The 57,671-nt window shown below is 38.4% G+C and carries 56 protein-coding genes (1 of these 56 running past the window's edge); 37 read left to right on the top strand and 19 right to left on the bottom strand.

Features of this window, described 5'->3' with window-relative positions; translation table 11 throughout:
* The 3 genes in view from HDT10_RS01535 to HDT10_RS01525 are tightly spaced (each overlapping or abutting the next) and all read left to right on the top strand, a layout consistent with a single transcriptional unit that may run on beyond the window.
* Nucleotides 1-455, top strand: the 3' portion of a protein-coding gene (locus HDT10_RS01535) for a response regulator transcription factor (RefSeq protein WP_290879250.1). It extends 214 nt beyond the left edge of the window; the window shows 455 of its 669 coding nt (coding positions 215-669); its start codon lies beyond the left edge, outside the window; the stop codon is at nucleotides 453-455.
* Nucleotides 433-1,785: a histidine kinase dimerization/phospho-acceptor domain-containing protein gene (locus HDT10_RS01530; RefSeq protein ID WP_290879248.1), complete on the top strand. Its 1,353-nt coding sequence runs from the start codon at nucleotides 433-435 to the stop codon at nucleotides 1,783-1,785. Before HDT10_RS01535 ends, HDT10_RS01530 begins: the two co-directional genes overlap by 23 nt.
* On the top strand, nucleotides 1,773-2,714 hold the full coding sequence (locus HDT10_RS01525) for a phosphatase (protein ID WP_290879246.1): 942 nt from the start codon (nucleotides 1,773-1,775) through the stop codon (nucleotides 2,712-2,714). Before HDT10_RS01530 ends, HDT10_RS01525 begins: the two co-directional genes overlap by 13 nt.
* Before the next feature lie 267 nt (nucleotides 2,715-2,981).
* Here the strand turns inward: HDT10_RS01525 and HDT10_RS01520 are convergent, their stop codons facing one another.
* Genes HDT10_RS01520 through HDT10_RS01510 form a run of 3 tightly spaced genes read right to left on the bottom strand, consistent with a single transcriptional unit; the run spans nucleotide 2,982 to nucleotide 5,366 of the window.
* The gene (locus tag HDT10_RS01520; RefSeq protein WP_290879244.1) at nucleotides 2,982-3,620 is read right to left on the bottom strand and encodes a protein-L-isoaspartate(D-aspartate) O-methyltransferase; all 639 of its coding nucleotides are present in this window, start codon (nucleotides 3,618-3,620) and stop codon (nucleotides 2,982-2,984) included.
* Nucleotides 3,608-4,351: a carbon-nitrogen hydrolase family protein gene (locus tag HDT10_RS01515; RefSeq protein WP_290879242.1), complete on the bottom strand. Its 744-nt coding sequence runs from the start codon at nucleotides 4,349-4,351 to the stop codon at nucleotides 3,608-3,610. Before HDT10_RS01515 ends, HDT10_RS01520 begins: the two co-directional genes overlap by 13 nt.
* Entirely contained in the window at nucleotides 4,341-5,366 is a 1,026-nt protein-coding gene (locus tag HDT10_RS01510) for a ribonucleotide-diphosphate reductase subunit beta (RefSeq protein WP_290879239.1), read from the bottom strand. Before HDT10_RS01510 ends, HDT10_RS01515 begins: the two co-directional genes overlap by 11 nt.
* Nucleotides 5,367-5,466: 100 nt before the next feature.
* On the opposite strand from HDT10_RS01510, the gene HDT10_RS01505 reads away from it, so the two are divergent.
* The 3 genes from HDT10_RS01505 to HDT10_RS01495 are packed head-to-tail and all read left to right on the top strand — an operon-like array spanning nucleotide 5,467 to nucleotide 9,085.
* Nucleotides 5,467-7,614: a cation-translocating P-type ATPase gene (locus tag HDT10_RS01505; RefSeq protein WP_290879237.1), complete on the top strand. Its 2,148-nt coding sequence runs from the start codon at nucleotides 5,467-5,469 to the stop codon at nucleotides 7,612-7,614.
* The gene (gene flgA, locus HDT10_RS01500; protein ID WP_290879234.1) at nucleotides 7,605-8,513 is read left to right on the top strand and encodes a flagellar basal body P-ring formation chaperone FlgA; all 909 of its coding nucleotides are present in this window, start codon (nucleotides 7,605-7,607) and stop codon (nucleotides 8,511-8,513) included. The genes HDT10_RS01505 and flgA overlap by 10 nt, the downstream gene beginning before the upstream one ends.
* Nucleotides 8,510-9,085 carry a UbiX family flavin prenyltransferase gene (locus tag HDT10_RS01495; RefSeq protein ID WP_290879231.1) on the top strand — a complete coding sequence of 192 codons (576 nt, stop codon included), beginning with the start codon at nucleotides 8,510-8,512 and terminating at the stop codon, nucleotides 9,083-9,085. Before flgA ends, HDT10_RS01495 begins: the two co-directional genes overlap by 4 nt.
* A 5-nt stretch (nucleotides 9,086-9,090) precedes the next feature.
* Here the strand turns inward: HDT10_RS01495 and HDT10_RS01490 are convergent, their stop codons facing one another.
* From HDT10_RS01490 to HDT10_RS01465, 6 genes are all read right to left on the bottom strand, one after another.
* Entirely contained in the window at nucleotides 9,091-10,335 is a 1,245-nt protein-coding gene (locus HDT10_RS01490; protein ID WP_290879229.1) for a restriction endonuclease, read from the bottom strand.
* A complete protein-coding gene (locus HDT10_RS01485) occupies nucleotides 10,313-12,787 on the bottom strand; it encodes a DNA cytosine methyltransferase (protein ID WP_290879228.1) in 2,475 nt (824 codons plus the stop codon). The genes HDT10_RS01490 and HDT10_RS01485 overlap by 23 nt, the downstream gene beginning before the upstream one ends.
* Before the next feature lie 84 nt (nucleotides 12,788-12,871).
* On the bottom strand, nucleotides 12,872-13,261 hold the full coding sequence (locus HDT10_RS01480) for a prepilin-type N-terminal cleavage/methylation domain-containing protein (protein ID WP_290879226.1): 390 nt from the start codon (nucleotides 13,259-13,261) through the stop codon (nucleotides 12,872-12,874).
* On the bottom strand, nucleotides 13,261-13,731 hold the full coding sequence (locus tag HDT10_RS01475) for a type II secretion system protein (RefSeq protein ID WP_290879223.1): 471 nt from the start codon (nucleotides 13,729-13,731) through the stop codon (nucleotides 13,261-13,263). The genes HDT10_RS01480 and HDT10_RS01475 overlap by 1 nt, the downstream gene beginning before the upstream one ends.
* Before the next feature lie 105 nt (nucleotides 13,732-13,836).
* Nucleotides 13,837-14,499 carry a 16S rRNA (uracil(1498)-N(3))-methyltransferase gene (locus HDT10_RS01470; protein WP_290879221.1) on the bottom strand — a complete coding sequence of 221 codons (663 nt, stop codon included), beginning with the start codon at nucleotides 14,497-14,499 and terminating at the stop codon, nucleotides 13,837-13,839.
* Nucleotides 14,499-14,906 (bottom strand): hypothetical protein, encoded by a 408-nt coding sequence (locus HDT10_RS01465; RefSeq protein ID WP_290879218.1) that lies wholly within the window; start codon nucleotides 14,904-14,906, stop codon nucleotides 14,499-14,501. The genes HDT10_RS01470 and HDT10_RS01465 overlap by 1 nt, the downstream gene beginning before the upstream one ends.
* 153 nt (nucleotides 14,907-15,059) lie before the next feature.
* Between HDT10_RS01465 and HDT10_RS01460 the strand changes: the two genes are divergently transcribed.
* The 7 genes from HDT10_RS01460 (at nucleotide 15,060) to HDT10_RS01430 (ending at nucleotide 20,934) form a co-directional block, all read left to right on the top strand.
* Nucleotides 15,060-15,887, top strand: coding sequence for a YaaA family protein (locus HDT10_RS01460; protein ID WP_290879216.1), 828 nt, complete (start codon nucleotides 15,060-15,062; stop codon nucleotides 15,885-15,887).
* Between the two features lie 41 nt (nucleotides 15,888-15,928).
* Entirely contained in the window at nucleotides 15,929-16,672 is a 744-nt protein-coding gene (gene fabG, locus HDT10_RS01455) for a 3-oxoacyl-ACP reductase FabG (RefSeq protein ID WP_290879214.1), read from the top strand.
* Between the two features lie 70 nt (nucleotides 16,673-16,742).
* Nucleotides 16,743-16,976: an acyl carrier protein gene (acpP, locus tag HDT10_RS01450; RefSeq protein WP_290879212.1), complete on the top strand. Its 234-nt coding sequence runs from the start codon at nucleotides 16,743-16,745 to the stop codon at nucleotides 16,974-16,976.
* A gap of 77 nt (nucleotides 16,977-17,053) precedes the next feature.
* The gene (locus tag HDT10_RS01445; protein ID WP_290879209.1) at nucleotides 17,054-18,289 is read left to right on the top strand and encodes a beta-ketoacyl-ACP synthase II; all 1,236 of its coding nucleotides are present in this window, start codon (nucleotides 17,054-17,056) and stop codon (nucleotides 18,287-18,289) included.
* A gap of 3 nt (nucleotides 18,290-18,292) precedes the next feature.
* Nucleotides 18,293-19,219, top strand: coding sequence for an acetyl-CoA carboxylase carboxyl transferase subunit alpha (gene accA, locus HDT10_RS01440; RefSeq protein ID WP_290879206.1), 927 nt, complete (start codon nucleotides 18,293-18,295; stop codon nucleotides 19,217-19,219).
* Nucleotides 19,220-19,234: 15 nt separating this feature from the next.
* A complete protein-coding gene (locus HDT10_RS01435; RefSeq protein ID WP_290879204.1) occupies nucleotides 19,235-20,458 on the top strand; it encodes an aminoacetone oxidase family FAD-binding enzyme in 1,224 nt (407 codons plus the stop codon).
* A 233-nt stretch (nucleotides 20,459-20,691) separates the two neighbouring features.
* A complete protein-coding gene (locus tag HDT10_RS01430) occupies nucleotides 20,692-20,934 on the top strand; it encodes a hypothetical protein (RefSeq protein ID WP_290879201.1) in 243 nt (80 codons plus the stop codon).
* 151 nt (nucleotides 20,935-21,085) lie between these two features.
* Here the strand turns inward: HDT10_RS01430 and HDT10_RS01425 are convergent, their stop codons facing one another.
* The gene (locus tag HDT10_RS01425; protein ID WP_290879200.1) at nucleotides 21,086-23,116 is read right to left on the bottom strand and encodes an ATP-dependent helicase; all 2,031 of its coding nucleotides are present in this window, start codon (nucleotides 23,114-23,116) and stop codon (nucleotides 21,086-21,088) included.
* A gap of 3 nt (nucleotides 23,117-23,119) precedes the next feature.
* Nucleotides 23,120-23,521, bottom strand: a complete 402-nt coding sequence (gene fliW / locus HDT10_RS01420; protein WP_290879199.1) for a flagellar assembly protein FliW — start codon at nucleotides 23,519-23,521, stop codon at nucleotides 23,120-23,122.
* A 181-nt stretch (nucleotides 23,522-23,702) separates the two neighbouring features.
* Between fliW and HDT10_RS01415 the strand changes: the two genes are divergently transcribed.
* Nucleotides 23,703-26,372, top strand: coding sequence for a valine--tRNA ligase (locus HDT10_RS01415; protein WP_290879198.1), 2,670 nt, complete (start codon nucleotides 23,703-23,705; stop codon nucleotides 26,370-26,372).
* 106 nt (nucleotides 26,373-26,478) lie between these two features.
* On the opposite strand, the gene HDT10_RS01410 is transcribed toward HDT10_RS01415, so the two are convergent.
* Entirely contained in the window at nucleotides 26,479-27,255 is a 777-nt protein-coding gene (locus HDT10_RS01410; protein WP_290879196.1) for a sulfite exporter TauE/SafE family protein, read from the bottom strand.
* A gap of 171 nt (nucleotides 27,256-27,426) precedes the next feature.
* On the opposite strand from HDT10_RS01410, the gene selD reads away from it, so the two are divergent.
* The gene (gene selD, locus HDT10_RS01405) at nucleotides 27,427-28,431 is read left to right on the top strand and encodes a selenide, water dikinase SelD (protein ID WP_367159056.1); all 1,005 of its coding nucleotides are present in this window, start codon (nucleotides 27,427-27,429) and stop codon (nucleotides 28,429-28,431) included.
* 29 nt (nucleotides 28,432-28,460) lie between these two features.
* On the opposite strand, the gene HDT10_RS01400 is transcribed toward selD, so the two are convergent.
* From HDT10_RS01400 to HDT10_RS01385, 4 genes are read right to left on the bottom strand one after another with little or no spacing between them, the layout of a single operon-like run.
* Nucleotides 28,461-30,038, bottom strand: a complete 1,578-nt coding sequence (locus HDT10_RS01400) for a dipeptide ABC transporter ATP-binding protein (protein WP_290879194.1) — start codon at nucleotides 30,036-30,038, stop codon at nucleotides 28,461-28,463.
* Nucleotides 30,035-31,075, bottom strand: a complete 1,041-nt coding sequence (locus HDT10_RS01395) for an ABC transporter permease (protein ID WP_367159055.1) — start codon at nucleotides 31,073-31,075, stop codon at nucleotides 30,035-30,037. Before HDT10_RS01395 ends, HDT10_RS01400 begins: the two co-directional genes overlap by 4 nt.
* 3 nt (nucleotides 31,076-31,078) lie before the next feature.
* The gene (yejB, locus tag HDT10_RS01390) at nucleotides 31,079-32,116 is read right to left on the bottom strand and encodes a microcin C ABC transporter permease YejB (protein ID WP_290879191.1); all 1,038 of its coding nucleotides are present in this window, start codon (nucleotides 32,114-32,116) and stop codon (nucleotides 31,079-31,081) included.
* A gap of 9 nt (nucleotides 32,117-32,125) precedes the next feature.
* Complete coding sequence (locus HDT10_RS01385) at nucleotides 32,126-33,979, bottom strand: extracellular solute-binding protein (protein ID WP_290879189.1); 1,854 nt, start codon at nucleotides 33,977-33,979, stop codon at nucleotides 32,126-32,128.
* A 129-nt stretch (nucleotides 33,980-34,108) separates the two neighbouring features.
* On the opposite strand from HDT10_RS01385, the gene HDT10_RS01380 reads away from it, so the two are divergent.
* The gene (locus tag HDT10_RS01380; protein ID WP_290879187.1) at nucleotides 34,109-34,660 is read left to right on the top strand and encodes a hypothetical protein; all 552 of its coding nucleotides are present in this window, start codon (nucleotides 34,109-34,111) and stop codon (nucleotides 34,658-34,660) included.
* A gap of 266 nt (nucleotides 34,661-34,926) precedes the next feature.
* Here the strand turns inward: HDT10_RS01380 and HDT10_RS01375 are convergent, their stop codons facing one another.
* The gene (locus HDT10_RS01375; protein WP_290879185.1) at nucleotides 34,927-35,163 is read right to left on the bottom strand and encodes a helix-turn-helix domain-containing protein; all 237 of its coding nucleotides are present in this window, start codon (nucleotides 35,161-35,163) and stop codon (nucleotides 34,927-34,929) included.
* Nucleotides 35,164-35,289: 126 nt separating this feature from the next.
* Between HDT10_RS01375 and HDT10_RS01370 the strand changes: the two genes are divergently transcribed.
* From HDT10_RS01370 to HDT10_RS01360, 3 genes are all read left to right on the top strand, one after another.
* Nucleotides 35,290-35,457, top strand: a complete 168-nt coding sequence (locus HDT10_RS01370) for a hypothetical protein (RefSeq protein WP_290879184.1) — start codon at nucleotides 35,290-35,292, stop codon at nucleotides 35,455-35,457.
* Between the two features lie 110 nt (nucleotides 35,458-35,567).
* Nucleotides 35,568-35,828: a hypothetical protein gene (locus HDT10_RS01365; protein ID WP_290879183.1), complete on the top strand. Its 261-nt coding sequence runs from the start codon at nucleotides 35,568-35,570 to the stop codon at nucleotides 35,826-35,828.
* Nucleotides 35,829-35,985: 157 nt separating this feature from the next.
* Entirely contained in the window at nucleotides 35,986-36,810 is an 825-nt protein-coding gene (locus HDT10_RS01360; protein WP_290879181.1) for a BspA family leucine-rich repeat surface protein, read from the top strand.
* 2 nt (nucleotides 36,811-36,812) lie between these two features.
* Here HDT10_RS01360 and HDT10_RS01355 read toward each other — a convergent pair whose 3' ends face one another.
* On the bottom strand, nucleotides 36,813-37,145 hold the full coding sequence (locus tag HDT10_RS01355) for a rhodanese-like domain-containing protein (RefSeq protein ID WP_290879179.1): 333 nt from the start codon (nucleotides 37,143-37,145) through the stop codon (nucleotides 36,813-36,815).
* 45 nt (nucleotides 37,146-37,190) lie between these two features.
* Here HDT10_RS01355 and HDT10_RS01350 point away from each other — a divergent pair, with 45 nt between their 5' ends.
* From HDT10_RS01350 to HDT10_RS01265, 18 genes are all read left to right on the top strand, one after another.
* Entirely contained in the window at nucleotides 37,191-37,913 is a 723-nt protein-coding gene (locus HDT10_RS01350) for a uroporphyrinogen-III synthase (protein WP_290879176.1), read from the top strand.
* Nucleotides 37,914-38,036, top strand: coding sequence for a hypothetical protein (locus HDT10_RS01345; protein ID WP_290879173.1), 123 nt, complete (start codon nucleotides 37,914-37,916; stop codon nucleotides 38,034-38,036).
* A 172-nt stretch (nucleotides 38,037-38,208) separates the two neighbouring features.
* A complete protein-coding gene (locus HDT10_RS01340; RefSeq protein WP_290879172.1) occupies nucleotides 38,209-38,349 on the top strand; it encodes a hypothetical protein in 141 nt (46 codons plus the stop codon).
* Between the two features lie 39 nt (nucleotides 38,350-38,388).
* Nucleotides 38,389-39,741 (top strand): MATE family efflux transporter, encoded by a 1,353-nt coding sequence (locus HDT10_RS01335; protein ID WP_290879170.1) that lies wholly within the window; start codon nucleotides 38,389-38,391, stop codon nucleotides 39,739-39,741.
* 125 nt (nucleotides 39,742-39,866) lie between these two features.
* Nucleotides 39,867-41,273: an aspartate ammonia-lyase gene (locus tag HDT10_RS01330; RefSeq protein ID WP_290879167.1), complete on the top strand. Its 1,407-nt coding sequence runs from the start codon at nucleotides 39,867-39,869 to the stop codon at nucleotides 41,271-41,273.
* 9 nt (nucleotides 41,274-41,282) lie between these two features.
* Nucleotides 41,283-42,629, top strand: a complete 1,347-nt coding sequence (locus HDT10_RS01325) for an anaerobic C4-dicarboxylate transporter (protein WP_290879166.1) — start codon at nucleotides 41,283-41,285, stop codon at nucleotides 42,627-42,629.
* A gap of 371 nt (nucleotides 42,630-43,000) precedes the next feature.
* Nucleotides 43,001-43,468 carry a cytochrome c nitrite reductase small subunit gene (gene nrfH / locus HDT10_RS01320; RefSeq protein WP_290879280.1) on the top strand — a complete coding sequence of 156 codons (468 nt, stop codon included), beginning with the start codon at nucleotides 43,001-43,003 and terminating at the stop codon, nucleotides 43,466-43,468.
* Between the two features lie 17 nt (nucleotides 43,469-43,485).
* Nucleotides 43,486-45,339, top strand: coding sequence for an ammonia-forming cytochrome c nitrite reductase subunit c552 (locus HDT10_RS01315; RefSeq protein ID WP_290879164.1), 1,854 nt, complete (start codon nucleotides 43,486-43,488; stop codon nucleotides 45,337-45,339).
* Between the two features lie 164 nt (nucleotides 45,340-45,503).
* Nucleotides 45,504-46,319 (top strand): peptidyl-prolyl cis-trans isomerase, encoded by an 816-nt coding sequence (locus HDT10_RS01310; protein WP_290879162.1) that lies wholly within the window; start codon nucleotides 45,504-45,506, stop codon nucleotides 46,317-46,319.
* Nucleotides 46,320-46,329: 10 nt separating this feature from the next.
* Complete coding sequence (locus tag HDT10_RS01305) at nucleotides 46,330-47,253, top strand: class II fructose-bisphosphate aldolase (RefSeq protein ID WP_290879161.1); 924 nt, start codon at nucleotides 46,330-46,332, stop codon at nucleotides 47,251-47,253.
* A gap of 13 nt (nucleotides 47,254-47,266) precedes the next feature.
* Nucleotides 47,267-47,830 (top strand): elongation factor P, encoded by a 564-nt coding sequence (efp, locus tag HDT10_RS01300; RefSeq protein ID WP_290879160.1) that lies wholly within the window; start codon nucleotides 47,267-47,269, stop codon nucleotides 47,828-47,830.
* A 9-nt stretch (nucleotides 47,831-47,839) separates the two neighbouring features.
* On the top strand, nucleotides 47,840-48,421 hold the full coding sequence (locus HDT10_RS01295) for a DJ-1 family glyoxalase III (RefSeq protein WP_290879158.1): 582 nt from the start codon (nucleotides 47,840-47,842) through the stop codon (nucleotides 48,419-48,421).
* Nucleotides 48,422-49,666, top strand: coding sequence for a murein transglycosylase domain-containing protein (locus HDT10_RS01290; RefSeq protein ID WP_290879157.1), 1,245 nt, complete (start codon nucleotides 48,422-48,424; stop codon nucleotides 49,664-49,666). It abuts the gene before it with no gap.
* A gap of 3 nt (nucleotides 49,667-49,669) precedes the next feature.
* On the top strand, nucleotides 49,670-50,383 hold the full coding sequence (locus HDT10_RS01285) for an arginyltransferase (protein ID WP_290879154.1): 714 nt from the start codon (nucleotides 49,670-49,672) through the stop codon (nucleotides 50,381-50,383).
* Nucleotides 50,384-50,385: 2 nt separating this feature from the next.
* Complete coding sequence (locus HDT10_RS01280; RefSeq protein ID WP_290879152.1) at nucleotides 50,386-51,213, top strand: phosphatidylserine decarboxylase; 828 nt, start codon at nucleotides 50,386-50,388, stop codon at nucleotides 51,211-51,213.
* Complete coding sequence (gene nadA / locus HDT10_RS01275; protein ID WP_290879151.1) at nucleotides 51,197-52,189, top strand: quinolinate synthase NadA; 993 nt, start codon at nucleotides 51,197-51,199, stop codon at nucleotides 52,187-52,189. The genes HDT10_RS01280 and nadA overlap by 17 nt, the downstream gene beginning before the upstream one ends.
* Nucleotides 52,190-52,202: 13 nt before the next feature.
* Nucleotides 52,203-53,030: a carboxylating nicotinate-nucleotide diphosphorylase gene (gene nadC / locus HDT10_RS01270; RefSeq protein WP_290879148.1), complete on the top strand. Its 828-nt coding sequence runs from the start codon at nucleotides 52,203-52,205 to the stop codon at nucleotides 53,028-53,030.
* A gap of 3 nt (nucleotides 53,031-53,033) precedes the next feature.
* Nucleotides 53,034-53,903 (top strand): thiamine-phosphate kinase, encoded by an 870-nt coding sequence (locus tag HDT10_RS01265; protein ID WP_290879147.1) that lies wholly within the window; start codon nucleotides 53,034-53,036, stop codon nucleotides 53,901-53,903.
* A 377-nt stretch (nucleotides 53,904-54,280) separates the two neighbouring features.
* Here the strand turns inward: HDT10_RS01265 and HDT10_RS01260 are convergent, their stop codons facing one another.
* Nucleotides 54,281-57,391: an autotransporter outer membrane beta-barrel domain-containing protein gene (locus tag HDT10_RS01260; protein ID WP_290879146.1), complete on the bottom strand. Its 3,111-nt coding sequence runs from the start codon at nucleotides 57,389-57,391 to the stop codon at nucleotides 54,281-54,283.
* Nucleotides 57,392-57,671 lie beyond the last annotated feature (280 nt).

Here is a 57,671-nt window from a genome sequence, read left to right as displayed (position 1 = left end):
GCGATATACCCATTATTATGTCCTCTGCGCGTGCGGATATTAGTAGCAAAATTTTGGGATTTGAGAGAGGAGCTGATGACTATCTAGCAAAATCTTATGAACCCATTGAACTCGTGGCGCGCATTAATGCTTTGCTCAAACGTTACTCAAAAAATCAGAGCGTAAAATATGGAGATTTAGAGATAGATGTCAATAAGCATAAAGTCAGTGTCGCAGGCTATAATATAGAGCTTACGCCAGCGGAGTTTGAAATTTTAAGCCTATTAGTTGCCCATAGAGGCAAGCCTTATTCGCGAGAATCTCTAGCACAAGCAATCTCTTCTATCGCTTCTGATTCCTCTTTGCGAAGCATTGATACGCATATTAGAAATTTGCGCGTTAAATTAGGCGATGATGCCAAAAAGCCCAAATATATTCAATCTATTTGGGGAATTGGTTATAAATTCTGTGATTAAGAATCTCTCATTTCCAAAATTCATTCCCCCTCTATCTGTGCAAATTTATCTTTTGTTTGTGGTTTCTCTTTGCATTAGCGGAGTGATTATTTATTTTACTAATGTCAATAATCTACGAAAAAACGAAGAAGCAGTCCTTTTTAAAACAATCTTTTTGGCGCAGCAATCTCTATTAGAATTTATTAGCGGAAACACAGTGCGTTTGCGCCAAATCATAGAAAGTAATCATTATCAAATGGTGCAGCAAATGCCAGAGGACGCCAAGATACTCTTAGAAAACAAAGAATCTTTCACAAAAGTGAAAATCTTTAGAATCCAAAGCAATTATGGGTTTTGTTTGGAATATTTAGGTATGGATTTTGTGGCACTCAAAGATTATGAGGAGGAATTGTTTGAGGATAATGGGCTAAATGTATGGTTTTTTTTGAATTTTTTGGTGCTTCTTTTGATTTTTTCAATCGTCTTAGCCCTTTTGCAGCCATTAAAGGTTTTGCAAAATGCCTTACAAGAATTTACCAAAGGAAATTATAAAATCAAGATTCCTGTACCAAAAGAGCCGCAACAAGCACAATTAGCTTCAAGTTTCAATACAATGAGTGCAAAAATTTCTAAACTAATGATGACGCGGGAATTTGTGTTAAGAAATATTGGACACGAGCTCAAAACTCCGATTTCTAAGGCAAAGCTTGCATTAGAAATGATGCCAGACAATCCGCAAAAGGCTATTGTGGCGCGGTGTGTTAGCAATCTTAATAATCTTACAAGTCAGATTTTGACATTTGAGAAAATTCAAGAGGGCGGGGATTTGCTTGTGTGGAGTGAGTTTGATGTAGAGACATTGATTTTGGACGCTTTAGAGCATTTATTCTTAGAAGAAGAGGAATTAGAAATTCAGATTCAAGAAAGTTTCAAAATCTATGGGGATTTGCAGTTTTTATCCATTGCTTTAAAGAATCTCATTGAAAATGCGAAAAAATATAAGAGCAGGGGCAAGATTGTCGTTCAAGCAAGGCTAGAAAAAGGGTTTGAAAATATGGTAACTTGGGGATTGCCACAGGAGAAAAGTGAATTTTTTGTCCTTAATGTTTGCAACTTTGGTGCGCCGCTCAAACAATCTATTTTTTATTATTTTGAACCTTTTTCGCGTGAAGACACACACACTTTGATTCAAGGTTATGGGCTTGGGCTTGGGATTTTAAAGGGAATTTTGGAGTTACACCATTTGGGTTTTGGTTATCATTATGCTTTAGAATCTCAAGAAAAACCGCAAGAGGGGATACATTGCTTTAAAATTATCTTTCCAAAAGGGGTGAAATTATGGAAATCATAGGCATTGATTTGGGTAGCAATTCTTTACGCGGAATCAGAATGCAAATCACAGGGGAATCTCAAAAGGATTTTATAGTTTTGGGTGAATATGATACGACTGTGCGCACAGCAGAGGGGCTAGAGAGCAGTGGAGAGATTTGTGAAGCTGCAAAAGACAGAATCATTCAAGGATTGCTTGCATTAAAAGCTGCATTAAAGATTACTCTGCAAGATAAAGTGGTGGCATTGACAACACAGGCAATGCGTAAGGCACGCAATCGTGAAGCGATTTTACAGGCGATTTGGGATTCTACACAGATTCCATTCCAAGTCATTTCAGGAGAGCAAGAAGCGCAGATTACAGCCCTTGCTCCAAAGATTGCGGTGCAAAAAATTGCTAAAACGAATCCAAAATACAAGCAAGATTGTTTTTTGCTTGTAGATATGGGAGGGGCAAGTAGCGAGTTTATCCTCTGTGGAGGGGAGGGGGATTTGGCAAGGAGCTTTGAAATCGGAATCGTGAGTGCTAAGGAACGTTACCAAAGTGTAGAAAATTTATTGACGCACAAGGAGGAATTTTTGCAACCCATTGTCGCCTTTGTGCAAGAATGCGCCAAAAAGGGCAAGAATCCACACTTTATGATGGCAAATAGTGGCACTCCCACAATGGTATGTGCGTTTAAATTGGGATTGCAAGAATATAATGCAAGTGCGATTTTTGGTATGGAATTAACAAGGGAGGATTTTTTGGTAGAGCTAACAAAGTTTTTGGCACTCTCAAAGGAATCGCAAATGGGTCTTGTTGGAATGTATAAAGCCGATGTTGTGCCTTTTGGAATCGCACTATTTACTTGTTTTATGGAGGCTTTGGGATTCCAAGAATGTTTGGTTGTAGATGAGGGCTTGCGTGAGGGAGCGGTGATTGCCTCTGTGTTTGGGCTTTTGGATTGAGAGAATGCGTCATTGCAAGCAAGTTTTTAAACTTGCGTGGCGCACATTATGTAAGCATTTGCTCACACTTGCAAATCTATAAGTAGATTCTGCCTTTTGTCATTGCGAGACTTCGTAAGAAGTCGTTGCAATCTATAATGTTGGGCTAAATTAATGATTGCAATGAAATCTCAAAGATTTTGGCGAGATTTTGGATATGGATTGCCACGAAAACCTAAAGGCTTTCTCGCAAGGATACAGGTAGAATAAATATGCAAGTAAAGAAAATTAAGATTCCTTGTCTAGTCCATTTAAAACAGGAACAAAGACACAATGTTCTAATTCCTGTTTTTCACTTAGGATTCCATTGTGTTTCATAAAACGCGTGATAACTTGGGCGTTGCCTACTTCTATGGGCGCAACGAGGATTCCACCCTCACTAAGTTGTGTAACAAGGCTTTGCGGAATTTCCTTGATAGAGGCAGAAAGCAGAATCCTATCATAAGGCGCGTAAGCACTCCAGCCCTTTTGTCCATCGTCTAATTTGGTATTGATGTTGGCAATATCGCACAATTTAATGCGCGCCCTTGCTTCTGCTAGCAGCTTTTCAATCCTTTCAATGCTGAAAACACGGCGAATCAGCTTACTAAGAATCGCCGCTTGATACCCGCTACCGCAGCCAATTTCTAGCACGGAATCTGCCCCCTCACATTGTAGGTATTCTGTCATCTTTGCCACGGTTAAAGGCGAGCTTATCCACTGGCTTGCTCCCATAGGAAGCGCGTCTAGTGTGTAGGCAAGGTGAGCGAAGCCACTAGGGACAAATACTTCGCGATTGACGCTTAAAAAGGCTTTTTCAACCGCTGGGCTAAGGCGGAATCGCTTGGAGATTTCAAGCACCATATTGGCAGTTTTTAGGGATTGCATCTTGTCTTGCTCAATCCAATATCAATAAATTTACGCGTTTGTGTGATTTCGTTGAAATCTGCACGCAAGCCAATAATCTCTTGATTGTCGTCTTTAGTTGCATAACCAAAAGGTGAAATGATTGCACTTCCTTTGGCGCAAGTATCGTTTGCCCCACTGCTTGCGATAACAAAGCTTTGTGTGGTGATTGCTAGGGCTTTGGAGAGGGTTTCAAAGTTGTCTTTGCGCTCTTTTCCCCATTGGGCTGGGACAAAAATCAAATCACAACCTTTGACGCGTTGCCAAAGTTCAATGAAGCGCAACTCAAAGCAATTAATCGCACCGCACAAAATCCCCTCAATTTCAAAAGGAGCAATCTCGGCTATATCGCCACTTTGAAAATGTAAATGTTCGTTTCCTAGAGGAAAGAGTCGATGTTTGCTTTGTTTGTGCAAGAGCTCACTCTTGTGAAAGACTTTTAAATTATTATAGAATCCATCACGATATTTTTCAATCATTGTCAGCACAATCGTCTTATCACTTGAGAGGCGTAAGAGCGATTCTGTCGCGACTTTGGCAAACTCTGCCGCCTCGTCCATTCTCTGATAACAAAAGTTTGTCAAACAAACTTCAGGGGCTAAAATAATAGAATCACTCTCGCAATTTAAGATGAGATTCTTTAAATGCGCCAAATTTTCTTCAAAATTTTGCTTTGTTTTAAGCTGTAATGAGTAAAGCTGTTTAGAAATCATCAAAGTTTAAACTCCCTTTCGAATAATTAGTTACATTTCCTTCAAAGAAATTGGTTTTTTGGTTGTTAAAGGAACTGAAAGAATCCACCCATTTAATAGGGTGTTTGGCATTATAAAGTATGGGTAAGCCTACGCGTTTTAGGCGGTCATCGGCGAGATAGCAAATGTATTCGTGGATAATCTCGCTTGTAAGCCCTAAGATTTTTCCTTGTGTGATATAATCTCCCCACGCAGATTCTACCTTGACTGCCTCTCTAAACATTTCAATGACTTCTTCAATCAAATCTTTAGTAAAGAGCTGTGGCATTTCTTTTTTGAGTGAGTTAATCATATTTTGAAAAAGTAAAAGATGTGTAATTTCATCGCGTTGGATAAAGCGAATCATTTGCGCACTTGCAAGCATTTTGCCACTTTTTGCAAGGGTATAAAAGAAAGTAAATCCGCTATAAAAGTAGATTCCCTCTAGGATTTGGTTTGCAAACATTGCTTTAAGGAGTGCGGATTCGTTAGGATTGAGAGCCAAATCTTCATAAACTTTCGCAATATAGTCATTTTTGGCTTTGAGCCTTGCATCACTGCGCCACATTTCATAAATTTCATCGGTATTTGCAGAAATAGATTCCACCATTACCGCATAACTTTGAGAATGCAGAGCTTCTTCAAACGCTTGACGCACCAAAATGAGATTGATTTCCGGGCTTGTGATATAGGGATTGACATTATCAATCAAGTTATTTGTCTGTAAGGAATCCATAAAAATCAGTTGTGCTAAGGCTCTATCATAACCGATTTTTTCTTCTGGAGTTAAACCATCTAAATAGTCGCGTTTATCGTTAGTCATATTGACTTCTTCTGGAAACCAAGAATTGTTTAACATAACTTTCCAAAGATTATAAGCCCATTGGTATTTGATTTTATTAAGTTCAAAAATGCTTGTAGGATTGCCGCCAAAAATCTTTCGGTCATTGACGCTTTCTTGCGAGCTTGGATTATAGATTTTTTTACGATTTATCATAAAAATTACCTTGAGAAAATATAAGTTGTAAGCATAAAATAAAAAAAAAATTATAAAATTTTAAAGCTTTAAAACTTATCAATTATAAAAAGAGGCGAGAATGAAAATTGTGAAGTTAAATATTAGTGGTATGCATTGCAGTGCCTGTTCTTCTACGATTGAGAGTAATTTACAAAAGATTCCAAGCATTAAAAATATCAAAATTAATTCCATTAGCGGAAGAGCAAAAATTGCTTATGAGGAGATGCAGATTACAGAAGCTAAGATTATGGAGTTGATTACTTCGTATGGATTCCCTGCGACTCTTGAGGATTCTAAAGAGCGAGAAAAAGCTTATATTAAAGGACTGAAGCAGAGATTATGGATTGCACTTCCTTTGTTTTTAGTGATTTTTGCTTTGCATATGATAGGATTGCATAGTTTTTGGAGTGCAGTGGTGCAATTAGTACTTGCGAGTGTTGTGCAATTTTATTGCGGTTTGCCCTTTTATCAAGGAGCGGAGAGCTTTTTTAAGACGAAATCCGCAGATATGAATGTCCTCATTGCGCTTGGCACAAGTGTAGCGTATGTGTATTCCTTGTATCTTTTTATCACCGGCGCGCAAGGCTTTTACTTTGAGGGAAGTAGCGCGGTGATTTGCTTTGTATTGGTAGGAGAATATCTTAAATCAAGCGCGAAAAGAAAAGCAAGCGATGAGTTAGAGATTCTAGCGAAACTTCTGCCCGCACAGGCAAGATTGGTTCAAGATATGGAATCGCAAGAGACACAATGGATTGCGGTGGATAAGATTCAAAAAGGCGATAAATGTTTAGTCATTGGCGGGGAGAAGATTCCACTTGATGGCATTGTGCTATCGGGCAAAGCCGAAGTGAGTAGCGCGCATATCAATGGAGAGGAGTTGCCCAAGACGATTGAAGTGGGCGCAGAAGTGATTGGCGGGAGCTTGGTACTCAATGGTGAAATCATAATTCAAGCAAGCAAGGATTCCAATGAGTTTTTCGTCTATGAAATGCTAGACTTATTAGAGCTCTCACAATCCCAAAAGCCACCCATTGGGGCACTTGCAGACAGAATCGCAAGTGTGTTTGTGCCCAGCGTGGTTTTGCTTAGCGTGGTTTGCTTCGTCTTTTGGTTGGCTTTTGGTCAAGATTTAGCCTTTGCGCTTTCTATTGCCGCTTGTGTCTTGGTGGTTTCTTGTCCTTGCGCACTTGGGCTTGCAGTTCCCTTAGCAATCGTTTGTGCAAGTATGCGCGCGAAAAAATCAGAGATTCTTATCAAAACCCCGGATGTTTATGAAAAAGCAAAGCAGATTCAAACTATTGTGTTTGACAAGACAGGGACGCTCACAAAAGGCGAAATTGTCGTCCAAAGATTGGAGATTCTATCACAAACGCAATCACAGGATTTTATTCTAGGGCTCATCTCCGCAATGCAAAGCAACAATCCTCACCCAATCGCCAAAGCAGTTTTGGAGTTTGCCAAGGATTCTGTGCCCCTTACTTTAGAATCCAAATTCTATGAGATTGGTAAAGGAGTGCAGGCAAGGTTTAAGGATGAAGATTATTTTTTAGGCGCATTGGAGTGGGTAGAGGATTCAAGCCATACCAAACTTGACAATCTTTCACGCGAAAACTGCATTGCGCTTGGCAACAAAGAAGAAATTCTCGCATTATTTTATCTGCAAGATTCTATTAAAAATCACGCAAAAGCTACGATTGAGGCACTAAGAGTGCGTGGAGTAGAATCTGTGATTTTAAGCGGAGACAATGAAGCAAGTGTGGCAAAAGTCGCACAAGAACTTGGAATCACGCAATTTTTCGCCGCTGTGAATCCCGAACAAAAAGCAGAAAGAATCGCACAACTAACACAAAAAGGCGCAGTTTGTTTTGTGGGTGATGGGATTAACGATGCCTTAGCTCTCAAGGAGGCAAGCTTTGGAATCTCTTTCGCACAAGCGACAGAATTAGCACAAGAAGTGGGCGATGTTTTATTGCTTAAGGACGATTTGTGGGGAATCGTAGAAGTCTTTGATATTGCCAATGCTACCTTAAAAAACATTCGTCAAAATTTGTTTTTTGCTTACATTTATAATATTGTTTTGATTCCTCTTGCGGCGGGCGTGCTTTATCCTCATTTCGGTATTGTGTTGCAGCCAGCTTATGCGGGGGCGGCAATGGCGTTTAGCTCTTTAAGCGTTGTCAGCAATGCACTAAGAATTTCGCGTTTGAGGCTTGAGAGTTGCGCTTAATCTTTGCTTTTTTGTTTTTTATCTTTGCAAATCAGACTTACGCGCTTTCTTATTTGGTATTAGAAGAGGAATATCGCTTCCAAAATAATGCCATTTACGCGCAGGATTTATTCCCGGAATTGCCCAATAATTTTTTGCTCTTTGAGATTCCTAAGAGTTCCCATCATTATCAGGTGAAAAGCTCTCAAATTACCGAAAAGTTTGCCAATGAGGGAATCTCTGTGGGCGCAAAAGTCCCGATTATTAGTTTTAAGCGCGCCATAAGCGGAGAGATTGAGGGGATTCGGAAGTATATTCTCGCAGAGTTTTTGCGCGAATATCAGCCTAATAAGATTCAAGTTAATGCGGTGCATTTAGAGCAGATTACGCCAATAGATTTTGATGAGGAAGCGATTGTGTCTATTGGCTTTCACGCTAAATTGCTCAAACGCAGAGAGGGAAGCTTTGATGTCGTAGTGCAAGAAAAAAATGGAGAGAGAACAAGGAATCGCAAAGTTTATTTCAGATACGCCATAGACGCAACCTTGCAAGTCGTTCAAACGAGTGAGGCTATCAGTGGCAGGCAGAGCGTGAATTATCACAATGCGCGCGTGATTCGGATTCCTTTTGAACGCATTAGTAGCATACTGATGAAAGAAAGCGAAATGGGCAAAGTCGCAGTACGCTCTTATACTCCTAAAGAGGTGATAATCACCCAAGACCGCCTCATTCTTAAACGCGTGGTGAAAAAGGGAGATAAAATTTCTGTTAGCGTTCAAGAGGAAGGCGTGTCATTGGAATTTATCCTAGAAGCACAAAAGGACGGCGCAATCGGCGATGTGATTAAGGCGCGCGCCTTGCAAGGAAAGAAAATTTACGAAGTAGAGATAATAGAAGCAGGAAAGGGGAGATTATTATGAAGCGCATTATTGTAGGCATTAGTGGCGCAAGCGGGGTAGAGTTGGGCTTGAGATTCTTGCGCTTTTTGCCTCAAGAATTAGAGAAATATTGCGTGATAACACAAGGTGCTCAATGTGCGATATTAGCAGAAAATCGCAAGCATAAGGAGAATCTTAACTCTAAAATCCTCGCAGAATATTTACAAGAGATTCCTCGCCTGACTTTGTTAGAGGATACGGATTTGAGTGCGTGTATCGCAAGTGGTTCTTTTGTTTGTGAGGCAATGGCAGTGATTCCGTGTTCTCAAAATACTTTGGCAAAAATTGCTTGTGGGATTTGCGATACCTTGCTTACGCGTGCGGCAAGTGTGATGATAAAAGAGAATCGCAAACTTCTCCTTGCGCCTCGTGAAATACCTTTGAGCCCTATTGTGCTAGAAAATATGCTGAAACTTTCTAGGATTGGTGTGCGAATCGCCCCGCCGATTTTTGGCTATTATGCAGGGAAAAGTTTAGAGGATTTAGAGAGGTTTTTAATAGGTAAATGGTGCGATAGTCTCTCTATTCCTTTTGATTATGTGCGTTGGGAGTAAGATAATTATATCTTTGGTTTATTGTTTTGTGCTAAAATTTTGAGGTTTGCTGTATTAAAATCCGAATAAAAATAATCTATTTTCGCAATGAGCGTTGCAAAATCAGAGATTGCTTCAAACTCTTCTGTGTCTAAACCTGTATTTAGTACAACTTTATAGTTATTAAAATCATAGATTTGTGCTAAATCATTCATTATTGTATTTGTTTTTGCGAGTAAGCAAACATATTGAAAGTCCTTATCTATATATCTTGTCTGATTATTAGGATGTGCATAAGAAAAATGTTGATTGGGTGTTAGAGCAATAAGGTTTTCTATAAAATCACTAATAATTGGAAATTCTGAAGCTGGGAATATATGATGAATCTGCGTGGCTTGAACATTTTCATTTTCTTGCCTTACCTCGCTTAAGCCTTTATTGTATTTATCATTGTATCTACGAACTATTTTTTTAGCTTTTTGTATATTGTAATACGCATTTGCTTCTATATCTGGAGAAATTTGGTAATATTCTTTTCTTGTAAGCATTTTATCTTTTTTGTTGTATTCATCTCGCCAATTTACACGATTATATTTTAGTTCATCTAATGTGATGATTGTCCCTGAAAGATGTCCTTTTCTTGTGCCTTGTTTATGATATTTGAAAGCTAAGGGATTAAGAATCTTGGTGAAAATTCTACCACATTCCACACTTTGATTAATTGGAGTATTTTGTATTGTAAAGTATATGAAATTATCTTTTAAGATTTTAAAACTTTCTTTATCTTGCTTTTCTAAAAAGTCTTGAAAAAAGCCATAGATTCCACTATCTAACAAAACTTTTTCAATATATAAGATTAAAAATGTTAAGGCATTTGTCTCCCTCGTAGCAATAAATTCTAACAATTCTAAGTTATTGACTTTAAAAATATTAGTTGTGCCTTGTTTGCGTAAAAATATCAAAATTCCACTATAAGCAAAAAGATTAATGGGTTGAGAAAAGAATTTATCATATTCATTTTTTGCGAATGTAGAATCTATGCTAGGTTTTGAAAAAATATTTCTTACATTACTTTCTGTATATTTACTATGCCAAATATCACTAATAGAAAACTTTACATTAATATTATAATTTGTGTATTCCAAAATACAATCCGCTATGATGGATAGCACATCACAGGTACATTTTTGGTCTATCCATCTCGCATTATTAGTGTTTCTAATATCATAATTATTAGCATTTAAAAAATTAATAATCTGCTGTGTCTGCATTTTTATCACTCTCCTTTTTGATTCCAAACCAAAAACAACTTGTGCTATCAATATTTAGTGTACGTGTTTGGTAATTTCTAGCAATTCTATAAAAATTTCTAAATTCATTACTTGCAATATAATCTTGCTGTTGTTGAGTAAGATTTATTTTTACTTTTGGGATAAGAATTGCCACAGAACCATTGACAATAAAGCCTTTTTGTTTTTTAATTAAGCGTGGGTTATAAGTCATATTAGGCGTTAAATAGACATCATCTCTATCTAAAAACTCGGCTATTTTGAATCTGTGCAAGTCTTTCTTGGAAATATAGCTATCATAACCTTTTATCTTAATAAGTTTTCCATTGTCTGCAATATTGCGTGATTTAATGATTTTTATATCATTTTTCTTTGTGCTTGTATTAGAATTTGTAAGTTGTCTATCCCTAAAAGCTTCAAAGATTCCACATTCCAAAGATTCAAAAATGTCATCAAAGAATTTGTCCCTAAAAATAACCCAATAAGGTAATTTGTTATCAAAAATATAAGAGCTTTTTTGAGACATATCTAAGCCAAGTGGTAAGGATTTTACCATTATTGCTTTTGCTTTTCCTGTGGTAATGTTTATTGTTTCTATTAATACGCCACTAAAACCCAATTCGCCAAAATCTAAAATATAGCTTACGCCTTTTTCTTGTAGTTTTGCTCTCGTGTTTTCATATTCTTTTGTATTGAGCAGATTTTTAGGCATTATCAAAGAGACAAAATCTGCTGTTTGTAGTGATTTTTCTAAAAAAAGCTTAGCTAGATTTTGATTTTTACCAATTTTGCTAAATGGAGGATTTCCTACAATCAAATCTGCATTTTGGAATTTATGCTCCATAAAATCGCTACAAATAAATTCAAGCTTAAAATTTTTAGGAGTTTGTTCTTTATAAAGTATTTTCAAAATTTCTAAATTATTTTGATTTATATCAATTAGCTTTAAATGAACTTGTTTTATATGTGCATATTTCTTAAAAAGAATTGGCACAAAATTCCCACACCCAGCACTTGGCTCTATAATAGTTATAGAATCTTTATTAAAATTTGGTAGAGTCTTGGCAATCTCATTAACAATAAATTTATTTGTAAAATAGGCACAATTTTGAGTTCTTTGCGTATTGGCTATTTCAGATAAATGGGCTAGAGACGCATTTGAAATCGAAACTATATTCTTTTTAATAAAAACTTTTAAATTCTTAAAGTTTTGTAGATTTTTAGTTTGTATAAGTTCTAATATTTCTTTATTATTAAGTTGTTTTTCTTGCATAAATTTTTGAATCTTATCAGCAATTTGCCTAAAAATAATTGTAGGCACTGCTTCACCTATACTTTGTCTTATATTCATTTCATTTTGCTTTGATAGTTTCTGTTTTTCTTTTTCGTTTAAAGCATTTAATTCTTTAAGGCTTAAGGGAAGCCATTGAAAATTTTGTGGAATATTCATCATAAGCATTAATTCTCTTATGGAGAATACTCTATCATCATTAGGGTGAATAGTGTTTTGAGATGCCATTTGGTCGTTTCTTGTATGGATACAAGGTGCTACTGCATTCCATTTTTGCCTTTTGTATTTATCGCCATTTTTTAAGGCATTTACGACGATTTTACCATTGACAACTTTATGAGGTTTTTTAAAATCCTCTTTATTGTCAAATGCACTTTGTCCCTCCTTTAAACCTTTTATCCATTCTCTCATATGTTGCGGATAAGTTCTGAAACTATGATAAAAATCGTTTTTATCATATTCTCCCCATTGTAATGGTTTTTGTAATTTAATAATTTCTTTAAGTGTTTTTTCTTCTGTAAATTGCGGGAAAATCTCCAACGGAGTGATAAAATTTTTCAATTCCTGACATACGCCAATAACTAAAGTTCTCGTTCTGCTTGAATTTGCACCATAGTTTTTAAAATTAATTACTTCATTATAAAGAGAATAATTTTTAGATAGATTTTGTTCTATCATTTTGCCTATTTCTACAATATCTCCATTTGCATTTACACAACCTGTTTTATAAAAGCTTGCAACATTTTCTAAGATAAAAAATCTAGGATTAATTTCTTTTATTAGAGTTATGCTCTCAACAACTAGAGAATTTCTTTCTATTTCATTTGTAGTTTTTTTTTTATTTTCTACGCTCATTCCCTGACACGGTGGAGTAGCAATCAATACATCTACTCTATCATTACCCAAATCTTTGTAAAAGGCTATTTGTTTTAAAATCTGTTCTTTTGCATGTTTATCTTTTATATCACCATTTATATAGCCTTTTTCATATTTGCACTTTTTATTTATTTTTTGAATTTTTAATCTGCGCCCTATGATTTCATTTGTAGCAATACATTCAAATCCAGCTTCTTTAAACCCATAGCAACCTACTCCAGCAGATGAAAAAAGCGAAATATAGGTTAAAACTCCATTATGTAACACAGATGAAACCTTTATTTTAAACTAGTGTTATTGTATCAAAAGAAAATAAAGCTTAAAATAAAGTAGATTTTTCCAGATTAAATTTTAAAACACATCGCACAGAGATTCGCCATTGTGCAAACGCGTGCTTTTGGTGTGTTGGCACTCTAGGGTGAGATTCTTCAGCACGAAATAAGCCTTGCGTCCATTATCATTTGCGATAAAGCCGTTTTTCTGCTTTTCAAAATAACACGCACTAGGCTTCAAATCAAGATTTTGGTAAAGTGCGTTCCAATCCGTTGCAAGCTTTTGTTGTTTTTGTGCTTTAAGCGTAAGTTTGAGGTTGAGGACTTGGAGTTGCAGTTTTTTAATGCAAGCGTCTTGCGTGTAATGGCTTAATTGCGGAATCCCAAAGGTTAGCAAAATGCCAAGCAAAGACAGCACAAGCACTAATTCCAATAGTGTAAAGGCTCTTTTATGATTTGATTTGCGCATTAAAACACGATAGAGCTGCTAAGCAAAGGAATCTTGACTTCTCGTACAAGGCTAATGCTCTCAATCAATCTTTCACAAGTATCACCCTGTGCGTTATTGCTTGCTTGTGTGGAAAGTTGCAAAAATTGCACATTTTTCGGTGCGTTGGCGGTGGAATGGTTAGAATCTAGCAAAGTCGCGCTTACGCAAGGGTTGCCGTTTTTATCCTGCAACTTGCTTGTAATGTTATAATCATTAAGATTCCAATTCGCACTACTTAGAGTAACCGCACTCATAAATGTTCCCTCCCCTTGTGCTAGAAAATAGGCAGGAAAAGAAGTTTTAAGGGTGTTAATATCACTTTTGAGTGCGACAAGCTTCGCGTCCTCACGACTTGCAGAGATTTTTGGAATCGCAACGGCAGCTAAAATGCCTAGAATCACCAAGATAAATACGAGTTCTAGCATTGTAAAAGCTTTTTTGGTCTGCATATTTTTCCTTTGTTGGATATGGAATCTAAATTTAATTCTTAAACGTTGCATTGTATCGGTTTTTAAGCGTATTGTAAAGGTTTTCGCAAGGGTGCAATAAAAATCTTAAATCAAATAAGTTGTGGCATAAAGTGCGGCGGTTTCACTCCTTAGAATATTGCATTTTGGCGCGCTAAAGATTGGCTTATCTTGTAAAATTTCACGCTCCTTTTGGCTTAATCCCCCCTCGCAGCCGACCATTAAGGGAATTTCTAAGGGGTGGTTTAGGGGTTTGCCTCCAAAGTCCAAAACCGCAAAATTTGGGTAATTTTGTAGCACTTTGTCCAAATTGGGTAAAATTTCAATTTCTAACCCTATCATACGTCCGCATTGCTCGCAAGAGCCTTTGAGGATTCTTTGGAATCGTTGAAAGTCTAGCTTGAATTGCTTTTGTGAATATTGCGCATAAAAAAATGTGATTTTGGCGAGATTGAGTTCGTTTAGCATTGGAAGCGTTTTTTCAATGTTTTTTGGTTCAATGATTGCCCAAATTAAATGTCCTTTGGGGGGATTCTTGAGCGGGGCGGTTTGTGTCGCCTTTAAAGTCAGTCTTGCGTCCTTTTTGCCAATCTCTGTAATGGTGTAAAGATAAAGATTAAAATCGCGTCCATTGCATAGGTGTAGGGATTCTAGCTTGCGCATTCTGCGAGAATGAAAGAGGTGATGATAGATTTCATCTTGGAGTGTGATTTGTGCTTCTCCCGCATTTTCGTGTAAAATAAATTGCATTAAAGTGCCCAAAAGAGTAGAATCGCAAAGGCGCAGAAATCAAAGCCATATTTAAGCTTTGCAAAACGAAAAAATGCCTCGCGTTTAGATTTATCCGCTTCTACTTTGGTGAGTTTTTGACGCTTATGACGCAAGATTTCAAGCCCAAAGCACGCAATCCATAAGCCAAACATTGCAAGGATTTTGAAAGTCATTACAAATCCTAGCATTGCCCAAATCACAAACCCGCTAAAGAGGCAAGCACTAAGGAGCGTATAATATGCAGGTGCGCTAAGAGCTAGGGAACGTAGTCTTTGTGTGTGGGATTCTTTGGTTAAGAGGCAGTAGAGATTCCAAAGTGGCGGTAAAAGCAAGGGCAAAGATAAAAATAAATGAATCACAAGCAGCTGTTCCCCAACAAATTCCATACCATAACTCTTTTTAGAAAAATTTGTGCGAATTGTAACAATAAAAGCTCTCTTTGTAAAGAAATTATGGAGTTTTTGCGCGTGTTTTAAAATGCGTTTTTAAGGGCTGAAATATGTTAAGATTCTTTGTAAATTTTGCTAAAAGGAGTGAAAATGTGGATTCTGTTTTCCCCAAGTGAAAAGAAGTGTTTAACACATCAAAAGGAACAAAGAATAAAGAATCAGCCCTTTTATCAAGATTTCATCTGTGATATTGGATTAAAAGAAACTCTAAAAGCATATAAAGAGCTATTGCAAAGCGGCAAGGAATCGGAAATCAAACGAGTTTTTGGAGTGAAAAATATTGATTTAGATGAAATTGCCTGTGCGCAAAATCTAATGCAATCTCCTCTATTGCCCGCAGTTTTGCGTTATATTGGTGTGGCATTTAGTGCATTAGACTTTGAGTATTTGCCAAAGGATGCGCAAGAATATTTGAATCGGCATTTATTGATATTTTCTAATCTCTTAGGTCTTTTGCGCGCTAAAGATAAGATTCCTTATTATGATTTGAAGCAAGGAGAGGGGTTTCAATGGGGCGGAGTGCAGTTTGATACAAAGAGTTTTTATGCTAAAAATTCAGATAAGATTTGGGAATATTTAATCAAGCAAAATAAAAATCCTAAAGATTCTTTGGAGATTTTGGATTTGCGTGCAGGATTCTACCAAAAGTGCTTTCTTTTGGACAAGATTCCACCGCATTTGGATTCTTATCATCTTGTCATATACCAACCAAATTTTATCAAAAATGGCAAGGTGGTAAGCCACTATGCAAAACATTATCGTGGCGCATTGCTTAGGGCTTGCGCGAAAGAGAAATTAGCAAATTTAGCGGATTTAAAAAATCTTCATCTTGAGGGTTTGGAGTTAGAATCACTCCAAGTAAGCTTAAGTAAAAAGATACAATATGTTGTTTTGACTTATGCAATCAAAAACATTTGAAATAGTGTATAATATCTTACCTTTATTTTTAAGGATTTAAAATGAAATTTTGTGGAAAAAATGTTTTAATCACAGGAGCAAGCAAGGGCATTGGCGCAGAGATTGCTAAAGTGTTAGCCAAAGAGGGATTAAAAGTGTGGATTAATTACCGCTCTAAGCCCGAGCTTGCCGATACACTCAAAGGAGAGATTCAAAAAGAGGGTGGAGAGGCAGCAGTCGTCTGTTTTGACGCAACTAATGAGGAAAATTTTCTCGCAGGAATGAATGCGATTCTTGAGAGTGATGGGGAATTAGCCTTTTTGGTTAATAATGCAGGAATCACAAACGATAAGCTCTCTATGCGAATGAAAGTAGAGGACTTTACCTCTGTATTGGAGGCAAACCTCACTTCAAGCTTTATTGGCTGCAAAGAAGCATTAAAGATTATGCGTAAGCAAGGTTATGGGGCAGTTGTGAATATCGCTTCAATCATCGGGGAGATTGGGAATGTAGGACAATGCAATTATGCCGCAAGCAAAGGGGGAATGATTGCGATGACGAAGTCGTTTGCAAAAGAGGGCGGCAGCAAAGGAATCCGCTTTAATTGCATTACGCCGGGCTTTATTGAAAGTGATATGACCAAAGCATTAAAAGAGGAGATTAAACAAGCCTATGCACAAAATATTCCTTTAGGACGATTTGGAAAAGGTGAAGAAGTGGCAGGAGCAGTTGCGTTTTTGCTTTCAAATAGTGCAAATTATATCACAGGAGAGGTATTAAAAGTCAATGGCGGACTATATATGTAAAAACTAAGAAGTTTTTTAAGAAAAACTTAGCTACAATACTAACTTATTGAAATTTTTTAAGGAGATAAGAATGGCAATGTTTGATGATGTAAAGGCAGTCGTAATTGAACAGCTGAATGTGAATGAGGGCGAGGTAAAGCCAGAATCCAAATTCGTAGATGATTTGGGCGCAGATTCTTTAGATGTAGTAGAGCTTGTAATGGCGTTAGAAGAAAAATTTGAGATTGAAATTCCTGATGAGGAAGCAGAAAAGATTCAAACCGTAGGCGATGTAGTAGCATACATTGAAAAAGCAAAAGCTTAATTTCAAGAAAGGCAAACAACAAAAGTTTTAGGTGTGCCTTTCGCGCACCTTTGATGAAGTCATAAATAAGGAGAAATATGAGACGCGTGGTAGTTACCGGGATAGGAATGATTAATGCTCTCGGGTTAAATAGAGAAGATTCTTTTAAAGCTATTGTGGATGGAAGATGTGGAGTTAAAACAATCTCCTCTTTTGATGTCTCGGAATTTCCTGTAAAGATTGCAGCAGAAATTACAGATTTTGACCCAACTTCCGTAATGGACGCAAAAGAAGTCAAAAAGGCAGACCGCTTTATTCAGTTAGGAATTAAAGCCGCAAAAGAAGCTATGGAAGATTGCGGATTATTAGGAAGTGATGGCAAATTGCTAGAGAATGTTAATACAGAGAGATTTGGAATGAGCTCTGCTTCTGGAATCGGAGGGTTAGGAAATATTGAAAAAAATTCAATCATTAATTTTGAACGCGGTCCTAAACGCATTTCACCCTTTTTTATTCCATCGGCACTTGTAAATATGCTCGGGGGATTTATTTCTATTGATTTTTCACTCAAAGGACCAAATCTAGCGAGCGTTACTGCGTGTGCGGCTGGCACACACGGAATCAGTGAAGCAGGCAAGACGATTATGCTAAATTGTGCCGATAGAATGCTAGTTGTCGCAGCAGAATCTGCAATTTGTGGTGTTGGGATTGGTGGATTTGCCGCGATGAAAGCCCTATCAGATAGAAATGATGCTCCAGAGGTTGCAAGTCGTCCTTTTGATAATGAGCGCAATGGATTCGTAATGGGTGAGGGTGCAGCGGCATTGGTGCTTGAGGAATATGAAATCGCAAAAGCAAGAGGAGCGAAGATTTATGCGGAGCTTGTGGGGTTTGGTGAGAGTGGAGATGCGAATCATATCACGACACCAGCACCCGAAGGCGAGGGGGCTTATCGTGCGATGAAAATGGCACTTCAAATGGCGGGGATTCCGATTGATTATGTGAATGCACACGGAACAAGCACGAAATATAATGATTATTATGAGACTTTAGCACTCAAAAAAGTCTTTAACGGTGCAGTGCCACCGGTGAGCTCTACTAAGGGACAAATTGGGCATTGCTTGGGTGCTGCTGGTGGTTTAGAAGCGGTAATTTCTATTATGGCAATGCAAAAGGGAATCTTGCCTCCGACCATTAACCAAATCCAAAAAGACCCAGATTGTGATTTGGATTATATCCCAAATAGCGCAAGAGAAGCAAAGATTAATGCAATTATGAGCAATTCTTTTGGTTTTGGTGGAACTAATGGGGTTGTGATTTTTAAACGAGTATAAATCGTGGCAACTTATTTAGATTTTGAAATAAAAATTAAAACAATTCAAGAAAATATTGCGACTGCGCAATTAAAAAACGACATGCCCGCAATTGCGATTTTGCAAAAAGACTTGGATAAAGAAGTGGCAAAGGTTTATTCTAACCTCTCCGATTATCAGAAACTCCAATTAGCGCGCCACCCTGATAGACCTTATGCAATGGACTATATTGCATTGCTTCTAAAAGAACCCCTAGAGATTCACGGGGATAGGCATTTTCGCGATGATAATGCGATAGTTTGTTTTTTGGGCAAAATTGACGAACAAAAAGTGATGATAATTGGCGAGGAAAAAGGGCGCGGTACAAAAAACAAGCTTCAAAGAAATTTTGGTATGCCCAATCCAGAGGGTTATCGCAAGGCATTGCGTGCGGCAAAAATGGCAGAAAAATTCAGAATCCCTCTTTTGATGTTTGTAGATACTCCCGGGGCTTATCCGGGAATTGGTGCAGAGGAGAGAGGGCAGAGTGAAGCAATTGCGAAAAATTTGCAAGAATTTAGCAAGCTAAAAGTGCCCACAATCTCTATTGTCATCGGTGAGGGTGGCAGTGGGGGTGCGCTTGCTATTGGCGTAGCAGATAGGCTTGCGATGATGCAGTATTCTGTCTTTAGCGTGATTTCCCCAGAGGGTTGCGCGGCGATTTTGTGGAATGACCCAAGCAAGATTGAAAGTGCTACCCAAGCCCTTAAGATTACTCCAGAATATTTAAAAGAATCGTATTTGATTGATGCAATTATCCAAGAACCACAAATTGGCGCACATAGGGATAAAGAAGGTGCAGCACAAGCAATCAAAGATTATTTTTTAACCGCTTTAAAGGAAATTCAGTCAGATTCTGATTATTTACAGAATCGTTACCGCAAATTAATGGCTTATGGGAGCTTTCAATAATTTATAGGTAAAACTTTGCAAAAGATTCCAAAGGTTGCGATTATCGGTGCGGGGGCGAGTGGAATCTTTTGCGCTATGGTGCTTCTGTCTTTCGGGATTCCTACTGTGCTTTTTGACAAAAACAAAAATCTAGGCAAAAAGCTTCTCGCCACAGGAAATGGACGTTGTAATATCCACAATCAAAATCTTAACATTCATCATTATCAAACCTCAAGTTTTGATTCTAAATCAATCCAAAGTATTTTACAGAGTTTTGATTTTAAGGCGTTTTTGAAAACTTGCCAAAGGTTTGGAATCGCATTAGAGATTCAAGAAGATGGTAGGGTGTATCCGCTTAGCAACTCGGCGAAGTCAGTGCTAGAGATTTTCACTGATTTTTTGAGAAGTTCTGAAAATTTTGAAATGTATTTGGAATCTGAAATTTTGGGATTGCATAAAATGCAAGAGGGCTTTTTGTTGCAAAGCAATCAAGGGGAGAGGATTTATCCTTATGTGGTTCTTGCGTGTGGGAGTGAGGCAGCACCTAAGCTTGGGGGAAGTGATAAAGGATTGCGGTTAGCAAGAGGATTAGGATTAGAGATTATCCCAACTTATCCTGCTTTAGTGCCTTTACTTGTGGAATCCCGATTTATTTCCTCCCTAAGTGGCGTAAAAATCAAGGCAAAATTAACGCTTAAAAAAGACAATAGAATCCTTAAATCTGTGCTAGGGGATTTGCTTTTTACCGATGAGGGTATCTCTGGTTTTGGGGTATTGGATATTTCAAGTGATGTTCGATTGGAGCGGGATTTGAAAGTCGTTTTAGACTTTTTGCCCTTTTTAGAAGAAAGAGCATTGGAATCTCAAATTGCAAATCTCATCAAATCCTATCCGAATCGGAATCCCGCTATACTTTTGAGTGGATTTTTGCACCCTAAAATCGCCAAAGCCTTTGCGCAAAGATTTGCTTGGAATCTTAAAAACACTAAGGAGCTGAAGCAATGTGTCTTTAGGCTAAAAAATTTTGAGTTACAAAACCCTATGCCTAAAGGCTTTGATAGTGCGGAAGTCAGCGGTGGAGGCGTCAGTGGCAAGGAAGTCAATCCCAAAACTATGGAATCTCAAAAGCATAAGAATCTTTATATTATTGGGGAAATGTTAGATGTCGTAGGGGACAGAGGAGGCTATAATCTCGCCTTTGCATTTTCTAGTGCGTGGGTGTGTGCGCAAGCGATTCGTAATGCTCTGCTTGGGAAGTAGCCTAATTTTCGTATTTCACTTGTGCGCTTGTGAGAAAATTTGAAAAATTTTGCTTTGGTTTTTCGTCATTGCGAGGGCAAAGCCCGAAGCAATCCATAACCTCGCATACTTTTAATATTATTACGCGTCATTGCAAGTATTTTGCAAAAATGCGTGGCAATCTATAATTAAGCACACACTATTATACTCAACTTATATTACTCAAAATCTCACCTTTAACTTTGAAGATTTCATTGTTTTATTTATTAAAAGTGCATTATTATAGATTGTTACGCAAGTTTAAGAACTTGCTCGCAATGACGACAAGCCAACCACAGCGTCATTGCGAGGCTTTAGTCGAAGCAATCCATAATTCTGCATACTTTTATTTTGCAATGGAATTTACAAAGGCGAGATTTTTTCATTTAGAATGCCATAGCCTTTTACAAAGGCTTCGCAATGACGCAGTAGCAGAATTTCAAATATGCTCATTATAGATTGCCACGATTCTATTTCATAGAATTTCGTAAGGACGCAATGGAATCCAATTTGTGTAGGATTATAGATTGCTTTGCGTGTAAATTACGCTTGCAATGACGCAAACTAGAATAAAAACTTGTTTGCAAAGGACGCATCGCAATAACTCACCTATAATGTGCGGTTTGTAAGCAATCCCGCTTCATAAAGAAAAATAGAACCCTCATAGGGAATGTTTTTCAGTGCGTCCTTTTTGGCATAGCTTAAATACAAGATTTCTTTCGCTCTAGTAACTGCGACATAAAATAGCCTGCGCTCTTCCTCTAGGCTTCCCCCTTGACTCATTAGCTTTTTGTTAGGGAAGCGTCCCTCCATTAAATCCACGATATACACTTCGGCGAACTCTAAGCCTTTGCTTGCGTGAATGCTAAGCAGGTTGATACCCTCTCCCTCACTCATTTCGCTAGAGCCTAGCACCATTGCATTTAAAAATCTCCCAAGCTCATTATAATGACTTGCTAAGTCTTTGAGTAAGGACATTCTGCGCCCGATTCGCTCTAGCGATTCTTTGTATCTTTCCTCGCTTAAACTTCCCTCTTTAGTGATAGAACGTTCCCTCGCAAGTTTGTGTGCTACGATTTGAAAAATCGGTAGAGAACTGATTTTTGAAATCAAGTTATAGGGCTTGTCGTTTGCGCTAAAAGAAGCAAAAAACAAATAAAGAGCGTTGAGGAATTCCACGCCCTCTTTGGTAAGCTTGGGGTGGCTTAAAATCGGATTGTCTTTGAATCCTTTTTCTAATATCTCTTTAAATCGTGCGGGATTGCTAAACTCTATCAAGTCATCAAATAACCCCAATTGTGTATTATGTGTTTTTTTATTGAAAGGTTCTTTGATAGATTTATCGGGGTGAAGCAAGCCTTGAATCGGGTTAGAATGTCCTAGAAGCACGAGAGCCTCATAAATGTCCTTTGCTAGCGCATTGCCGATTCCTTTGGCGTGGCTTAGAATATGGATAAAGGACATCATATCTTTCGCATTAAAGAGCAGGGTGCAGAGGTTTAGCATATACACGACTTCTTTAGAGTCAAAAAAGCTCACGCTTCCTTTGCGCTTAGAGGGAATCCCAATCTCGCGTAAAGCCGCTTCAATGCCGTCCGCACTAGAATTGTTACGAAAAATTACCGCAATTTCGCTAAAGGGACGATTGGAGAGTTTGATTTTGTTTGCGATTCCGTGATATTGCAAGAATAATTCCTCATAGACTAGCAAGGTAGGCACTCCGAAGTTTTGCGCTTTGATGACTTCTAGCTTTTTGGGATAAATACGCGGGTTTTTTTCAATCACGCGATTTGCGAGATTCAAGATAGGTTCAGTGGAGCGGTAATTTTTGGTGAGACTAAAGATTCTGCCGTCTTTATATCGCTCTTTGAAACTCCCAATAATGCTAATATCCGCGCCATTAAAGGCATAAATGCTCTGGTCATAATCTCCCACACAGAAGATAGAGGGAGGATTGAGAGCTTGTAGGATAGAGTCTTGCAAGGGATTCGTGTCTTGATATTCATCTACTAAGATTTCTTTGTAGGGAGATTCTTGTTTCTCTATTGCGTTTTTGTAATTAAGTAATAAGTCATTGTAATCTACATAATGGTATTGATTCTTTAATGCTTTAAATTCCTCCCAAACATCTAAGTAGATTTCTACATATTGGAGTTGTTCGGCATTTTTGCGTTCTAGCCATTCTTGAAACTTCTCGTTTGTTGTGGCATTAAAATAAAGAGAAAAACAATCATAAAGGTAATTCGCCCCATAAGGAGGGACGCTAGAGGCGTTCAAAAAGACGCGTTTGTCATAAAGGCTTTTGAAGAGGACTTTAAGTTCTTTGGGTTGCTTCAAAATGATAGAATCTTGCGCCTTGAGATACCGATAAGCCACAGCGTGAAATGTGCCTGCTTCAATTTGTGAGACAATCTTGCTATCAAACTTTATCGCAAGACGCGCAAGCATTTCTTGAGCCGCTTTATTGGTAAAGGTGAGCAATAAGATTTCGCTTGGAGTGATTCCGTTTTGCAATAAATAAGAGATTCTGCCGACAATCGTAGAGGTTTTGCCTGTGCCTGCGGAGGCGATGATGAGATTATGCCCATAAGGAGCTTGGGAAGCTTCTTTCTGCTGGGCGTTTAGGGTTGAGAGGGGCAACCCTTATTCTTTGATGTAGTTTTTAATAGGTTCTGCTACGCCAAAGGCTGGATATTCTTTCGCATTTAAAACGACTTGCGCTAAGGTTTTGTTATCATCGTTTAAAATAATGGGTGCTAAGAAATTGATGAGGATAGACTCTTTTTCATCACGTACGAAGACGCAAAATACTTTGACTTTTGAATTTTTGGTAATGTCAAGTAGAGTTTGAATCGCAGCAGGCACTTCAAACGAATATTCGCGCACTTTGTAAGGATTGATGAGTAACAACTCTCCAAAGACTTGATTTTGTTTTTGTAAGAATAAAAATCCTAACGCACCATCATCTACTTCTGTAAATTCTGCTTCACTTACATTATCAAACCCTAAAATCGGGGATTTTACTTGAAACTTTTCACTTTTCATAGCGAACTCCTTTTTAGTTAATTTTTGTATTTTACCATAATTTTTGGCTTCAAAATCCATTTTTACGCATTTTAAAATGAGAAAATAGAGAAATTCAAATTTTTTGGTAAAATTCTAAATTCAATTTAGAGAGTAGCAAAAACCATTCCAAGTTTATTTTGCTACCTTAAGAAAGGCTTTTATGCAAAATCATTTAAACAATTCACCACAAGAGCAAACCCCCAAAGTGTCTAACACCTATGAACCAAAGGAGATTGAAACCTCTTATTATAAGTTTTGGGAGGAGGCAGGTTATTTTGAAGTCAATGGGAATCAAAAAATCCAAAAAGCAGGCAAGCGATTCTGTATTATGCTACCGCCACCGAATGTAACAGGAAGCTTGCATATCGGACACGCACTCAATCATACTTTAATAGACATTATGGTGCGTTTTAAGCGAATGGACGGCTATAAAACGCTTTGGCAACCCGGGCTAGACCACGCGGGGATTGCAACGCAAAATGTCGTGGAGAAGCAACTACTTGCACAGGGGATTAAAAAGGAAGAATTAGGGAGGGAAAAGTTTGTCCAAAAAGTGTGGGAATGGAAAGAAAAAAGCGGTGGAATGATTTTGAATCAAATGCGCAAACTCGGAAGCTCTCCCGCGTGGAGTCGGACACGTTTTACAATGGATAATGGCTTGCAAAATGCAGTCAAAGAAGCATTTGTAAGGCTCTATGATGAGGGATTCATCATTCAAGGGAAGTATTTGGTGAATTGGTGCACCCACGATGGCGCGCTTTCTGATGTAGAGGTAGAATATAAAGAAAACAATGGCAAGCTTTATTATTTGCGCTATTTTTTAAAAGATTCCAAAGACTATATTGTCGTAGCAACCACGCGACCAGAGACTTATTTCGGAGATACAGCGGTAATGGTGAATCCAGAGGATACGCGCTTTGCTCATTTGATTGGCAAAAGTGTAATCCTACCGCTTTTGAACCGCGAGATTCCAATTATCGCAGATTCTCATGTAGATATGGAGTTTGGAACAGGGGCGGTGAAAGTAACGCCTGCACACGATGCAAATGACTATGAGGTGGGCAAACGGCATAATTTGGAACAAATTGTAATCTTTGATAAACACGGAATCTTGAATGAAAACGCGGGGGAATTTTGCGGATTGGAACGATTGCAAGCACGAGGACAAATCATAGAGAAGTTAGAATCGCTAGGCTTTGTAGAAAAGATTGAGGATTATAAAAACAAGACAGGACATTGTTATCGTTGTGGCAATGTGGTAGAACCTTATATCTCTAAGCAGTGGTTCTTGAAAAAGGAAGTGGCACAAAAGGCGATTGAAAAAATCAACGCCAATGAAAGCAATTTTTTCCCTCCGCAATGGAAAAATAATTATAATGCGTGGATGAGGGAATTACGGGATTGGTGTATTTCGCGCCAACTTTGGTGGGGGCATCAGATTCCGGTGTATTATTGCGAATCTTGCGGAGGGCAGTTTGCGAGCGTGGAATCTCCCAAGATTTGCAAACACTGCGGAAGTGAGGCAATCTATCAAGACCCTGATGTGCTTGATACTTGGTTTAGCTCTGCGCTTTGGCCCTTTTCAACACTTGGATTTTTCAATGGTAAATGGGGCGAGGGCGAAGTATGGAACGCAAACGATATGGAGGAATTTTATCCCAATTCTTTGCTGATTACAGGTTTTGATATTTTGTTTTTTTGGGTTGCTAGAATGCTGATGATGGGCGAACATTTCCTCTCAAAGCTACCTTATCCCGATATTTATTTGCACGCACTTGTTAGAGATGAATTTGGCAACAAAATGAGCAAATCCAAAGGCAATATCATTGACCCACTAGAAAAGATTGAAGAATATAGTGCTGATGTTTTGCGCTTTACGCTTGCGATTCTTTGTGCGCAAGGGCGTGATGTGAAATTGGTGTCTAATCAGCTTGAAATCAGTAAAAATTTCACCAATAAGCTTTATAATGCGACAAATTTCTTGAAGCTAAATGCAGAAAAATTTCCAAATTTGAGCGAGATAAAAGAGCCAAAGACTGCGCTTGGAAAGTATCTTGCGCAACTTTTGAGCCAAAATATCGCAGAAGTGCGAGAGCATTTAGAATCTTATCGCTTTAATGACGCTGCAAGTGCGCTTTATCGCTTTTTGTGGGGTGAATTTTGTGATTGGGGGATTGAATTGAGCAAGGCGGATAAGGATTCTATCATAGAGCTAGGCGCAATATTCAAAGAAGCGATGAAACTGCTTCACCCCTTTATGCCCTTTATCAGCGAATACCTATGGCATAAGCTAGATGATACGACTTTGAAGCAAAGTGGCTCTATTATGGTGCAGGAATATCCAAGATTCACCTATGAAAATGCGGAAAATTTCGCTACTTTTACACTGATTTTGGATTCCATTGTGTCTATTCGCCGCGCCAAAGCCACGATTGATTTAGCAAATCAAAAAATTGCTAAAGCCTATGTGAATGTGGCGATTCCTGATTCTATGCAAGCACTTTTTATCAGCTATGTTTGCAAGCTTGCAAAAGTGGAATCCTTAGAGATTGTGAGCGCAAAAATGCCCCATTGTATCGTGGATATTGCAGAAAAGGTAGAATCCTATTTGCCTACTACGGACATTGATTTAAGCTCTATTGTAGCGCGTTTAAGCAAGCAAGCAGAGAAAGCACAAAAGGAAATTGATAAATTAGAGGGAATGTTACAAAACGAAAAATTCCTAGCAAATGCCCCTCAAAAGGTGCTAGAAACAAACAAGCAAGCATTAGAGGAACAAAGAGAAAAACTAGCTAAAATCAAACAAGAGCTAGAGGCATTGAGGGGGTAATTCTCCCTTGCTGTGTCATTGCGAGGGCAAAGCCTAAAGCAATCCATAATCCAAAAACTTGCCTTTGAATCTCAAGACTTCATTTTACGCATTCCTTGCAATGACTTCAAGCAAAAAACATTTTTTTAAGCATAATGCTAAGCACGATACAATACATTAGTAAGAGTGCGTATTTGTGCTTTTTTGCATTGATTTTGCTAAGCAGCAAAATCCCAATGCGCACGCCAATGAGTGAGGCGATTCCCACGATAACACCTTGTTTATAGTCGGCATAACCGTGCATTGCAAGCGAAGTGAAGCCAGAGACAGACGAGAAAATAATAAAGAAAAGTGAAAGCGGAATGATTTTTTTGCTACTATATCCTAAATAATAGGCAAGAAGTGGAGCTAACATCATTCCCCCGCCGATTCCAAGAGAAATTGCAAAGACGCCTACGACACAACCACAGCCTATTAAAAAGAATTTTGCGCTTGCCCCATTTCCTAGTCGGCTTTCTCCACCATAGGCGTTTGCTTTAAAAAATTTTACCAAAGAATAAACGATAAAAAGCGTGAAGATTCCCTCTAAAATATAAGATGGAATCTTATCCACGACTACCCCACTAAATGCCGCGCCGATTAACCCTCCAAGCCCGACATAAATGCCGTCTTTGAAGTCAAGGTTTTTTTGCTTGAAATTGACATATGAGCCATACACAGAGGAAAAAATCATTTGCATAATAGAGATTCCAATCGCGATTTTAATGTCATTACCTAAGAGAATCATTAGTGGCACAATGATTGCTCCACCACCGATTCCAAAGAATCCTGCGAGGATTCCTGTGAGAATCCCGATTGCAAAGAGGGCAACAATATGCAAAGGGTCTAGGGCTAAAATTTCCATACTTTGACGCCTTAAATTTAAAAATTTCTGCGCAATTTTGCAAAAAAAAACTGAAAATAAGGTAAAATCACTAGAGTTTATCTTAAAACAATGTTGGAGACTTGAGTGCAAAAAAGCAAAGACGAAATCAAAATTACACAATTTGTCAAAGTCGCTGGTTGAGCAGGCAAAATAGGTCTGGAAGACCTCTCACAAATCGCTAGCTCCTTAAGCAACTTAAAAGATGAGAATGTTTTGGTAGATTTTAGGGGCAATGAAGACGCCGGTGTCTATCAACTCACGCCCGAATTAGCCCTCGTGCAAACAGCGGATTTTATTACGCCTGTGGTGAATGACCCTTATGTCTATGGGCAGATTGCTGCGGCAAATGCGTTAAGCGATGTGTATGCAATGGGCGGGGTTGTGAAGTGTGCTTTGAATCTTATGATGTGGGATTCTTGTCGGATTCCACAAGACTATGCGTGCGCAATTTTGGAGGGTGGATTGTCCAAAATCAAAGAGGCAGGCGGTGTGTTAGTCGGCGGGCATACGGTGTCTGATAGTGAGCAAAAGTATGGTTTAAGCGTGAGTGGAATCATCAATCCAAAGAAAATTTGGCGCAATAATGGGGCGCAAGTCGGAGACGCTCTGATACTCACTAAGCCTATCGGTATGGGCGTGCTCACGACAACTTTAAAGGCAAATATGCTAGATTCCAAAGTTGCGCATAAAATCTCGCAAATTATGGCGACTTTAAACCGCTATGCTTGCGAGATTGCAAGCAATTTTGAGATTCACGCTTGCACAGATATTACGGGATTCGGACTTTTAGGGCATTTAAGTGAAATGCTAAATCCAGAAATTAACATTCGTTTAGAATCTCAAGTCATTCCTCTTGTGGAAGAGGCGATTGAGTTTGCAAAAATGGGAATTATCCCCGGTGGAAGTTGTGGCAATGAACGCGCAATTAAGTCTTTATGTGCGTTTCACCTCCAAAGGGATTCCAAGTTTAAAGATTTGGAAATTTTGCTCTTTGATGCACAAACTTCAGGGGGATTGGTGTTTGCCTTGCCACAAAATGAGGCAAAGGAACTTTTGGCAAGATTAAGAGATAATGGCATAGAATATGCCCAAATCATTGGCGTTACAGAACCCTATAAAAACGATTCTACGCAGGCTAGAATCTTTGTAGAGTAATGTTAATTTGTGCTTTTATAAGGGATAAATCATAGCTCACTTGCTTTGAGCAAATCCTTTACATAAGGGTGTTTGGGGTTATTAAAAACTTCTTTTGTCGCTCCATATTCTAGCATTTTGCCTTCTCTGAGGACTAACACATTTTGACACAAGCTCGCAATCACGCTTAAATCGTGGCTAATGCAGAGATAACTTAGGTGGTATTGTTTGCCAAGCGTTAAGAGCAAAGCCAAGATTTGATTCTGTGTTGCGCGGTCTAATGCGCTAGTGGGTTCGTCCAAAATAAGCACTTTAGGACGCAAAATCAAGCTTCTTGCAATGCTAATGCGCTGCCTTTGCCCCCCGCTTAGCTCATTGGGATAACGTTCCAAGTAGCTTTTATCCAAGCCTACATCTATTAGGCTTTGAATGATTTGATTTTCTAAGTCTTTGGGAGTGAAATGCAAGGAATCTTGGTGCGCTAAGATTCCCTCTTGCAGAATCTTAAAAATGTTCATTTTGGGATTTAAGGAGCTAAAGGGGTCTTGGAAAATGATTTGAATCTCCTTTCTAAATCGGCGCAATTTCGCACCCTTAAGCGCAAAGAAGTCTTTGCCTAAAAGTTTCATTTCTCCTTGTGTGCTCTTAGGGGCAAGCAAGCGACAAAGCGCGTGAGCAAGGCTACTTTTACCGCTTCCTGATTCTCCAATGATTCCTAAACTTTCCCTTTCTCTTAAGCTAAAACTAAGAGGGGACAAAGCAATAAAGGATTCTAAGGTTTCTCCCCAAAAGCTCTTTTTTGTTGGATAGGCAACGCTTAGATTTCGGACTTCTAAAAGTGGTTTTTGGGTATAAGATTCTTGATTATAGTGGAATCCTAGCGATTGGATAAGCATTTTGGTGTAAGGATTTTTGGGGTTTTTAAATATTTCTTCTGTCGTTCCATTTTCTACGATTTTTCCGTTTTGTAACACAAGGAGTTTAGGGCAGAGCTTAGCTACTACGGCGAGATTATGACTGATAAACAAAATGCTAAGATGAAATTTTTGTTGTAAATGTTTCAATAGTGCGATAATTTGGGCTTGTGTCGTGGAATCTAAAGCGGTGGTTGGTTCATCTGCAATCAAGATTTTAGGAGAATTTGCAAGAGCTATCGCAATGCACACGCGTTGTCTTTGCCCTCCGCTAAGCTCATAAGGATAGGATTCTAAGATTTTTGTCGTTAGATTAACATTAGTTAGGAGTTCAAAAACTTTTTCTTGTAAAGCTTGTTTTTTAATCTTTGGATTATGAATCAAAATAGCCTCGTTAAGCTGTTTTTTGATTTTTTGTAGGGGATTTAGCGCGCTTAGGGGCTCTTGGAAGATGTAGCTGATGTCTTTGCCACGCAAGCTTTGCATTTGGGATTCTTTGAGTTTTAACAAATCCTGTCCCAAAAAGAGAATTTCTCCCTTTTGGATTTCATAATCTTTGATTAATCTTAAAATCAAATGGCTAAGGAGAGTTTTGCCACTTCCCGATTCGCCAACAAGTCCCAAAATCTCCCCTTGATGAAGACAGAAATCAATCTCTTGCAGATGAAATCCTTGCAAGGAAACTTGGAGGGATTTAACTTGTAAAAGGCTCATAATGTGTCGCTCTTAATGGTGATATTCTCGCTACGCAAGCAATCCCGCAAGCCTTCCCCAATAAAGACGAGCAAACAGAGTAAAAGGCTTAAGGCAAAGAATCCACTAAGCCCAAGCCAAGCAGCATTAAGATTGTTTTTGCCTTGCGAGAGGATTTCGCCCAAACTCGCACTAGGAGGGGGCAATCCAAGCCCTAGAAAGTCTAAAGCGGCTAGGGTTGTGATGCTGCCACACAAAATAAAAGGCAGATAGGTAATTGTTGCTACAAGCGCATTAGGTAAAATATGATGTAGTATAATGCGAAAGTGGCTCACACCAAGCATTTTTGCGGCTTTAATATAATCAAGATTCCGCACCTTTAAAAATTCTGCCCGTACAAAAGGCACGAGTGTAATCCAAGAAAACAACAAAACGACACACAAAATACTCCAGAAGTTTGGCTCTAGTAAGCTTGCAAAGATGATTAAGACAAAGAGGGTTGGCATACCACTCCAAATTTCAATCAAACGTTGTCCGAGTAAGTCTATTTTGCCCCCAAAGTATCCACAAATTGCGCCGATGAAAAGCCCGATGATAGAACTAAAAAAAGTAAGAATCAAGCCAAATAAAATAGAAGTTTTAAGCCCATAAAGCAATCTTGCAAGCACATCTCTCCCTAAGTCATCTGTCCCTAAGGGATTCTTGAGGCTTGGGGGAGAGGGCGCAGGCGAGGGCAAATCATAAATCACGGAATCGTAAGCATAAGGAATGGGGGGCATAAGGAAAAAGCCCTTTTCGCGAATTTTGCTTTGCACATAAGGGTCATTATAGTTTGCAGTGCTTTCAAAATCTCCTCCAAAGGTTGTTTCGGGATAGTCTTTGAATAGAGGGAAATAGTTTTCTCCCCCATAGCGCACGAAAAGTGGCTTGTCATTGGCGATAAATTCCGCATTCATACAAAGCACAAAAAGAGCGGCAAAAACCCAAAGTGAGAAATAGGCACGTCTGTTTTGCTTGAAAGCTAAAAATCTTCGTTGGTTAAGATTGTTATTGTTTATCATTTAAACCTGCTGGAAATTAATTCTTGGGTCTATAAGGGTATAAAATAAATCACTAATGAGTCCGATAATTAAACCAAAGAGTGTAAAAATATAAAGCGAACCAAAAATCACGGGATAATCTCGCGTGATAATGGATTCATAGCCCAAAAGCCCCAAGCCATCTAAGGAGAAAATAATCTCAATCAGCAAAGAGCCGCTAAGCAGAATCCCAAGTAGTGCAGAGGGGATAGAGGCAATGATGATAAGCATAGCATTGCGAAAAATATGGCGGTAGAGCACTTGGGATTGTTTTAATCCTTTGGCAAAGGCGAGTTTGACATATTGTTTGTGGATTTCCTCCAAAAAGGAATTTTTAGAGAGCAGGGTTAAGGTTGCAAATCCTCCAATACTAAGGGAAATGACGGGTAGGGTAATGTGCCAAAAGTAATCTTTGACTTTGCCAAAGAGGCTTAAACTCTCAAAATCATCTCCCACGATTCCACGCAAGGGGAAAAGATTGAAGTAAGTTCCACCTGCAAAAAGAATAATCAAAACCAATGCAAATAAAAAAGTCGGAATCGCATTGCCGATAATAATCAATGTGCTTGTGATACTATCAAAGGCACTCCCCTCTTTAAGTGCCTTTTTGATTCCTAATGGGATAGAAACCAAATAGATTAATAAAGTGCTCCAAAGCCCTAGACTAATAGAAACAGGGAGTTTTTCTAAAAGAATCTCTATCACGGCGGTATTTTTATAGAAGCTATCGCCAAACTCAAAGCAGAGATAGTTTTTAATCATCAAAAAATAACGTTCCATTAAAGGCTTATCAAAGCCATAAAGCGCATTAATTTTGGCAATCATTGCTTCATCTAAGCCTTGATTCTTATACACGCTCGTATGGCTGACTTCTCCTTGCATTCCTACCCCCTCCAAGCGGGCAATCATTTGTTCTACCGGACCTCCGGGTGCGGCTTGGATAATGAAAAAGTTTAGTGTCATAATGCCAAGTAGAGTAGGAATAATTAGCAAAAGTCTTTTGAATATATATTGTCGCAAATTTTTCCTTTAACGTCGAAAGTTTGGGTATTTAGCTTGTAATTTTTCTAGCTTGCTTGGATTAGCCCACCAAGTTTCAAAGCCAACATTATAAATAGGGGCGATGTCGGGACGTTCCAAAAAATTCCAAAACGCAACCCGAAAGGTTTTAATGTGAAAATGTGGAATGACATAGTATCCCCATAGCAATACACGATCAAGTGCGCGCGTGCTAACAAGGAGTTCTTGATAGTTTTTTGCTTGAATGATTTTAGTAATCAGCGCATCTACCACTTCGTTTTTGATTCCAATATAATTGTAACTCCCTGCTGAATCTGCCGCACTAGAACCCCAAAAAAACGCCTGCTCATTTCCCGGTGAAAGACTTTGTGGAAAGACGCTTACAATCATATCGTAGTCAAATTGACGCAACTGATTGATATATTGGCTCATATCCACTACGCGGATTTTCATCGTGATACCTAGAGTTTGTAGGTTTTTTTGAAAAGGAATCGCTACGCGTTCCATTGCGGGACTTACAAGCAATAATTCAAAGGTAAAGGGTTGCTCTTTAAGAGGAGATTCCGCCTTTTGCGTGGAATCCTCTAGTGTCTCTTGCGGAGGATAAAGTTTTCCGTTTTTGATGATAAATCCCGCTTCTTTTAAAAGGGCTTGTGCTTTTTTGAGATTCTCACGATTGTTGCCGTCTCCTTTGCTCTTTGGGAGCGAAAAGCTTTGCGTGAAAATTTCAGCTGGAAGCTTGGAGCGATAAGGTTCTAATAGCTCTAGCTCTGCTCCTAGAGGGATTCCAACACTTGCAAATTCGGAATTGTCAAAAAAGCTTTTGGTGCGGCTATATTGGTTGAAAAATAAATTTTTGTTGCTCCATTCAAAGTCAAATGCAAGCCCCAAAGCTTCCCGCACACGCCTATCTTGAAATATTTTTTTGCGTAAATTAAACACAAATCCTTGCATTCCGCTTGGCAGGGAATGGAGCAATTCTATCTTCTTAATGTCTTGATTTTTTAATGCGATTCCATCATATCCTAATGCCCAATTTTTGGCACTAGATTCCTCGCGATAATCGTATCTACCTGATTTAAAGGCTTCCAATGCGACAGAATCGTCTTTATAGTAGTCAAAGGTGATTTTATCAAAATTGAAATATCCTTTTCGCGTCTTGTGGTTGCGCGCCCAATAGTTTGCCTTGCGTTGATAAGTTACACTTCTCCCTGCATCAAAGGATTCTATGACATAAGGACCACTTCCTAAAGGAATCTTCAGAGGATTTTCACTTAGATTTGCGTTTGCGTAATAGTGTTTAGGCAAGATAGGCAAATCTCCAAGAATCAAGGCAAGTTCGCGGTTATTAGGGTTATTGAAATTAAAACGTACAGTGTATTTATCTACAACAATAACCTCCTTGACATCTGCATAATAACGCACCATAGAGGGATTTTCTCCTCTTGCAATGGTATTGAAGCTAAACTCCACATCAAATGCTGTAACTTCCTTGCCATCATTAAAACGCGCGTTTTCATCTAGGTGAAAAATAACAAAAGTATTGTCCTTTGCTCTTTGAACCTGCTTGGCAATGAGCCCATATTGGCTACTTGGTTCATCAAAGGAACGCACCATTAAAGTATCATAAAGCAAGGAAAGCCCTTTAGCACTCGTTCCTTTGAGCAAAAAATCATAAAAACTATCGTAGCTTCCGAGTGCGTATTGCTTGATATGTCCGCCTTTTGGGGCATTGGGATTGACATAATCAAAGGAAGTGAAATTCTTGTATTTTACTTCTCCATTGGCACTAAAGGCAGAATCGCTATAAGTTTGCGCCAAAAGATAAGAGGCAAAGAAAAAGCAAAATAAAAGAATACGCATAAATTTCCTTATATTTAGTAATGGAATCTAAAACAAATATTCTAGCAAATTAAAGTTAATAATTCTTCACACTTTCTTCATAAATTTTTGTTATATTTCAATTTTAATTTTTAGACAAAGGAGTCAGTGATGACAAAGCAGTTTCGCAATATTCATATTTATCTTAGTTTATTTTTCTTGCCTTTAGCCTTAATGTATGCTTTGAGTGGGGTTTTGTATATTTTTGGCATTAATCAAGATGTGGGTGCAACTAAACATACTTATGTTTTAACACAAGAGATAGAAAAGGGGCAGGAAGCTAAAGTGCTTGTGCAATATTTGCAGGAAAATCAGCTCGCAGTGCCAAGCAATCTGGAAGCAAAAATGAATCGAAAGAGCGGTGCATTAGAAATTGGCGGGGTGCATTATTCTGCAAGCATTAAACAAAACAAAGATTCTACTTGGACGATTACTACTCTTAAACGAAGTCTTATCGGAGATATGATTATGTTGCATAAGGCAAAGGCTAAATGGTATTTTGATGTCCTTGCGGTTGGCTTTGGCTTGACTTTGGTTCTGCTTTATGTTTCTGGGTTGATGATTACTCTTTTTAATATCAAAAAGAATCGCGGGATTCAAACGCTTACAATTCTAGCTGGAATCGTAGTCAGTGTGGTAGTGGGTATTTTAAGCGTAGGTTGATTGCTCCTCCATCCTTGCGAGTAGGATTCCTACCGCCTCCTTATAAGGCTTTGTAATTCTCCCGCCGCGTCATTGCGATTCGTGGCAATTTATCTGCATATTTTAATTTTACAACTTCAGTCATTGCGAGCAAAGCGCGGCAATCCATAGCCTTATCCACTTTGTGTATTCTACTTGTGTCCTTGCGAGGCTTTAGACAAAAGCAATCCCATCTTGCATGCTTTTAATATTGTTGCACGTACTTGTGAGCAGGTATCGCGAGCATTCTACAAAGAGGGTTTGAAAAACTCACAAATATCCACATTCAAGATTTCTGCAATCATTAAAAGATGTTCAATGTTAAAATGTGCCCCTCTGTAAAACCTCTCCGCACTTGCGACAATGCTTACACTTTTGTGTCCAAGTCGCAAGGAGAGTTCAAGCTGGGATATGCCTTTTTCTTTACGAATTTTTGCTACATTTTTGCCTATTTGTCGGTGTTTTTCTTCTATACTTTGTTGCATAAAACCTAGCCTTATAACACTTTATATTTTTATAAGTTTAGATTCTTTGATAATCCTTTTTCAATCGTTTATTAAGCAAGGTTTTATAAAGCTTTGTGGAATGAGCGAAAAAATAAAGGAGAATTTATGAATAACATTGTTGAAGAATTAGCATTAGAATTAAATAATAATAAAGAATTTCAAAAACTTGGTGAAAAGATAGTTGTGTGGGAATATTCTAGGCAATACGAGGATTTTAAGTTTTTTATCAAGCCATCCCCAATGATTGTTTATACACTCCAAAGGAACTTGTAGCGTTTATCCGCGTTTATAAAGCATTTAAAATACAAGAACTTGCGCAAAACATTAAATCTTTAAGCAAAATAAAGGCGAAATTGTCCCATTTGGCTAATAAAGAAATTTTTATGGGATCTTGTATAGGTGATATGGACTTAGAGAGGGATTTAGAGCCGATTTTAGGAAATATAGAATCAGAGCTTAGGGAGTTTTACTCTAAGGATTCCTTAATGCTAGATAGTATTGTGTTTGGCAAGGAATATCTAATGCGCTTTTGGAATAAAAGGGGGGATTTGCGCGAAGTCCTACTTATAGCTTTTATAAGTTTTCAGATAATTTTCACGCGGAATCATATTTTCAAGGTAATGCCAAGGAGCGTATTTTGCTAGTTGTAAAACAAAAGCCTTTGGGGGAATTTTTAGAAAAAGATTACTATCCTCTGCCTACAGGCAAGGAGGCTTATAATCTTGCGAATTTGACGATTAAGCTAAAATAGTGTGCCTTGTATATTAGGAATGAGTGATGAAAAAGACGCTAAGGGGATAAATGGAGGGTTTTTTTATATTCGTAATGATAATTCTTTGCGCATTGGTTGCTTGTTATTGGCTTGATTCGTTTGAGAGTATTGACAAAAACACAAATTTTAGTCCTAATCATAAATATTTTCCTGAAAATCGGGTAGAACTCGTATGTCTCTTGCGCAATGAATCCATTTTGTTAAATGAAATCAATACAAGCAAAGTTATTGATATGAGCTTTTTGTTTTGCAATGTGGAGGGAGAATCCTTAAATATATTTCAAGAATTTGGAGATAGGGCTAGCTTTAATCTGCAAAATAATGCTGGAACTAGAAAAAATTTCGCGGGAATAGAGACTTGGGACACTTCAAATGTGGAGGATATGACAGGTATGTTTGCAATGCAAACGACTTTTAATCAAGATATTTCTAGGTGGAATACCTCTAAGGTCAAAAGTATGGCGGGTATGTTCTTTTATGCAAGAAGCTTTAATGCTTCTATTGGCTCTTGGAATGTGAGTAATGTTCTGAATATGACTGCAATGTTTTTATTTGCGGTGTCGTTTAATCAGGATATTTCCCAATGGAACGCGGAAAATGTGCGAGATATGGGGAATATGTTTGCCTATGCTTTGGCTTTTGATAAATTTCAAGGCGTATTGCAGAGTGGCTTAATGGGGAAATATGGCAGTGGAATCAAGAGAACAGGAATGTTTAGTGGCGTGAAAGGTGCAGATGTGTTTTTAAGAGAAGTAATCGCAGAATATCTCTCTGTATCTAGGCAATATCAAAACCTTACACAAGAGGATATTCAAGGCTTAGAAAGGTATGTACAAGATTTAACTACGATATAAGATTATCCCACCCCCTCGCCCTCTATCACGATTCCATATTTTGCGAGATTAAAATAATTCTCATCTACATAGTAAATATTGTGGAATCCCTTTTGCGCAAGCTGTGTGCCAAAGTCCGCCGCAGTCGCTCCGCTATGGCAATAAAGCAGAATCTTTTTGTCCGCATTTTCTTGCGCGATAAAGGCAATGCGTTGCAGGGATTCTATATTCAACGCGTCTTTAATGTGGCTAATGAGAAAATATCCCCTCCCGCGCAAATCAATCACGATAAATTCACTTAAATCAATTTTTTCTAAATCCACAGGTGTTGCTAAACTTTGATTTTTGATATACATTGCCCGCCTTTTTGTGTTTTGATAAAATTTCGTTAAAATAAACAAATGAGAACAATTTATTATATCACAAAAACAAACGACACCTTGAATGCCTTAGAATCGCAAGATTCCAAAAGTTTTATAGAGGTTTTGCCACTTTTGGAGATTCAAACAATTTTTCCAAGCGGGATTTGGGAGCAGTTTTGCTCTTGCGATTCTTTGATTTTTACCTCCGCAAACGCGATTCTTGCTTTGAGGGAAAATTTAGAATCCCTACCCAATGCCACAGAGGCAATGCAGAGGTGGCGAAATCTACCAAACTTCACTCTAGGGGCAGGGTGCAATGAGGCATTAAAGAATCTTGATTTGCAGGCTGCCTTTAGCGCAAGTCGCGCGTATGGTGAGGATTTCGCAAAAGAGCTCATTCCTTATTTGCAAGGCAAGAAGCCTTTGTTTGTGCGGGCGCGTAAGATTGCCTCTGCGCTCCCACAGATTCTACAAGATTGTGCGATTCCTCTAATGCAAGCGGTGCTTTATGAGACTTCGCCACTTCGGCTTAAAGAATCTCAAAAGAAGCCTTTGGCGCAAGATTGTGTAGTGTTTTTTAGCGCACCCTCGCACATTAAGGCATTTTTGCTGAATTTCGCTTGGGATTCTAGTTTCATTGCCTTGTGTATCGGAGAAACCACGCAAAAATCCGCTAGGGAGCTTTTGGGTACTGAAGCAAAGATTTTGCTTTCTCCAAGGTTAAGCAAAAAAGTCGCACTAGAGTTTGCTAAGACGCTTTAAGTGGTTTGTGATACCCTGCTTGGGAAGTATAAAGTAGCTGAAGCTTTGCGTATCCAACTTGTCATTACGCGAAGTGTAACGACAAACAATTTCACAACTTGCGTCATTGAGAAGCCTTTGTAAAAGGCTGCGGCAATCTATTATTTAGCATAAATGAAAAACACAACTTGCGTCATTGCGAGAATGCGTAGCATTCGTGGCAATTTATAATATTGAACTTTAGAAAAATTAAGCAATGGAATCTTAAAAGCTGGTGAGATTTTAGATTATGGATTGCTTCGGCTAAAGCCTCGCAATGACAAAGTGGTTAGCTTATCGTCCTTGCGAGATTCCGCAAGGCATCGTGGCAATCTATATTCTTGCAAAAATAAAATCTACAAAGGCGAGATTCCAAATTATAAGGTTTGCGTGCTTTGATTGTAAAGCAAAGTTGTGATAGAATCCAAAGCTTCAAAATAACCCAATGGAGTAAGTTTTGCAAAAACAAAAGGCAAATCTCAAAACTACCGCGATTCCAAAACTCTTTTTGACTTATTTTTTGCCCTCACTTGTCGCAATGCTTGCGCTTTCTACTTATTCTACGATTGACGGAATCTTTGTAGGCAAGAAACTCGGTGAAAGTGCGCTTGCAGCCATTGGAATCGCGTGGCCTATTTTTCCGATTCTGATTGCCTTTGAGCTGCTCTTTAGCGTAGGAGCTGCGGCAATGGCTTCTTATTTCTTAGGACGTGGCAAAGCCTTTCGTGCGCGGATTGTGTTTAGTAGCGTGTTTTATTTTGCACTAAGCACCAGCCTCATTGGCGGAATCGCACTTTATTTTTATAGTGATTCTATTGCCCTTTTACTTGGGAGTAGCGAGACACTTTTGCCGCTCGTGCAGCATTACACCGAAGTGATTTATCTTGGAGCATTCATCATTGTGTTGCACCCTATGCTAGATATTTTTGCGATTAACGACAAGCAGCCTGTGCTTGCAATGACGGCAATGGTAATTGGCTCATTGGCGAATATCCTACTGAATTACTTTTTCTTATTTGTCTTAGAGCTTGGAATCGCAAGCAGTGCATTAGCTACGCTTCTTGGGCACGGAATTGGAATGTGCATTTTGCTTTGGCATTTCTTGCGCAAGAGGGGTGATTTGTATCTAATCAAGGCTTTTGATATTTACGCACTTTTGAGCGCAACCAAAAATGGAATCCCACAGAGTAGCTCGGAGATTAGTGTAAGCATTATGATGTTGATTTTCAATCATACGATTGTAGAAATCGCAGGAGATAGGGGATTGGCGATTTATAGTGTGTTAATGTATGTCGGGATTATTCCCTTTACGATTCTGCTTTCTATGGCGCAAGGTGTGCAACCCATTGCAAGCTTTAACTATGGTGCGGGGTTAATGGAGCGTGTGCGAGGAGTGTTTAACTTCGGTTTAGTTTTTAGCTTTGGAGGTGGAATCGCGCTTTATTGTTTGTCTTTTGTTTTTTCTCCTTTCCTTGTGGCTTGGTTTTTGCCTGATGACATTGCAATGCGGGACGCAAGTTTGTTGAATGACACGCAAAATGCAATGAAATTTTATTTTTTGGGTTATATTCTCTTAGGGGTTAATATCGTCAGTGCGATATTCTTTCAGTCAATTCAGCGCACGCTTAGTTCTTTTATTATTACCTTTTCTTATACGCTGCTTTTCGCGCTTTGTTTTGTGATGATTCTGCCCAAAATGTATGGATTTAATGGAGTGATTCTGTCCTATCCAATGGGAACTTTATGTGCAACTTTCGTTGCATTTGGGATTATCCTCTATGAATATCAAAAAGGAATTTTGAGAAAATAAAAAAATTATAAAATTTTTATTTTATATATTGGATTTTATTAAAATATAAATATATCAAGTGTAATATCTATTCATTAAAGATTATTCAAGGTTAATCTTTAAAATTTTAAAATAGAAGGGTTATCATGGGAACTAGAAAAGAACATGACTTCATCGGCGAGCTAGAAATTGACGATTCCGTCTATTATGGAGTCCAAACTTTTAGAGCTTTGGAAAACTTCAAAATGACAGGAAGAACTCTCAAAAATTATCCCTTTTTTGTTAAAGCCTTTGCGCAAATCAAAAAAGCAGCGGCATTAGCAAATAAAGAAGTGGGAGTGCTTGACGCGGAAAAAGCAGATGCAATTGCAAAAGCCGCAGATAGATTGATTGCAGGTGAATTCATTGACCAATTTGTCGTAGATATGATGCAAGGGGGTGCAGGAACATCTACAAATATGAATGTCAATGAGGTCATTACAAATATTGCATTAGAAAGTTTGGGACACAAAAAGGGAGAATACCAATATTTGCACCCAAATGATCATACGAATTTAGGACAATCCACAAATGATACCTATCCAAGCTCTATCAAAGTTGCAACACACGAGAAGCTAGGACACTTGCTTGAGGCAATGGAAGAGCTTAAAGCTGAACTTGAGAAAAAAGCGAAAGAATGGAAAGACATTATTAAAATGGGGCGCACAGAGTTAGAAGATGCTGTGCCAACAACACTTGGTAATACCTTTAATGCGTTTGCAAGTTATCTTAAAAGTGATATTGCGAAAATCAAAGCGGCAAGAGAATCTATGACGATTCTTAATATGGGTGCAACCGCGATTGGAACAGGAATCAACTGCCACCCAGACTATAAGTTTGTCGTAGAGAAAAAACTCAAAGACATCACAGGTGTAGAGTTTAAGCCCGCAGAAGATTTCATTGCTGCGACACAAGACACAGCGGATTTCGTGCATGTTAGTGGTGCGCTAAAAACTGCCGCAGTGAGACTTTCTAAAATCGCAAATGATATAAGATTGATGAATAGTGGTCCTAGATGCGGACTTGGAGAAGTGAATTTACCCAAAATGCAGCCCGGAAGTTCCATTATGCCCGGTAAAGTGAATCCTGTAATTTGCGAAGTAGTGGGTGAAGCTTGCTATGAAGTTATTGGAAATGATGTAACGATTATGCTTTGCAGCGAAAGAGGCGAGTTTGAATTAAACGCATTTGAACCCGGAATTGCTTACGCACTCTTTAATTCTGTCATTGTTTTAGAAAATGCAATGAGAACTTTAGCGCAAAAAGCAATCAAAGGTTTAACAGCCAATCCAGAGGCTTGCAAACAATCTGTGCTTAATTCTATCGGAATCGTAACTGCATTTAATCCTGTGTTGGGTTACGAAAAATCTGCTAGTATGGCAAAAGAAGCATTGCAAACAGGTAAATCAGTAGCGGATATTTGTTTAGAGAGAGGATATTTGCCAAAAGAAGAAATTGACAAAATCTTAGACCCACAAAATATGCTAAATCCGCAAATGAAATCAAAAAAATAAGGAAATTCTATGGAAATGTTGATGCTTATCCTGCAAGTGATTGTGCTACTTGGCGCGATTTTTGTAGGGATTAGACTTGGAGGAATCGGAATTGGTTATGCTGGAGGTTTGGGCGTTGTGATTTTAGGGCTTTGTCTTGGTATGAAACCGGGCGCGATTCCGTGGGACGTTATTTTAATTATTATGTCTGTTATTGCAGCAATTTCTGCAATGCAACTTGCGGGAGGCTTGGATTATTTGGTTCAAATCGCAGAAAGAATCTTGCGCTCTAACCCAAAATATATCAACTACCTTGCTCCTACCGTTACTTATTTCTTGACAATTTTAGCAGGGACTGGACACACTGCGTTTTCTATGATTCCTGTTATCGTTGAGGTTGCAAAAGAGCAAAACATTAAACCCTCTGCACCGCTTTCTATTGCTGTGGTTGCAAGCCAAATCGCAATTACTGCAAGCCCTGTAAGTGCGGCGGTCGTGTATATGACAGGAGCATTAGAGCCACTTGGTTGGAGTTATCCACTCTTGCTTGGAATTTGGATTCCAACTACATTTGTAGGTTGTATGCTCACTGCATTGGTGGTTACAATGTTCTCTAATCTTGATTTGAGCAAAGACCCTGTATATCAAGAAAGATTGGCAAAAGGCTTGGTTAAACCTTCTGTGGGTGCGCAAAATATGCAACTTAAAGAAGGTGCAAAACTCTCTGTCGGGATTTTCCTTATCGGCGTTTTGTTGGTTGTTCTTTATGCGACTGCGATTTCAAGAATCGGTGGCAAACCCGTCTTGATTGAAAATGTTATCGTGCCAAGAGATGCGGCGATTATGAGCTTTATGCTTGGAGTGGCTACTTTTATCACGATTCTTTGTAAGATTGAAGTCAATAAAATCACAGAATCTAGCGTCTTTAAAAGTGGTATGGTTGCGTGCGTGTGTGTGTTAGGTGTGGCTTGGCTTGGAAATACTTTCGTAGATGGCTACAAAACACAAATCGGTGAGCTTTCAAGTGATTTGGTTAAACAAATTCCAGCGTTGCTTGCGGTGGCTTATTTCTTCGCTGCAACCTTGCTTTACTCCCAAGCGGCAACAGCAAAAGCCATTACACCTGTGGTGATTACAGCACTTGGTATTAGTGTAGCAAATCCGGGCGATTCTTATATGATTGTTGCTTCTTTTGCCGCAGTTTCTGCATTGTTCGTGTTGCCAACTTATCCTACATTGTTAGGTGCAGTGCAAATGGACGATACAGGTTCAACAAGAATCGGTAAGTATATCTTCAACCACGCTTTCTTGATTCCGGGTGTCTTAGCAATTGCCTTTAGTGTTATCTTAGGATTTGTTGCAGTTGCTTTTGTATAAACCACTCTTAAGCCTTTGTGCTTAGGGGATATTTCTCTCATTGAGATTGCCACGAAAGTTTTGTAAATCAGCTCACAATGATTTATCGTTGTGAGTGGTTTAGCGGCGTGGCAATCCATAATCTTAACAATCAAAATATTCCATAATAAGATAAAATTATGAATTGTCGCGCAAGTTTAAAAATTCGCTTGCAAGAACATTTCTTTATTTACCTTTCATTTACTTTTTGATTTAAGTCAAGAAAGTTTTTAAAAAATAAAGCTAAAATAATTCCCTTGAGTTTGGAATCTCTTTAGGATTTTGGATTCAAAAAATACTAAAAGGAGCGTAGGTTGGAAAGTAAAGAATCTAAACCGCTCCCATTTGTCGCTTTGTTGCTTGGGATTCTATGCGTCGTTGCTTGTATTGTGGGACTATATACTTTTTATAATGCAAAAGGTATGTCTTACTTTAGCAACGAGAGTGAAGCCTGTAATAATTGCCATATTATGAATGATGTTTATAATGATTGGCTTAAGGGTTCGCATTCAAAAAAAATCGCTGGAAAACCACGTGCAACTTGTAATGATTGCCATTTGCCGCACGAATTTGTAGAAAAGTGGATTGCAAAAGCGGAGAGTGGAGTAGGGCATGCGTATGCTTTTACCTTTAAGTTAGATGTGTTGCCAACAAACTTAAGTGCGACACAAAAATCTAAAGGTATGATTCAAGATAATTGCGTGCGTTGTCATAGCGAAATGGTGAGTAATGTCGTAAATCCTACGACTAATCCACACGGAAACGAGTCTCTTAGTTGTGTTTCTTGCCACGCAGGCGTAGGACATAAACGAGGTTTTTAAATTTTTAGGAGGTTAAAATGCAAAAAAAATCGCCTTTAATGCCAATTTTGGTGGTGATTGTTTTAATTGTGATTGCTGGAATGTTTTGGCTAAATTCTGATATTAGCAAAAAACAAGCAGAAGGCACAGGTGGGCTAAGCTCTAAGGGCTTTGTAGAAATGAGTGATGAGAATCCAACTTTTGACCATTGGGGTAAAAATTTCCCAGATTATTTGGATATGTATCTAACAGTGGAAAAACAAGCTCCAATCTCAACAGAATTTGGAGGAAATTTAGCTTATTCTAAATTGATTCGTTATCCACAACTTACGATTCTTTGGGCAGGTTATCCTTTTAGCATTGATGCAAACGAAGAAAGAGGACACTTTTGGATTCAAGTAGATCAAATGGATACCGCAAGAAACAATAAAGATTTCTTGAATGCACACGGATTTGGCGCATTTGGCGGACAACCTACCGCTTGTATGAACTGCCATAGCGGTTGGACTCCTTGGTTGCTTAAAAATGTCGGAATCGGAAATACTCCAGAAGAAAAATGGGTTTCTTTTAACTCTACAAAGTATTGGACAATGATTAAAAATGTCCCTGCTGTTGATGGAATCGCTGAAAACTCACCCGAGCATAGCGGACCACACGGGGGTAAAAGAATGGGTGTAACTTGTGCAGACTGCCATAATCCAACTGATATGCAGTTGCGTCTTACACGTCCAGCAGCCATTAATGCACTTGCAAGTCGTGGTTACCAAAAAGACCCTGTAACAGGAATCAAAGCAAGTCGTGATGAAATGCGCACATTGGTTTGTTCTCAATGCCATGTAGAGTATTACTTCAAGCCAACAGGCACAAAAGTCAAAGTTGTGGGAGAATCTATTGCAAATGATCCTACACAAAAATGGTTTAATGGGACACAAAAAACTTATGATGAATTTGATTCTTGGAGAAATGGCAACCAACCAACAGAAATTGAAGTTGCAGGACTTGAATTAGTATTCCCTTGGAGTGCTTGGAAGAAAAATGAGCCATTCAGAATTGAAATGTTTGATGACCATTATGAAAAAGTGCGTGATGTATTCCCGCTAGATTGGCAACACAAAATCACTAAAGCTCCAATGTTGAAAATCCAACATCCAGAAACAGAGCTTTTCAGTGGTGGTGTGCATGCGGCTAATGGTGTGAGTTGTGCAGATTGCCATATGCCTTATAAACGCAAAGGGGCGAAAAAAATGACAGAACACAATATCACTTCTCCACTACAAGATATTAATGCGGCTTGCAAAACTTGCCATACACAAAGCGAAGAATATCTTAAAGCACAAATTTTTGATATTCAAAAATCTATCGCATTTGATTTGAGAAGTGCAGAATATGCAACCGTTAGCTTGATTGAAGACATTAAAACTATGCGTGAGAAACTTGGTGCATTGCCAGCTTACCAAACTGATGGCAAAGCAGATGATAAAAAGATTTCTGCTGCACTAAAAGAGCCATTAGAGCTTCATCGCAAAGGGCAAATGAGAGGAGACTTTGTCGGTGCTGAAAACTCCACAGGATTCCATAATCCAAGAGAAGCAAGCAGAATGCTATTGCAAGCAGTAGAAATGGCAAGAATGGGGCAAACCAAACTTGTAGAGATTGCAAATGCCAATGGAATCAAAGATTTCCAAACTTCTAATCTAGGATTTGAGGAAATTCAAAAATATAATCCCGGTGAAATTGTTTATAAAGTGGATTTAAATGGACATAAGGCAGGCGAACGTTATTATCAACACAAAGAAATCAATGGACCAGCTCCAAAAGAATTGATGGATTTGGATAAAAACAATAAACCTTACAATTACAAGGCAATTGATTCTAAAACTTCTGCCTACTAATATGTTTCCCAAATGCTCCAAGCATTTGGGAATTTCTTTAATATTCTTTCATCTTTATTTCTTTCTTGAATGAATCTTGATTTTGATTCAACTTTATAATTTTTTTAATTAATATTCATCGTTAATAAGGTAAAATTCCAAAAATTTTAAAATTAAGGTTAAACATGAAAAAGATTCTCATTAGTTCTATGGTTGCATTTGCATTGTTACAGAGTGCAAGTTTTGCGAAAGATTATGCAAAAGTCAATGGTAATGCTATTACAGAAAAAGATATTGCGCCTTTGATGCGTTCCTTGCCCGGCGTAGCGTTTGAACAATTACCAGAGGACGCAAAAGGGCAGATTATTCATCAAGCCATTGAGCGCAAGCTATTAATTGAGCAAGCCAAAAAAGATAAAATCCAAAGCTCTAAGGAGTTTAAAGAAGCACTCGCAAATATAGAAGAGGAATTGACGCTTGAAGTGTGGATGCGCAAACAAATGGAAAAAATCAAAGTAACAGACGCAGAGATTAGCCAGTTTTATAATCAAAACAAATCAAAATTTGTGCAACCCGAAATGGTAAAGGCAAGCCATATTTTGGTAGATAGTGAAAGTGATGCAAAAGCCATCATTGCAGACTTAAAAAAAGCGGGTAAAAATGCAGCTGCAAGATTCAATGAGATTATTCAAGAAAAAAAGCAAAATGGTTCTGCAAAAGATGGGGGTAATTTGGGATATTTTGCGAAAAATCAAATGGTCCCAGAGTTTTCTAATGCCGCCTTTAAGCTCAATAAAGGAACTTATACTGCAACACCAGTAAAAACACAATTTGGCTATCATGTGATTTTTGTTGAAGATAAAAAGGCATCAGGCACATTAGCTTTGAATGATATTAAAGGGCAGATTGAACAGAATCTGAAGATGAAAAAATTTCAAGATGAAATGAAAAAAGAGGGAGTGGAACTCCGCAAAAAAGCAAAAGTTGAGATTTTTAAATAAGGAATCTTTGATGTTGGTTTGTGGAAATGTGATTTTAGAAAAAGCAAATAAAGAAAATTACGGGGTCGGTGCTTTTAACTTTGTTAATTATGAAATGTTAAGCGCGATTTTTGAGGCAGCAAATCTTAAAAATTCTCCTATTATTGTGCAAGCAAGTGAGGGGGCAATTAAATATATGGGAATAGATATGGCAGTAGGAATGGTCAAGATTCTTTCTGCGCGTTATCCTCATATTCCTGTGGCATTGCATTTAGACCACGGGACAAGTTTTGAATCTTGTATAAAAGCAATCAGAGCAGGATTTACTTCTGTGATGATTGACGCGAGTCATCATTGTTTTGAAGAGAATTTAAAAGAAACTAAGAGAGTAGTAGAAGTCGCGCATATTGCGGGTGTGAGTGTAGAAGCAGAGCTTGGACGCTTAATGGGGATTGAGGATAACATTTCAGTAGATGAAAAAGACGCGTGTTTAGTCAATCCTAGCGAAGCAGAAGAGTTTGTTAAAGAATCTCAAGTAGATTTTCTAGCTCCTGCGATTGGCACAAGCCACGGTGCGTTTAAATTCAAAGGCGAACCCAAGCTAGATTTTAATCGCTTGATTGAAGTCAAAAAACGAACCAAGATTCCATTAGTATTGCACGGCGCAAGTGCGATTCCACAGAATGTGAGTGAAGCATTTTTGGCGAGTGGAGGAGATTTAAAAGGAAGCAAAGGTGTGCCTTTTGCGTTCTTGCAAGAAGCAGTCAAAGGCGGGATTAACAAAATCAACACAGATACAGATTTAAGAATCGCATTTATGTCAGAAGTAAGACGCATAGCCAACGAGGATAAGGCGCAATTTGATTTAAGAAAGTTTTTTTCCCCTGCAAAAGAATTTATGGTCAAAGTGATTGCAGAACGTATGGACATCTTAGGAAGTTCTAATAAAATTTAGATAAAGGAATGAAATGGCTTATTCAATGGGTGATTTGAAAAAAGGTTTAAAGGTTGAATTGGAGGGAATCCCTTATAGAATTACAGAATATCAACACGTTAAGCCGGGTAAGGGTGCGGCGTTTGTGCGTGTAAAGATGAAATCTTTTTTAGATGGTAGGGTATTAGAAAAGACATTCCACGCGGGGGATAAGTGCGAAGAGCCAAACTTGCAAGAACGTTCTATGCAGTTTTTATATCACGATGGCGATTATTTTCAATTTATGGATAACGAAAACTATGAGCAAATCGGTTTGAATGCAGAGCAAGTAGGAGAAGTTGCGAAATGGATGATTGATGGAATGGCAGTGAGTATTTTGTTTCATAATGGCAAAGCAATCACCGTGAATGTGCCACAGACTGTGGAATTAAAAATTACAGAAACTCCTCCAAATTTCAAAGGTGATACAACAAGTGCAGGCAAAAAACCCGCGACACTAGAAACAGGTGCGGTTGTGCAAGTGCCCTATCACGTGTTAGAGGGCGATGTGATTCGTGTCAATACAGAAACAGGTGAGTATTTGGATAAAGTAAAATAAGGAGGAAAAATGGGTGTAAGGGTTTTAATACCTCTTGGAAAGGGTTTTGAGGAAATTGAAGCAATTTCTGTGATTGATGTGTTAAGACGTGTAGGTTGTGAGGCAATCCTCGCAGCAGTAGATGCGCAATCGCAAAAGACATTGGTAGTGGAATCCCAAAGTGGATTAAAAGTCAGCGCGAATGTGAAAATAACAGAAGTTTTGGCAAGCAGCATTGATAGTATTGTGCTTCCCGGTGGTTGGGAGGGGACACAAAATCTTATCGCATCTAAAGAAGTGGGTGCGCTTTTGACAAACTTGAATCAAAGAAATAGGGTGATAGGGGCGATTTGTGCCGCGCCTTTAGCCTTGTTTAAGCATAAGATTCTAACGAATCAAAACTTCACCTGCTATCCCGGCATAGAGGAAAATATCGCAAATAAAAATTATATTTCTCATCAAGCAGTCGTGGAAGATAAGAATCTCATCACTTCAAGAGGTCCTGCGACTGCGCTTTGCTTTGGATTTGCTTTGGCAAAAGCATTAGTAGGAGAGTCAAAGGCAAACGAAGTGCAAAGAGGAATGTTAGCTTTAGAAAGAGATGAAAAATAAATGAAAATAAAAACATACATTTATGCAATTTCTGCTGTATGTTCTACATTGTTTCTTGGCGGTTGTATAGCAAATTACTCTAACGTTATTGAAAACCCCAAGAGTATAAGTCAAATCTTTTCTAAAGAGGGGCTCAAGCAACAGGTAATAGATTATGTAGCGCACCCGGAACAATTGATAGCGGATATTCAAAACTTCAAAGCCAATTTTGACAAAGTTGTTTCGTTTTTGAATCTCAATGCGAGTAAGGAATGGGGACAAAAAAATACGCAACTTCCTTCACAAGAAGTTTATGTCAAATATACGGATTCTTATCTCTCACGTGCGCGAGTGGATTTTAATAAGGGTTTGATTTCTGTGGAGACACTAGATACAGAGAATCCCAAAGAATCACTCAAAAAAGCAATTGTTACAACATTGCTAACACCAGAGGATCCAGAGAAAGTGGATTTATTCACAGACAAAGAAGTGAAGCTAAAAGGAGAGCCTTATTTGCAGGATTTGGTAAAAGACAATGAGGGCAAAGTGATTAAAAATGCCACTCAAGCGAATCGTTTTGCGGAATATCTTATTGCAAACAAATTACAAATAACTGAAATCAAAGAAAAGAATATCAAGAAGCAAATGCATTATGTGGAAGTTCCAATGAGTGCGAATCATCAAGCAAAAAGTCAGAATAAATATGGTGGATTTGTCAGTTTTTATTCCAAAGCTTACAAATTAGAAGAAGCATTGATTTTTGCAATCATCAAGACAGAATCGGCGTTTAATCCCTATGCGGTGAGTTATGTTCCAGCCTATGGGCTAATGCAAATCGTGCCTACAAGTGCGGGGAGAGATGTCTATAAGGCTTTGAACAATCAAGACGGAATCCCAACCAAAGAAATGCTGTTTGTGCCTAAAACAAACATTCAATATGGCTCTACCTATCTTAATATTCTCTTTACACGCTATATCAAAGGAGTGAATAATTCTTTATCGCACGAATATTGTGTGATTGCTGCTTATAATACAGGAAGCGGTAATGTGCTCAATGTGTTTGATAAAGACCGCACAAAAGCCGTGCAAGTGATTAACTCTATGACTTCTGCTGAAGTGTATCGTAAGCTTCGCACTTCTTTAAAATACGAGGAAGCACGCAATTATTTGCATAAAGTAACCAATGCAAAAAAAGAATTTCAGACACAAAGTAAAGCCCAAGCAGAATCCCAAATCAATTCCAATGCTCATTTAAGTCTCAAATAACCAATGGAAGTTTATGAATTAGTGCAAGCCCCTAGAGCTTGTAGTTATTTGCCTGATTTTCAAGCGTCTTTTCGTTATTTTTATATCAAAGATTGCACTACTTATCTTTATTGTGCTTTATTAGAACGTGGTTGGAGACGTTTTGGAAATTATTTTTTTGTGCCAACTTGTCAAGATTGTGATGCTTGTATTTCTATGCGTCAAGATTGTGCAAATTTTGTGTTTTCTAAATCCCATAAGCGCACCCTAAAGTCCCCGCTCTCTTTGCAAGTTACGCGCCCAAGAGTGAGTGAAGAGCATTTGAATCTTTATGATAAATATCATCGGAAAATGCAAGAAAAGAAAGGCTGGGAATATCAAGGAATCACCCTAGATATTTATTATGATACCTTTGTACAGGGGTTTTTAGAGTTTGGTTATGAATTTGATTATTATCTAGGGAATCAGTTGGTTGGTGTTGCGTATGTGGATATTTTGCCTGTTGCGATTTCGGCAGTGTATTGCTATTATGACCACGATTATCAGCATTTTTCTATTGGCACTTATTCCATTCTTAAACAGATAGAAGTTGCAAAAAGGTATAATATCAAATATCTTTATCCGGGTTATTGGATACAAAATCATATTTCAATGGGTTATAAGGAACGTTTCAAGCCCTTTGAGATTCTTTGTAATCGCCCAGACTTGAACGAAAAACCTTTGTGGGTTAAGGAGTGATTGTGCATTATACTAATAGACTTTCTTTGTGTTTTGAAAAGTTTGCTCATTATAGATTTCCCTCAAAAATTCAGCAGTGGATTAATGGAATGTATGTAAGAATCTTTGATGTGAAATTAGAAGAATTTGATACTTTGGCGAGTTATCCCACCTTAAATGCACTCTTTACAAGGTCTCTTGTCAAGATGCGCAAATTTGATAAAACCGCCTTTCATTTGATTGCTCCTTGCGATTCTGTTGTGATGGAGCTTGGTCGGTGTCAAGAGGATTATGCAATGCAAATCAAGGGCAAAAGTTATCGTGTGAGTGATTTTATCAAGACAAAATTAACAGAAGATTATTTTTTTGTTAATTTTTACCTCTCTCCAAGTGATTATCATAGATTCCATTCCCCCTTGAATCTCAAAGTCAAGCATTTAGAATTTATCGACGGGAGATTACATAGCGTGTGTGAAAAAGCACTTTTAAAGCACAATGATGTCTTTATTCAAAATAAACGCGTGGTTTTGGAGTGTGAAGATGAGTTTGGGGAGGCTTTTTACCTCGTTGCCATTGGTGCATTCAATGTGGGTAGGATTCAAATTAATTTTGCCCCAGAAGTCGCTGATTTTAAAACTTCTCAAGGCATAGATTTTGAACCACCTGTACCGCTTAAAAAAGGCGATGAAATAGGAAGTTTTTTAATGGGTTCTACAATTGTACTTTTTAGCAAATATTGGCAATACGACTTAAAAGAAAAAGAAAGAGTGTATTTTGGGCAATGTATTGCGGCACATAGCACAAAATCCCAAGCAAAAGAACAAAAGGAAGCAAATGAGACAACGTATTAAAAATTTATTAGAGGAGTTGGACGCTCTTTTGGTGGCGCATTTTTATCAATGTGATGAAGTCGTAGAAATAGCGGATTTGACAGGAGATAGCTTAGAATTAGCGCGCAAAGCAAGTGCGAGTGAGAAGTCCAAAATTATTTTTTGTGGTGTGGGATTTATGGGGCAGAGCGTCAAGATTCTAGCTCCCTCTAAACGCGTGTTTATGCCCAAGCTTGCGTGTTGCTCTATGGCAAGAATGATTGATAGTAGTTATTTTGATAAGTCTATCGCACTTCTAAAGAGTTATGGAATCACAGAGATTTTTCCTATTACTTATATCAATTCTAATGCTGAAGTAAAAGCCAAAGTCGCAGAGTTAGAGGGTGTGGTTTGCACAAGTTCTAATGCGGCAAAGATTTTGGACTTTGCCTTGAGGCAGCACAAAAAAATATTCTTTTTGCCTGATAAGTGTTTGGGGCAGAATCTCGCAATCCAAAATGGATTAAAAAGTGCGGTTTTGGGCGTGGATTCTGTCGCAGAGATTCAAGAAGCAGAGGTGATTTGTTATGACGGATTTTGTTCTGTGCATCAGCTTTTTACTCCGCAAGATATTGAGTTTTTTAGGGCAAAGTTTCCAAATATTTTGATTGCTGTGCATCCTGAATGTCAGCCTGATGTCGTTGCTATGGCAGACTTTGTTGGTTCTACAAGTCAGATTATCCAATATGTACAAAGTTTGGACGAATCCCAAAAAGTTGCGGTAGGGACAGAGTTTAATCTCGTCAATCGCCTAAGAAAGCCAAAGGGAGAACAAAATACATTTGTCCTAAGCTCTACCAAGCCAGAATGCCCCACAATGAATGAAACAACCTTGCAAGATGTCTTGCAATGCTTGGAGGCTGTGAAAAATGGCGAATCTTATAATGAGATTCTGTTAGAACCAAAGATTGCAAATTGTGCGAAAAAAGCATTGGATAAAATGCTACAATTATCTTAAAAAAGGAGCAAAAATGCAAAAATTATTGTTAGATGATTTTTTAAAAGAAGTCTTAAGAGAAGACATTGGACACGGCGATTTATATACGCGAATGCAAAACAATACAAAAATTGAAGCCTATGTGTTGGCAAGAGAAGAGGGCGTGTTGTCAGGACGAATCTATATTGAGAGACTTTGTGAATTGTTAAAGATAAAATGCGATTTCATCTTTGAAGATGGTATGTTGTTTAGAGCTGGAGAAAGGATTGTTTCTTTTGAGGGCGATATGGGCAATCTATTAAGCGCAGAGCGCACAATCTTGAATCTATTAGAGCATTCTAGCGGAATCGCAACCTTGACACATAAATATGTCCAAAAGCTAGAGGGTACAAATTGTGTCTTGCTAGATACTAGAAAAACGCGTCCCTTGCTTAGAGATTTTGAAAAGTATTCTACCCGTAATGGAGGCGCAGTCAATCACCGCTTAGGCTTAGATGATTGCTTAATGCTTAAAGATACCCATTTAGCAAGAATCCTATCTTTGAAAAAGTTTATTGAGGATATACGCAATACAATACCTATTACCTCAAAGATTGAGGTAGAGTGCGAGAATGTCCTACAAGTCAAAGAAGCCTTAGAAGCACGAGTAGATATTGTAATGTGTGATAATATGGATATTGAAATGGTTCAAGAAGTCGTAAAAATGCGAAACGAAATCGCACCCAATATCTTGCTTGAAGCCAGTGGTAATATTAATTTAAACAATATTGTAAAATATGCTCAAAGTGGCGTAGATGCGGTATCTGTGGGCGCAATTACACACCAAGCAGTTTGGGTGGATTTGAGTATGAAAATAGATTAAAGAATGCGCGATAGAGAAAAGGCTTTTATTAGTGCGTTAAAGCAGAGTGGCGCGACTTTTGGAATCGGAGACGATGGCGTCCCAATAGGCACATATATCATCGCCAATGACGCGTTTTTTGAGGATATTCATTTCAAGATTGCTTGGGCAGATTTAGAATCTTTGGTTGAAAAGTGTTTCTTGGTGAATCTATCAGACATTTATGCGATGAATGCGATTCCTCGTTTTTTGCTCTTAAGCCTTTGTATTCCCTCCCATTTTAAAGAAGTTTCTAAATTGGCTGCAATCATAGGGGCGAATGCAAAAAGGCACAATCTAAAAATTATCGGCGGCGATACGCTTGTGGGGGAAAAATTGCATTTTTCTTTGACGATTCTAGGCGAAAGAGGGCGCAAAACTCTCTTTAGAAGTGGAATCAAAAAAGGAGATGTGCTAGGCTATATTACAACCAAAGGCGTTTTGAATCATTCCAAAATGCAGAGCTTTGGACAAAATTTGAAACATTTAAGAAATTATTTACGATTCTATTCTGACAAAAAAATTCCTAAATATTCTCGCTTTGCTAAACCGCTTCTCTATCCTCAAATGCTTTTTGCATTAAACAAGATTGCAAGGGCGGGTATGGATATTTCTGATGGAATCTCTATGGAGTTATCGCGTTTAAGCGCAATCAATCGGCTAGACTTCAAGCTTTTTAAGCGTTCGGGTGCTTGGTTCTATTCTCCAGAAGAATACCAAATGCTCTATGCCGTAGAGAGGAGGAATCTCAAGAAAATGCAAAATATGGCATTAAGGTTTCGTCATCAATTCGTGCCTTTTGCCCTTGCGATTCGTGGTCAATACCGCGCCAAAACAAAAAATTGGCATCATTAAGGTTAGAATCTTAGCTTGCGTCATTGCAAGAAAATTTAAAAATTTTTGTGGCAATTCATAACTCTGCATACATTGATTCCATCGTAAGAGTTTCTGTATTTTAGATTATAGATTGCCACGCAAGTTAAAAACTTGCTCGCAATGACAAAATGGAATATCCCATTGATACAAAATTATAGATTGCCACAACCTTTTTGCAAAGGCTTCGCAATGACGCAAACCAAAATTCTCGATGATGCAATAGTAAAATGCTCGCAATGAGATAATGAGAGTTCTCGCAAAAGATTTGCGAGAAATGAAGTTTCTAAAATTTAGCCTAAGAGAGAATCCCTAGCACAAGGCTAGAGATTTGTAAGTAGATTTGGTTTTAGTAGCGGTTAGAATTTATACCTTAACCCAAGATTTCCACTCAAATAAGTTTCATTCTTGCTATCTACTTTGTTTGCAAGGATTTGTTTTGCTCCAAGTCCTAATTCAATATTCAAGCTATCTGTTACTCCGAAGCTTCCACCTACGACAAGTTGTCCATAAGTTTTGAGATTATCGCTTGCGCTTACAGAGAAGCTTACAGGAGAGCCTGCGAATCTAGCACCATAATCGTCTCCGTCATTTAGCAAGTATTGCTCAATCTTTGGAGTAGCAAAGACATAGGAAGTTTCGTTGAAGTATTTTCTAAGCTCTAAGCCTAAGTCTGCGCTAATAGTGTTGTTTTGTGTTTTATCCACATTTTGGATATAGTTTCCACCTTTTTCTGTATAGCCGGGATTGTTTGAATAGTAGTAATTCAATCCTAAGAATGGTTTGAGGTATAGGCTATTTTCAAAATCAATGATTTTGCCCACACTTCCACTCAAGCCAAAGAATTTTTTGTCAAAATCACTTGTGTATCCTTGACCAAGCACAGAAGTATATTGGTCAGTTTTTGAAAGTTGTCCAAATCCGTGAAGATTCAATTCCCAGCTTGGAGCGATTTGGATATTAGAATAAATCCCTAGTCTGAAGTTATCGGATTCTTGTTTTGCACTCTTGTCTTTCAAGTCTGCGTCTGCATAAGTGAAATAGATACCAAGAAGTGCAGAATCTGTGATTTGTTTATCCACACCAAGAGAGATTCCATACACGCCGCCACTTTCGCCATCTACGATATTTGCTCCGCCAAAGGCATTGACCCAAACGCTTCCATTGGTATTACGATAGAAATCGTGATACGCATCACTTCCAACCGCTGCAAGTTTCTCGCCATAAGGATTGTGTGCTCTTGCGATTCTATCACCTAAGGCTAAATCATTAGAAACATTAATCGCAGTGCTTACAGAGTTTGTGAAGTTGGTTACAGAACGTGCATTATCGTGAATGTCGTTTGTCATCGCTTGCCATTGTCTTCCGTTGCTTAATCCGTCTAGTTGAATGTTAAAGATTGCTAATTCATTCAATCCAGATTCTTGGAGAGAATCAAAGATACCTACTGCTAAATCTCTGTGAGAATTTACGCCCGCGTTGTCTGCGATTGCGTTAATCCCTGTAGTATTTAGCTTGCCTGTGCTAGCTTTCCCTGTAACTGCTCCACTTTGAATCACATTGTATGTCTTGAAGTATCTGAAATCTCCATTGCCATTGGTGTCAGTGGTTAATCTATCATAAACTGCAAGCTTATCTGCGGCAGCATTGTATAAATCTCTTGCTTCTTGGATTAATGCAACATATTTGTCAAATTTTTCCAAATCGTTTTGTGCTGCTGCTTTGGCTGCTCCTGTTAGAGTTTTTATGTGATTTTCCAAAGCCAATCTATCTGCTGCATTTCTTTCTTGGTCGCTATCAGCAGTAGAAGCTATCAGACTTAGATCTGTGAGGATAGCATCTCTTTTAGTGTAAAGTTCGCCCAATCTAGTTGTTACAGCTGTTACAATAGTAGTTTTTGCAGCGTTTGTATCCAATAAGTGTCCATTAGCACCTGTTATACCTGCTCCTGTGGCAAGATCACCTTGGAAAGCTGTAAGAGGAGCTTGATTTGCTGCAATTAAGTGATTCATATTATTGATATTTGCTACCCATTTGCCATCAACTAAGCTTCGGACTAGATAGCTTCCAAGTTTCACTTGATTGCCTTGCACATAAAGACCATTATTGACGATGAGTGCATCTGCACCTGTTGTATATCTGTCTTGCCACTTGATGATGTCATTACCCTCAAAGCCATATTTCACTTCATTCGCGCTTCCATAGTCAAAGAACCCACTAGCCATCCAAGTGTTATTTACGATTTTTCCTTGAGCATCTTTGTATGCAATGCTTGTTACATTTCTCTTGTTGGCTTCTGTAGTATTGTTTTTAATGGCGGTATTTCCACCTAGAGTAGTCAAATCATCATTCCCTGTTACATCAATACCATACTCATCATCTAATCCTTTAGAAATGCTTCTGTTGAGTAGCTGACTCGCAGTTTTTACTAACTCTACACCATTTGCTTGCAATGTTAAACCTGTTGCGGCTACAGCTCTGTTGTTTGTTGTTTGCCATTTGCCATCTACTTTGTTAAGAGTAGCTCCTGCAAGTGTAGCGGTTGTAGCATTTCCTTGTGGATTTAAGGTGATGAGTGTTTTTGCCCCACCATTTGCTGAATCAAGTCTTAGTTGCTTGATGTCCGTAGAGCCTAAGCTTAACTTTGTGCCTGTAAATGCAGCAGAATTACCATTAATCGTGATTGCTTTGGAGCTTCTTGGGTTTTCAATATCAATTGTGCCAGCTCCCATTGTGAAGCCGTTTGCAGTGATTTCCACAGAGGCGTTTTTGCCAATGGCTAGATTGCTAGCATTTAAAGCGACATCTCCTAGAGTTTTGGCTGTGTCGGCTTTTTGTGCTGTGATGCTAGAGACACCATTGTTTGCTTCAAGATTGATTGCAGTAGTTTCACCGATAGCAACATTATCTGCGTCTAATGTGAAGTTATAAAGAGTTTGTTGATTTGCTGTCGAGCCTTTAATAGCAAGGTCGCCTTTTGTGCCAGTAGCATCTGCTTCTAGTTTGATTTCTGCTTTGCTGTTGGGATTATCCACAACTGAACCAACATTTCCATTAGCCCAAGCAGCGAAAGTTGTGCCACTCTCCATACCGATACCGCTACCTTTGAAGTATCTTTCCTCTTCTCTTTGCCCATTGAAAGAAATGTTTGTGCCACTACCCTCAACGACATTGCCACCTAAATCTACATTAGGATTACGACCGGTTGTAGTAGAGTTTGTTACACCTGTTGTGTTATTTTTATCTGGTGTATCAAGTGTTAAATCTACATTTGTGCCTGCTGCAATGTCTGTGCCTGCTTGGTCTTTTTTGGTATAAACACCATCTTTAAACGAAGGGTTTGCTGCTGTCGTGCTACCATTTTGGTTTGCGCTATTATCAATACCAGCTGCCAAAATACCAGTGCTAGTCAGAGCTACCACACCGAAACCTACAAGTGTTCTACTTGCTGCCAATGAAAGTTTTGTCATTTTGACTCCTTAAATTTTAAAATAAATTTAAGCCGAAATAATACCCCCCCCCCCCCCCCTTAAAAGTCAATTAATTAGCCCTAAAAAGTTGAAAAATTTTTAAATTTTTAAATTTGTGGAGTTTTTGGATTGGTGGTGTCTTTATGGGATTCTATTACTGTGTCATTGCGAGGAAATTTAAACTTTGGTTTGTCGTCATTGCGAGCATTATTTATAATGCGTGGCAATCTATAATACTGCACTTCAATAAATCAAACAATGGAATCTTAATTAAAATAGA

This window comes from Helicobacter sp. (assembly GCF_014799995.1).
In the GTDB taxonomy this organism is placed as follows: Bacteria; Campylobacterota; Campylobacteria; order Campylobacterales; family Helicobacteraceae; genus Helicobacter_D.
Note: the sequence above shows the minus strand (reverse complement) of the source record. Positions and strands in the feature narration are given on the sequence as shown.

Coding starts and splice junctions, on each gene's coding strand:
- HDT10_RS01505 (WP_290879237.1), top strand. CDS start 5,467: ATGAAAATTGTGAAGTTAAATATTAGTGGTATGCATTGCAGTGCCTGT.
- HDT10_RS01305 (WP_290879161.1), top strand. CDS start 46,330: ATGTTGGTTTGTGGAAATGTGATTTTAGAAAAAGCAAATAAAGAAAAT.
- fliW (WP_290879199.1), bottom strand. CDS start 23,521: ATGAAAAGTGAAAAGTTTCAAGTAAAATCCCCGATTTTAGGGTTTGAT.
- nadA (WP_290879151.1), top strand. CDS start 51,197: ATGAGACAACGTATTAAAAATTTATTAGAGGAGTTGGACGCTCTTTTG.
- HDT10_RS01460 (WP_290879216.1), top strand. CDS start 15,060: ATGTGGATTCTGTTTTCCCCAAGTGAAAAGAAGTGTTTAACACATCAA.
- HDT10_RS01290 (WP_290879157.1), top strand. CDS start 48,422: ATGAAAATAAAAACATACATTTATGCAATTTCTGCTGTATGTTCTACA.
- HDT10_RS01375 (WP_290879185.1), bottom strand. CDS start 35,163: ATGCAACAAAGTATAGAAGAAAAACACCGACAAATAGGCAAAAATGTA.
- HDT10_RS01285 (WP_290879154.1), top strand. CDS start 49,670: ATGGAAGTTTATGAATTAGTGCAAGCCCCTAGAGCTTGTAGTTATTTG.
- HDT10_RS01525 (WP_290879246.1), top strand. CDS start 1,773: ATGGAAATCATAGGCATTGATTTGGGTAGCAATTCTTTACGCGGAATC.
- HDT10_RS01355 (WP_290879179.1), bottom strand. CDS start 37,145: ATGTATATCAAAAATCAAAGTTTAGCAACACCTGTGGATTTAGAAAAA.
- efp (WP_290879160.1), top strand. CDS start 47,267: ATGGCTTATTCAATGGGTGATTTGAAAAAAGGTTTAAAGGTTGAATTG.
- HDT10_RS01490 (WP_290879229.1), bottom strand. CDS start 10,335: ATGCAGACACAGCAGATTATTAATTTTTTAAATGCTAATAATTATGAT.
- HDT10_RS01295 (WP_290879158.1), top strand. CDS start 47,840: ATGGGTGTAAGGGTTTTAATACCTCTTGGAAAGGGTTTTGAGGAAATT.
- HDT10_RS01265 (WP_290879147.1), top strand. CDS start 53,034: ATGCGCGATAGAGAAAAGGCTTTTATTAGTGCGTTAAAGCAGAGTGGC.
- HDT10_RS01400 (WP_290879194.1), bottom strand. CDS start 30,038: ATGAGCCTTTTACAAGTTAAATCCCTCCAAGTTTCCTTGCAAGGATTT.
- fabG (WP_290879214.1), top strand. CDS start 15,929: ATGAAATTTTGTGGAAAAAATGTTTTAATCACAGGAGCAAGCAAGGGC.
- HDT10_RS01480 (WP_290879226.1), bottom strand. CDS start 13,261: ATGCGCAAATCAAATCATAAAAGAGCCTTTACACTATTGGAATTAGTG.
- HDT10_RS01475 (WP_290879223.1), bottom strand. CDS start 13,731: ATGCAGACCAAAAAAGCTTTTACAATGCTAGAACTCGTATTTATCTTG.
- HDT10_RS01410 (WP_290879196.1), bottom strand. CDS start 27,255: ATGGAAATTTTAGCCCTAGACCCTTTGCATATTGTTGCCCTCTTTGCA.
- HDT10_RS01325 (WP_290879166.1), top strand. CDS start 41,283: ATGGAAATGTTGATGCTTATCCTGCAAGTGATTGTGCTACTTGGCGCG.
- nadC (WP_290879148.1), top strand. CDS start 52,203: ATGCAAAAATTATTGTTAGATGATTTTTTAAAAGAAGTCTTAAGAGAA.
- HDT10_RS01350 (WP_290879176.1), top strand. CDS start 37,191: ATGAGAACAATTTATTATATCACAAAAACAAACGACACCTTGAATGCC.
- HDT10_RS01445 (WP_290879209.1), top strand. CDS start 17,054: ATGAGACGCGTGGTAGTTACCGGGATAGGAATGATTAATGCTCTCGGG.
- HDT10_RS01365 (WP_290879183.1), top strand. CDS start 35,568: ATGGGATCTTGTATAGGTGATATGGACTTAGAGAGGGATTTAGAGCCG.
- HDT10_RS01360 (WP_290879181.1), top strand. CDS start 35,986: ATGGAGGGTTTTTTTATATTCGTAATGATAATTCTTTGCGCATTGGTT.
- HDT10_RS01260 (WP_290879146.1), bottom strand. CDS start 57,391: ATGACAAAACTTTCATTGGCAGCAAGTAGAACACTTGTAGGTTTCGGT.
- HDT10_RS01380 (WP_290879187.1), top strand. CDS start 34,109: ATGACAAAGCAGTTTCGCAATATTCATATTTATCTTAGTTTATTTTTC.
- HDT10_RS01415 (WP_290879198.1), top strand. CDS start 23,703: ATGCAAAATCATTTAAACAATTCACCACAAGAGCAAACCCCCAAAGTG.
- HDT10_RS01515 (WP_290879242.1), bottom strand. CDS start 4,351: ATGATTTCTAAACAGCTTTACTCATTACAGCTTAAAACAAAGCAAAAT.
- HDT10_RS01330 (WP_290879167.1), top strand. CDS start 39,867: ATGGGAACTAGAAAAGAACATGACTTCATCGGCGAGCTAGAAATTGAC.
- acpP (WP_290879212.1), top strand. CDS start 16,743: ATGGCAATGTTTGATGATGTAAAGGCAGTCGTAATTGAACAGCTGAAT.
- HDT10_RS01340 (WP_290879172.1), top strand. CDS start 38,209: ATGACAAAGTGGTTAGCTTATCGTCCTTGCGAGATTCCGCAAGGCATC.
- HDT10_RS01495 (WP_290879231.1), top strand. CDS start 8,510: ATGAAGCGCATTATTGTAGGCATTAGTGGCGCAAGCGGGGTAGAGTTG.
- HDT10_RS01470 (WP_290879221.1), bottom strand. CDS start 14,499: ATGCAATTTATTTTACACGAAAATGCGGGAGAAGCACAAATCACACTC.
- HDT10_RS01520 (WP_290879244.1), bottom strand. CDS start 3,620: ATGCAATCCCTAAAAACTGCCAATATGGTGCTTGAAATCTCCAAGCGA.
- HDT10_RS01370 (WP_290879184.1), top strand. CDS start 35,290: ATGAATAACATTGTTGAAGAATTAGCATTAGAATTAAATAATAATAAA.
- HDT10_RS01465 (WP_290879218.1), bottom strand. CDS start 14,906: ATGGAATTTGTTGGGGAACAGCTGCTTGTGATTCATTTATTTTTATCT.
- HDT10_RS01510 (WP_290879239.1), bottom strand. CDS start 5,366: ATGATAAATCGTAAAAAAATCTATAATCCAAGCTCGCAAGAAAGCGTC.
- HDT10_RS01315 (WP_290879164.1), top strand. CDS start 43,486: ATGCAAAAAAAATCGCCTTTAATGCCAATTTTGGTGGTGATTGTTTTA.
- HDT10_RS01310 (WP_290879162.1), top strand. CDS start 45,504: ATGAAAAAGATTCTCATTAGTTCTATGGTTGCATTTGCATTGTTACAG.
- HDT10_RS01385 (WP_290879189.1), bottom strand. CDS start 33,979: ATGCGTATTCTTTTATTTTGCTTTTTCTTTGCCTCTTATCTTTTGGCG.